A 56,098-nucleotide genomic window follows, 5' to 3' on the forward strand; every position below is an offset into this window, starting at 1 on the left:
CAACGTCCGTGACCCCATCACGACGGCGCTCGGCGGCGGCGGCACCCACGTCGAACCCGGCGTACTGAGCGACGTCGCCGACGCGGAGGAGGTGGAGCAATGACCGGGTTCGTCTTCAACGAGAAACCCCTCCAGATCGAGTCCGGCGAGGGGCCGTATCTCTACACCAACGACGGCACCGAGTTCCTCGACATGGGCGCGAACTACGCCGTCACGCCGCTCGGCCACTCCCACCCGAAGGTCACGGAAGCGATCCAAGCGCAGGCGGCGAAGTTGACCTACGTGCAGGCGTCGTACCCGGTCGAGGTCCGCACCGAACTGTACGAGAAACTCGCCGCGCTCGCCCCCGGTGACCTGGAGAACGTCTGGCTCTGTAACTCCGGCACCGAGGCCAACGAGGCGGCGATGAAGTTCGCCCGCGCGGCCACCGGGAACTCGAAGATCGTCGCCACCAAGCGCGGCTTCCACGGCCGGACGATGGGCGCGCTGGCGATGACCTGGAAGAAGAAGTACAAGGCCCCCTACGAACCGCTGGCGGGCGACGTCGAGTTCGTCACCTACGGCGACGACGAGGAGCTGGCCGAGGCCGTCGACGACGAGACGGCGGCGGTCTTCCTCGAACCCGTCCAGGGCGAGGGCGGCATCCACCCGGCGACGGCCGACTATCTGGCACACGCCCGCGACGTGACCGAAGACGCGGGTGCGGCGCTCGTCTTCGACGAGATCCAGACCGGGATGGGCCGGACGGGGACGCTCTGGGCCTGCGAGCAGGCCGGCGTCGTCCCGGATATGCTCACCACCGCAAAAGGGATCGCCAACGGTCTCCCGATGGGTGCGACGCTCTGTGCGGACTGGCTCACCGAGGAGTTCGGCGACCACGGGTCGACGTTCTCGGGGGGGCCGGTCCCCTGTGCGGCGGCGAACGCGACGCTGGACGTCCTCGTCGAGGAGGATCTGCCGACGCACGCCGGCGACGTCGGCTCCTATCTGATGGAGAACGTCGCGGCGGCCGCCGAGGAACACGACCTGCCCGTCCGCGACGTGCGCGGACAGGGGCTGATGGTCGGCATCGAAGTGAAACGCGGCGCAAACCGCCTGCTGAAGCAGCTCGCGCTCCAGGAGGGGATCCTCGCGCTGCCCGCCGGTCGGTCGGTACTCCGTCTCTTGCCGCCGCTGATCGTCGACGAGAGCCACGCCGACCGCATGACCCAGGCGCTGACAGAGGTGCTCGAATGAGCAGTACGACCGGCGACCTCACCGAGCGGACGGTGGCGGCGCTCGACACCGAGGCGCGGCAGCTGCTGTACGACCTCGTCTCCACTCCCTCGCCGTCGGGCGAGGAGGGGCCGGCCGCGGCGGTGCTCGTCGACTTCTTCGAGTCTCACGACCGCGAGGTGTGGATCGACGAGGTCGGCAACGTCCGCGCGCCCGCCGACGACCGCGTACTCCTGACGTCACACATCGACACCGTCCCCGGCGACATCCCCGTCGAGGTGAGAGACGGCGAGGACGGCGTCGGCGAGTCGCTGTGGGGGCGCGGGAGCGTCGACGCAACCGGTCCGCTGGCGGCGATGGCCGTGGCGGCCGTCGAGACCGGGATGAGCTTCATCGGCGTCGTCGGCGAGGAGGTCGACTCCCGCGGCGCGCTCCACGTCGTCGAGGAGGGCCGCGCCGAACCGGGCGCGGTCGTCAACGGCGAACCCAGCGGTTGGGAGGGGATCACCCTCGGCTACCGCGGCCTGCTCGCGGGTACCTACGTCGCCACGAGCGAGTCCGGTCACACCTCCCGCCCCGAGAACAACGCGATCCAGGACGCCCTCGACTGGTGGCGGAACGTCGAAGACGAGTTCGAGACCGACGAGTGGACGCCCGTCTTCGAGCGCGTCACCTGTAAGCCCGTCAGTATGGCCGGCGGGACGACCGACGACGGGCTCTCCGTCGAGTCGACGATGGACGTCCAGTTCCGCGTCCCGCCGGAGATGACCGTCGAAGAGGTACGCGAGGTCGCCGACTCGCAGCTCAACGGCGGGACCGTCCGCTGGTACGACGACGTGCCGCCGGTGATGATGAGCCCCCGGACCGACGTGGGCCGGGCGTTCCGGGTCGCCATCCGGCAGGAGGGCGGCGACCCCCGCCTCCTGCGGAAGACCGGCACGAGCGACATGAACGTCTTCGCGAAGGTGTGGGACTGTCCGATGGTCACCTACGGTCCGGGCGACTCGGATCTCGACCACGCGCCCAACGAACATCTGCCGCTCGAGGAGTACGACACCTCGATCGACGTGCTCGTCGCGGTCTGCAACCGCCTCGGAGGAGAGAGCTGATGCTCGACGTCGACCACCTCGTCGACATCGACGACCTCTCTCCGGAGGATCTGAACACGGTCCTCGATCGGGCGTCGGCGCTGAAGTCCGGCGAGGACGGGACGCGACTCGACCAGCAGACGCTCGGGATGCTGTTCGAGAAACCGTCGACGCGGACGCGCATCTCCTTCGAGACGGGGATGACGCAACTGGGCGGTCACGCCATCTTCCTCGGCCCCGACGACATCCAGCTGGGCCACGGCGAACCGCTGAAAGACACCTCGCGGGTGCTCTCGCGGTACGTCGACGTGGTGATGGTCCGCCTGTTCGATCACGCGGATCTCCTCGAGATCGCGAACTACGCGGACGTCCCCGTCGTCAACGGGTTGACAGACGAGGCTCACCCGTGTCAGACGCTCGCCGACCTGCTCACCATCAAGGAGACGTTCGGCGGCTTCGACGACGTGCAGGCGACGTGGATCGGCGACGGCAACAACGTCGGCCAGTCGTTCGTGCTCGGCTGTGCGCTGGCGGGCGTCGACCTCACCGTCTGCACGCCGCCGGGGTACGGGATGAGCGACGCCGTCCTGGAGCGGGCCGACGAACTGGGTGACGCACCGACCGTCGTCGACGATCCGGTCGACGCCGTCGCCGACGCGGACGTCCTCTACACTGACGTCTGGGTCAGCATGGGCCAGGAGGACGAGCGCGAGGAGAAACTCGACGCGTTCGAGGGCTACCAGGTGAACATGGAGCTCCTGAACGAGACGGACGCGCTGGTGATGCACTGTCTGCCAGCGCACCGCGGCGAGGAGATCACCGACGCCGTCCTGGAGTCCGAGCGCGTGCTGGTGTGGGATCAGGCCGAGAACCGCCTGCACGCCCAGAAGGGACTGTTGGTCGAACTGGTAGAGTAACGCGGACACCGGCGTCACAACGGACTACGGACACGGTGTCGCTATCGTGTCCCCGATCTCGAAAAGTCGGGTTCTTCGGCGTCAGATTCGTCTACAGATCCCGCACGAACGGGAACACCGCACCCAGGACGGCACCGTACGCGAGGTGGCCGACGAGGCTCATCGGGTTGAAGTTCGGCAGCGGCGGGGCACCCGGGAAGCCGACGGCCGAGAGCCACACCGGCATCACCAGCGCCGCGAGGACGACCCACAGCACCGCGCCGTAGACGGCGCCGAGGCCGACGCTCTTCGGGACGTTCTCACCGACGCCGAGCGCGTTGGCGATGCCGGCGAAGGCGACGCCCAGTACCGCCGAGTTGCTCATGTGGATGACCCAGCCTGCCGCCCCGCCGGAGAGTCCGTACATCGCGGGGATCGCTACCTCGATGACCGGCGTCATCATCACCGTCAGCATCACGCCCATGACGGCGCCGCCGGCGAGTCCCGCACCGAGTCCTCCCTTCCACGTGCTCGTTTCGGTCGTCCCAACGGTCGCTGTCGTGGTTTCGGTTGACATCGTATACCATGATTTCGCCGAGACGGGCAAAACGGTACGTCGACGGGGTGTTCGCGGCGCACCCCGGAGATAGCTTGATAATCGATGCGCACGCATCGTCTAGGTTCGGACGGCCGGGTCGGATCCACCCCGGTTCCCGAGCGTTTTAACCCGATGACGACCAACGCTCCGTAGTGGCAGACTCGAACGGACATCTCCGCTTCTTCCCCTACGACGAGCCATACCCGAACCAGGCGGAGGCGATGGACCGCATCGCCAACTCGCTGGCCCGCCAGCAGGACGTCCTGCTCGAGGGCGCACCGGGGACGGGGAAGACTCTCTCCGCGCTCGTGCCGGCGCTGGACTACGCCCGCGAACACGACAAGACCGTCGTCATCACGACGAACGTCCACCAGCAGATGCGCCAGTTCGTCGCGGACGCCCGCGCCATCACCCGCGAGAAACCGATCCGCGCGGTCGTCTTCAAAGGGAAGGCCTCGATGTGTCACATCGACGTGGGCTACCAGGAATGTCAGACGCTCCGCGATACGACCCGCAGCGTCGTCGAGAAGCGTGCCGACAAGGCCGAGTTGAAACAGCGCGAGCAGGCGTTGCTCGACCGGATGCAGGACGGCGACGACACCGCCGCCGACGCGCGCAGCGCCGTGATGGACGAGCTCGACACGATCGAACGGGACCTCGAGGAGATGGAGGACGGCAGCGTCTGTGAGTACTACTACAACAACCTCGTCGACGACACCGACGAGTTCTTCGGCTGGCTGTTCGAGGACGTCCGCACCCCCGACGACGTCTACGAGTACGCCGAGAAGCAGGGCTACTGCGGCTACGAGCTGCTGAAGGAGGGGATGGAGGGCGTCGACCTCGTCGTCTGCAACTACCACCACCTCTTGGATCCGATGATCCGCGAGCAGTTCTTCCGGTGGTTGGACCGGGACCCCGAGGACGTCATCACCGTCTTCGACGAGGCGCACAACATCGAGTCGGCCGCACGGGACCACGCCACCCGCACGCTGACGGAGAACACCCTCGAGAGCGCACTCGACGAACTCGACGACGTCGACGACTCCCGTGCCGAGCACGCCCGCAACGTGATCGGCGCGTTCTACCGCGCGCTCAAGTCGACCTACGAAGATGCGCTGGGGTCGTACGAGCGAGACGACGTCGGGGAGAACTGGTACGACGTCGCCATCGCCGACGAGAACCGCCGCGACGACCTGACGATGGCGTTCCTCGACAGCTACGAGGGCCGCGGCATCGACGCGGAGGTCGACCTCGCGCTCCAGTTGGGCGAGTCGCTCGACGAGGAGTACGAACAGGCGTACAAGGACGGCGAGACGACGACGCGACAGGAGTGTCAGACCCAGCAGGCCGCAGCGTTCATCGCCTCGTGGATGAGCGACGGCGACAAACTCGGCCAGCATCCGATGTGTTCGGTCCGCCGCGACGGCGGGACGGAAGAGATCTACGGTCGGGCGGAGCTGTACACTTGTATCCCGCGAGAGGTCACGCAGGAGCTGTTCGAGGAGGTGTACGCCAGCGTGCTGATGAGCGCGACCGTCCGCCCGTTCGACGTCACCGAGGACGTACTCGGACTCGAAGACGCGGCGACGCTCGCCTACGGACTGGAGTACCCCGAAGAGAACCGCCGCACCTACGCCGTCGAGGGACCGGCGTTGTTCGCGAGCGAACGCGGCGAGCAGGAGACGCAGGACGTCGTCGCCGCCACGCTCCGGGATGTCGTCCGCTTCACGCCCGGGAACACGCTGCTGTTCTTCCCTTCTTACTCGGAGGCCCAGCGATACTACGAACTGCTCGGCGGCGGACAGGGGCTCGCCGACGACAGGGGTCGGACGGAGTTCTTTCTCGACGAGGCCGGAACGCCGACCGAGGAGCTCCGACAGGGGTTCGTCTCCTCGAGCGACGGCGCGCTGTTCACCTCGCTGTGGGGGACGCTCGCCGAAGGGGTGAGTTTCGACGGCGACGACGCCCGGACGGTCGCCGTCGTCGGCGTCCCCTACCCCCATCTCTCCGAGCGGATGGAGGCGGTGCAGGACGCCTACGACCGTGCCTACGCCGAGCGCTCCCGCGAGGCCGGCTGGCGCTACGCCGTCGAGATTCCGACGATACGAAAGACGCGACAGGCGCTCGGGCGGGTGATCCGCTCGCCCGACGACTTCGGCGTTCGCGTCCTCCTCGACAAACGATACACGGACAACGACATGGGGAAGTACGGCGTCCGCAAGACGTTCCCGCCGGAGGAACGCGAAGAGCTCATCGACATCGGGCCGGACAAACTGAAGTTCGCGATGATGAACTTCTACACCGACCACGATGCGTACGACGGGCAGCCGCCGACGCCGTGAGAGAGCTCTCTCGTCGTGGTGCGTGGCTTCGCCCTGCGTTTCCGCGAGATCCTCGCCAGCAGTGCAGAACCGAAGGTTCCGCTAGCAGCCGGCGCTATGCGCCGGCGACGCAGTGAGTGAAGGGCAGCGAGAGCTCTGCCGTAGTGGTTCTCTCGGTCGATGACACGCATCGGAATCCGAGCCGGTCGAACCCCTCTCGATCTACCAGCAAGCGGATACATAGACGAGCGATTCATCCGTCTGCAGCCCAACGTAAGGTATGAGTCTCCAACCACCGGGACCGAAGGGCCTCCCCGTCTTCGGGAACAGCAACCAGTACGCGAAGGACCCGTTCACTTTCATGACGGCCTGTGCCGAGGCATACGGCGACGTCGTCAAGTTCGACCTCGGTCCGATGCCGGTCTACATGCTCACCAACCCCGAGCATATCGAGCAGGTGTTGGTGAGCGAGGCCGCAAAGTTCCGTAAACCACAGTTTCAGGACGATGCGATGGGTGACCTGCTCGGGAACGGCCTGCTGCTCAGCGAGGACGAGGAGTGGCGGAGACAGCGCGAGCTCGCCCAGCCCGCGTTCGATCCGACGCGCATCGCCACGCTGGGCGGGATGATGAGCGAGAGGACGGAAGCGATGCTCGCCGACTGGGAGGACGGCGACGTCGTCGACGTTCAGCTGGAGATGGCCCGCCTGACCGTCGAGATCATCGTCGACGCGATGCTCGGGGCGTCGCTCGACGAGGAGCGTATCGAACTGGTACAGGAGAACCTCGAACCGCTCGGCGCACGGTTCGAACCCGACCCGCTGCGCGTCATCGTCCCCGACTGGGCGCCCACGCGGGAGAACCGCGACTACAAGGAGGCGATTGCGACCATCGAGGACGTCATCGACGACATCGTCGCGGAGCGTCGGGGGACGGAGTTCGGTCGAGACTCCGAGGGCGGCGGCCGCGGCAGTTCCGACGCCGCGGCCGACGGACTACCGATGGACCTGCTCTCTATCATCCTCCGCGCCCAGCAGCGCGGCGAGCAGACCGACCAGCAACTGCGCGACGAGATGATGACGATGCTACTGGCGGGTCACGACACGACGGCGCTCACGCTCACCTACTTCTGGTATCTGCTGTCGCAACATCCCGAGGTCGAATCGCGGGTCCACCGAGAGGTCGACGAGGTGCTCGGCGGCGACGTTCCGACGACGGCCGACGCTCGGAAGCTGACGTACACCGACCGCGTCCTCCACGAGACGATGCGACTCTACCCGCCGGTGTACGTGATGTTCCGCGAGCCGAAGGTCGACGTCCGCCTCGGCGGCTACCGCGTCCCTGAGGGGGCCGGCGTGATGCTCCCCCAGTGGGCCGTTCACCGTTCGGAGCGGTGGTACACGGACCCGGAGACGTTCGACCCGGACCGGTGGCTCCCCGAGCGCCGGGCGCAGCGACCTCGCTTCTCGTACTTCCCGTTCGGCGGCGGCCCGCGTCACTGCATCGGCAAGCAGTTCTCGCTGTTGGAGGCGAAGCTCATCGTCGGCTGCGTCGCCCAGCAGTTCGAACTCGACTACGTCCGCGACGAGCCGTTCTCGCTGCGCGGGTCGCTAACGATGCACCCCCGAGAACCGATGGGGATGCGACTCGTCGAACGGTAGGCCACGTCACCGAAGCCGGAGCGTCGCCGCCGACTCGCGGAACTCCGCGCTCCAGAGGTCGAGCGCCGAGACGGTCCACGTCACCGAGTCGACGTCGACGGCGGCGAGCGCTTCGGCGTCCGCGAGCGACCCGCCGCGAGCGAGGGTGACGTGCGGCACGTAGTCGTCGCCCTCCAGTCCGTCGATGGGGTCGAACGCCTCGCAGAGTCGGTCGTGGAGCGCGACGAGTCCAGGGCTCTCGACGGCGAGATAGACGACCGGGCCGGTCCCCTTCGTCGGCCGCTCGAAGAAGTCGACGCCCGTGATGCGGGCCTCGAACGCCGGCGTGTCGCGGAGAAGTGGTCGAAGCCGTTCGCGGAGGCGAGGGAGCGAGTCGTCGCCGAGGCGTTTGGCGACGAGCGTGTGTCGTTCCCGAACTGTGTCGAACGCCGTGAGTCGCGGATGTAACTCGGCGGCGAGCCGCTGGACACCACCCGGGACGGGGACGTTCAGACTGTACACGGACGGACCTCGGTCAGCGGGAGGTTGTAGCTGTCGGTCGGCGACGAGACGACTCAGAGGGATTGTCGTAGCCAGCTGGAAGCACGGCGAGCCTCGGCTGGCTCCTGTCGTCGATCTTCACGGAGAAATCTATGGGTTTCTACGAGACTCCCACTCACAGGCGGTCGGTGAACCAGAGGACGATGAGCACGATTATCAGGATCCCGAGCAGCGGTCGGAGCGGCCCGAGGAGGCCGGCGAGCAGGCCGAGCACTTCGCCGACGATCTCGAGAACGAGCCACACCACGACCAACACGAGCACCAGTTTGAGTAGGTCTTCGACGTCGAGTTCCGCGCGCATGGCGTCCACGTCGACTGGTCGATACAAAAGCGCGTTGCTGTGACGAAACTGTCTCCGGAGAAAGAAGTAACTACCCCCGCGGAGAACGCGACGACATGACCAGCCTCTTTCGTCGACTCGGCCGCATGAGCGCGGGCGGGTTGCCGTCGGGTCCCCTCCTCGCCGCCGGCGTCGTCTCCGTCGGACTGCTCGCCCTCCTCGTGTTTCCGCCGCTCGTCGCGCTCGGACTCCTCGTCGCGCTCCTCCTCGTCGCGACGGTCGTCAGCGCCGTCGAGATCGTTCAAGCCTACGAGAAACGCGCGTTGACGGTGTTCGGCGAGTACCGCGGGTTGCTCGAACCGGGCCTCAGCGTCGTCCCGCCGTTCGTCTCGCAGACCTACTCGTTCGACATGCGGACGCAGACGCTCGACGTCCCCCGGCAGGAGGCCATCACCGAGGACAACTCGCCGGTCGTCGCCGACGCCGTCGTCTACATCCGGGTGGTCGACCCGAAGAAGGCCTTCCTCGAGGTCGACGACTACCGCAACGCGGTGTCGTATCTCGCTCAGACGACGCTCCGGGCCGTCCTCGGCAACATGGAACTCGACGAGACGCTGAGCCGTCGGACGGAGATCAACAGTCGCATCCACAAGCAGTTGGACGAACCCACCGACGAGTGGGGGATCCGCGTCGAGTCAGTCGAGGTCCGAGAGGTCAAACCCAGCGCCGAGGTCGAGAACGCGATGGAGGAGCAGTCCTCCGCCGAACGCCGTCGCCGCGCGATGATCCTCGAAGCGCAGGGTGAACGCCGCAGCGCCGTCGAGACGGCTCAGGGAGAGAAGCAGTCGAACATCATCCGCGCCCAGGGAGAGAAGCAGTCGCAGATCCTCGAAGCGCAGGGCGACGCCATCTCGACGGTGCTCCGCGCGAAGTCCGCGCAGTCGATGGGCGAACGCGCCATCGTCGAGCGGGGGATGGAGACGCTACAGAACATCGGACAGGGCGAGTCGACGACGTTCGTCCTCCCCCAGGAGCTGACCTCGCTGGTCGGTCGCTACGGCAAGCAGTTGACCGGCAGCGACGTCCAGGACACGGAGGGACTCGACTCACTGGAGTTCGACGAACAGGTCCGCGAGATGCTCGGACTCGACGACATCGACGACATCGCCGACGGACTCGACGTCTCGGACGGCGAGCGGCCGGACGTCGAGAACCTCGAGTCGTTCGACCGCGAGGTCGAGCCGTAGTCGACCCGAACCATTTGGTACGCCGACACGACGTACGACTATGGACGCGCAAGTCGGCTTCAGCCTGCCCGAATCGGTCGGTCTTCACGTCGAGGAGGGTGTCGACGTGGCCGCCCGAACCGACTGTGACTTCTTCGAACTCGTCCTCGACGGGAGCGGCCATCCGAACCGCCTTCCCGAGGACCTCGCGAACCGCCTCGCCGACGCCGGTCTCGACCTCGTCACCCACCTACCGTTCGCCGTCGACGTCGCCGCGCCGTTCGAGTCACAGCACGAGGGTCTCCTCGACACGCACCGGAACTGCCTCGACGCGGCCGCCGACCTCGGTGCGTCGAAGGCGGTGCTCCACCCCTCTTCGGCGGCCTGGAGGTTCGCGTGGTCCACCGAGGAGGTCGAGGACGCCGTCGTCGACTCGGTGGGAACGCTCCACGCCTACGCGGCCGACCGGGGCGTCGAGCTCACGGTCGAGAACCTGATCACGAGTCGGTTCACCGCCGAAAACTTCGAGCGTCTGCTCGACCGCGTGGACGCCGACATGACGTTCGATACGGGTCACGCCCGCGCCGTGGGGTTCGAGTCGGCCGAGGTCGCGGCGTTCGTCGCCGCCAACCGCGACCGCATCTCCCACGTCCACCTGAACGACACGCTCGGCGAGAGCGACGACCACCTCCCGGTCGGTGCCGGAATCGTGGACTTTCCGGCGGTCTTCGACGCCCTCGGCGACGACTGGACCGGCACGCTCTGCGTCGAGGCGGTCGTCGGCGACGTGGGCTACGTCGAGGAGAGTGTCGCCCGCGTTCGGGAGATGTTCGAAGGGAACTGATCGACTCCAGGCAACGAGAGGTCGGAGCTCCCGTCGGATTCGACGCCGAAGAAAACCCGAGTTGTACTACTACAAGGCGTCCGAACTTTCAGAACGCCTAACCCCTCTCGTGCGGTAACAGTTGACATGGAAATTCGACCAGCCACGGCGAGTGACATCGAGGGCATCCAGCGCGTCGCACGACGGTCGTGGAGCGAGACGTACGCCGACCTGCTCGACGCCGACGTCATCGAGGAGACCGTCGGCGAGTGGTACGACGACGAGTCTCTCCAGAACGCGTGTGACAAACCCGGCGTGACGCTGCTCGTCGCCGTCGACGACGAGGTCGTCGGCTTCTGTCACGGCGTCCTCAACGAGGACGAAGGCGACGTGCTCAGACTCTACGTCGACCCCGACCGCTGGCACGAGGGGATCGGTCGGCGACTGCTCGATCGGGTCAGAAGCGACCTGGAGGACTTCAACATGCGGCGGATGCGGGCGATGGCGCTCGCGGACAACGCCGTCGGCGACGAGTTCTACCGCGAGTACGGGTTCGAGAAGACCGGCGAGGGCGAGGTCGAACTCGGCGGCAAGCGGTACGCAGAGAACGTCTACACGCAGGAGTTCGCCACCGGATGACATCCTCCTCGCCGTAGACGGCGGGACTCCCTCCTCGAATCAGGTAGGTTCGAAAGGGTGCGACGAGCGAGCGGCCAGGCGACCGCGGTCAGTCGAGCGTCGGCGACGGCAGATCCCCGGGGAGGGCGTCGACGCCGAGTCCCGTCACCCGCGCGAGGTCCCAGAGCGTCGCGAGGTTGCTCGTCACCACCGCCGGCCCCGCGGCGGCGAGGTCGTCGACGGCGGCGAGCGTCGGATAGTTCGTACAGGAGACGAACAGCGCGTCGACGTCGGCGTCGGACGTCTCGTCGAGCACCGCACGCGCCTGCTGGCTGGCGTCCGCGGGCGTGAGTCGGCCGATGTCCGTGTTGCGTTCGATGCCGCGGCCGTCGAGCGCGACGACCTCGAACCCCGCCTCGACCAGATACGATCGTTCGCGTTCGTTCAACTCCGGGAGGTAGGGCGTCGCGACGGCGACGCGCGTCGCGTCGAGCGCGTCGAGCAGTCGTCGCACCGACAGCGCCGTCGCCACCGCGGGCACACCCGCGGCCTCGCCCAGTCGGTCTTCCAACTCGGCGTCGAAGCCGTGGCCGTGGACGAGACTCCCGGTCGTGCAGGCGTAGGCGACGGCGTCGACCTCGGCGTCGGCGAGTCGCTCGGCCGCGGCGACCGCGTCGTCGGCCATCGCGTCGAGTCCCTCGACCGTCACGTCGACCAGCGGCATCCGCGCCGCGTGGACCGACACGTCCGGCGGCGACCAGTGGGCGAACTCCGGTTCGACCGTCGTGTTCGACGACGGGACGACGACGCCGAGTCGGAGGCGGTCGCCCTCGGCCGTCGGATCTGCGACGGGAGGCGTCACTCGCCGCCCTCCTCGTCCACCTCACGACCGACCTTCCCGTCCAGTCGGTCCCGCTCGCGGCGGTCGGGGTCCCGCTCGGCCGGGTCGCCGTGGCCGCCGCCGCCCGGCGTCAGCACCGTCACCGTCGTCCCGGCGTCGACGTCGACCGACGTCTTGGCGGCCACCGGGTCGCCGTCGACGAGATTCCGCCCGACTGCGCCGTCCTCGCCGCCCGCGAGACCGGCGGGCGGGATGCGCCGCCGCTCGGTCAAAAGCGAGACGGTGGCGTCCTCCTGCACCGTCACCGACCGTTCGAGGCCGAGACCGCCGCGGAACCGCCCGTCGCCGCCGCTGTCGGGGCGGAAGCCGTACCGTTCGACGTGGAGCGGGTAGGCCGTCTCCAGCGCCTCGACGGGCGTGTTGAGCGTGTTGGTCATCCCGACCTGGACGCCGTCCATCCCGTCTTTCGTCGGCCGCGCGCCGAACCCGCCGCCGATCGTCTCGTAGTAGGTGAAAGAGCCCGTCCGACTGCCGACGATGAGGTTGTTCATCGTTCCCTGTCCGGCCGCCGGAACGCGGTCGGGGACCGCCTCGGCGAACGCCGCGAGCACGACGTCGGTCACTCGTTGGCTGGTCTCGACGTTGCCGCCGACGACAGCCGCCGGGAGGTCGGGGTTCAACAGCGACCCCTCGGGGACGCGGAGCGTCACCGGGTCGTAACAGCCCTGGTTCGGCGGGATCTCGGGGTCGGTCACGCAGCGGACGACGAAGTAGACGGCGCTCTTGGCGACCGCCAGCGGCGCGTTGAGGTTCCCCGGCACCTGGTCTGCGGTGCCCTCGAAGTCGACGAGGATCTCGTCGTCGTCGACGGTGACGGCCGTCTCGACGGGGATCTCGACCGTGTCGGGGTCGACGCCCGACTCGTGTTCGAGCACACCGTCGCCCTCCAGCACGTCGCGGGCGCGGTACGTGCCGTCGGGGAGGTCGCGGATCTCTGCGGCGATGCGTTCCCGCGAGTAGTCGATCACCGCGTCGAACGCGTCGAGGACGAGCTCGCCGTGTTCCGCCAGCAGGTCGCCGAGGCGTTCCTCGGCGCGGTCGTTGGCCGCGATCTGCGCGCGGAGGTCCGCTCGACGCTCGTCGGGCGTCCGGACGTTCGCCAGGAGCAGCGACATCACGTCGTCGACCACCTCGCCGCCAGCGACGAGTCGAACGGGTGGCAGTCGCAGTCCCTCCTGGTAGATCTCGCGCGCACCGGCGGGCATGCTGCCGGGCGTCATCCCGCCGACGTCGGCGTGGTGCGCCCGCGAGACAGCGTAGCCGACGACCTCACCCTCCGGCGCGAGCGGCGAGACGAGCGTCACGTCCGGCAGGTGCGTCCCGCCCTCGAAGGGGTCGTTGAGGACGAACACGTCGCCCGGTCGCGGCTCTCTGTCGCGGACGGCGTCGACCGCCTCGGGCATCGCGCCGAGGTGGACGGGGATATGTTCCGCCTGCGCGACCATCCGCCCCTCGTCGTCGAAGAGGGCGGTCGAACAGTCCTGTCGCTCCTTGATGTTCGGCGAGTAGGAGCCGGTGATGAGCACCTGTCCCATCTCCTCGGCGACGCTCTCCAACTGGTTGCGGAGGATCTCGAGGGTGACCGCGTCGATCTCGCCGTCGGTCATCGGCTCACCTCCGTGAGGACGAGCGAGCCGTCCGGTCGGACGGTCGTCTCCCACGCCGGCGGGACGACGACCGTACTCTCGTCCTGTTCGAGCACCGCCGGACCGGCGACGACCTCGCCGGGCGGCAACCGCTCGCGGTCGTACACCGTCGTCCGGTAGGACCCGTCGGTGAACTGTGCCTCGCGCTCGTCGACGACGGCGTCGCCGGGCGCGTCGTAGCCGATGGTGGGGTCGTCGCGCTCGACGACGGCCTCCGCGCGGACGTTGACGAGGTCGACCGACTCGGTCATCCGGTAGCCGTAGGTCGACTCGTGGGCCGCGTGGAACCGCTCGACCGCCGTCTCGGGATCGAACGGACGGTCGGCGGGGACGGTGAGCTCGAAGCTCTGACCGGCGTAGCGGAGGTCCGCCCGGCGGCTGACGACGGCCGCGTCGGGGTCGCTACACTCCTCGCGGACCGCGGCTTCGAGTTCCGCGTAGGTGTCTTCGACGTCGTCGACGTCGACCGCCGAGAGCGGTCGTCGGTGGGTGCGGACGGCGTCGTGTCGCTCGTCGGCCGCCAGCAGGCCGAACGCCGAGAGCACGCCGCAGGCGCGCGGCGCGACGACGGTGCCGACGTCGAGTCGGTCGGCGAGCGCGGCGGCGTGCATCGGTCCGGCGCCGCCGAAGGCGACGAGGCCGAAGTTCCGCGGGTCGTAGCCGCGTTCGAGCGTGACGGCGCGGATGGCCCGAGTCATCGTCGCGTTGGCGACGCGGTACATCCCGCGAGCGGCGTCGAGCGGCCCGTCCAGCCCGGCCTCGTCGGCGAGTTCGCCGAGGGCGTCGCGAGCGGCGGCGACGTCGATGGAGAGTTCGCCGCCGAGGCTGGTGCTCTCGCCGATGTAGCCGAGGACGACGTTCGCGTCGGTGACGGTCGGGACGGTGCCGCCGCGGCCGTAACAGACGGGGCCGGGCTCGGCACCCGCCGACTCGGGACCGATGCGGAGCGCGCCGCCGGCGTCGACCCACCCCTCGCTGCCGCCGCCCGCGCCGACGGTGGTGACGTCGACCATCGGCGTCCGGATGGGTCGGCCGCTGATTTCTGCATCTGTTGTCTGTTCGACCTCGCCGTCGCGGACGAGGCTGACGTCGCTGGAGGTGCCGCCCATGTCGAAGGTGACGAGACCGGCGAGGCCACGGTCGGCGGCGACGTCGCCGACGCTCGCGCGGGCCCCGACGACGCCCGCGGCGGGGCCGGACATACAGGTCCTGACGGCGTGCTCTCGCACCGTCGTCGCGTCGGTGATGCCGCCGTTGGCCTGCATCACGCTGGGTTCCGGGACGCCCGCGTCGGCCGCGCGGTCGACCAGTCGACCGATGTAGGCGTCGATGGCCGGGGTGACGTAGGCGTCGGCGACGGTGGTCGAGCTGCGTTCGTACTCGCGGAACTCCGCGAGCACCTCGTGGGAGATGGAGACCGGCACGTCGAGTTCCGCCTCGAGCACGTCGGCGACCGCCGTCTCGTTCTCCGGGTGTGCGTAGGCGTGGAGCAGACAGACGGCGACAGCCTCCGCGTCGCTCTCGCGGATCGACGCGACCACGTCGCCGAGGGCGTCGGCGTCGACGGAGTCGACGACCCCCTCGGGCGTGGCGCGTTCCTCGACCGTGAACCGCCGTCGTCGGGGAACCAGTGGTTCCGGTTTCTCGGCGTCGAAGTCGTACAGGGAGGGGCGTTCCTGTCGACCGATCTCGAGCACGTCGCGAAAGCCGTCGGTCGTGACGAGCGCCGTCTTCGCGCCGTCCTCCTCCAGGAGGGCGTTGACCGAGACAGTCATCGCGTGGGCGAAGTCGTCGACGGCCTCGGGGGCGACGCCCGCCTTCTCGCAGGCTTTCTCGATGCCGTCCATGACGCCGACGCTCTGGTCGGCCGTGCTCGGCACCTTGGCGGTGACGAGGTCGGTGCCTCGAAGGAGGACGACGTCGGTGAACGTGCCGCCGACGTCGACGCCGACGGTCGTCTCTGGTGTCTCACCGCCCATTCAGAACACCCCCACGAGCGAGAGCAGACTCCGGACGCCGAGCCAGACGACGACGAGCGTGACGAGTCCACCGAGGACGTTCTGTACGGTCGAGTTGACGTAGCTGTCGAGTTTCGTGCTGTCGTTCATCACGAGGATGAGGAAGAGGGCGATGATAGGCAGGAGGATGCCGTTTGCGACCTGTGCGAACAGGATGGCTTGGACGGGGCTGAAGCCGACCGCAGAGAAGACGACGCCGGTGCCGAGGATCGTCATCCAGACGGCGCGGAACTTCGTCGAGGAGAGATCGCGCTCCCAGCCGAGCGCGCCGGCCGTGGCGTAGGCACCCGCGAGCGGAGCCGTCGTCGCGCTGGTGAACCCGGCGGCGAACAGGCCGATGCTGAAGAACACCTTCGCGTAGGTGCCGGCCACGGGTTCGAGCTGTTCAGCCATCGTCCCGACGTCCGAGATCTCCGTCCCGACCGGGAAGACGGCCGCGGCGGAGACGAGAATCGAGAGGGTGATGAACCCCCCGAGGACGATGGAGGCGACGGTGTCGGTCCGACACTCCCGGAGGTCGTCGGGGCCACTCCACCGCTCCTGGACGCTGCTGGCGTGCAGAAAGAGGTTGTAGCCGACGACGGTGGTGCCGACGAGACCGGTGATGAGGAACGCAGACCCCTCGGGGACGCTCGGAACGAACCCGGCGGCGACTGCTCCCAGATCGGGGCCGATGAGGATGGCGTCGACGAGGAAGGAGACGCCCATGATGGCCACGAGACCGACGAGCGCCCGCTCGATGAGTTTGTACTGACCGGTCCACAGCAACGCGCCTGCGATGAGCCCCATCAGCGGTCCCCACAACGAGGCGCTGACGCCGGTGATCGTCTCTAACCCCGCTGCGCCGCCGAGGATGTTACCCGTCTCGTAGGCGGCTGTCCCGATACCGATGGCGCTGACGACGAGCGCGACGCTCGCGTAGCGGAGCGTCGGGTTGTCGAACCGGTTGCGGAGCGCTTCGCCGAGCCCCTCGCGGGTGACGAGGCCGAGGCGGGCACTCATCTCCTGGAGGACGATGGTCGCGACGACCGAGAAGGCGATCGTCCAGATGAGCGCGTAGCCGAACCGCGCGCCCGTGACGCTGGCCGTCGTCACCGTCCCCGGTCCGATGAACGCCGCGGCGACCATCGCACCCGGACCGATCGCTCTGAGTCGGTCTACGATTCCCATGACTGCACCACCATGTGAGGCATGTTCACACGAAGCTCGATCAGCCTCTAAAGGGTTGTTATGCGGAGTGTGCACACGATGCGCAGACGTATGAAGGAGTGTGAACGCTACGCCGACTCCGACGGTCGTCGCTCGGTGACGAGCACCTTCGAGACGCTCTCCTCGATCTCGAGGTCGAACGGGAGGTCGCGGACGCTCCGTTCGATGAACCGCGTCATGAACCACCGAAGCTCGGCGGAGGGGAAGACGATGTGATAGGTGTCGCCCTCCGCCGCCCGCACCGAGAGGAACCCGCAGAAAGAGAGCCACTCGAGCAGTTCGCCGGCGTCGTCGAAACGGTCGACGTACTCGCGGGCGTGGTAGTCGGAGACGGTGTCGGCGGCCTCGACGAACGCGGGGTCTGGGTTCCCGTCGTCGTCGGTGACGGAGTCGAGAAAGCAGTGGAGGAAGTCGATGTCGAGAAGCACGTGTTCGCCGCCCGAGAGCATCCGGTGGTAGGCAGCGAGATTCGATCCGACGCCGGTGCTCGCGGCCTCGAAGTTCGCGGCGTAGAACGCGAGCGCCCGGCGGATGACTTCGCTCCGTCCCTCGCCGGTGCGGTCGGTGAGGTTCGAGAGCGCCGCCGCAGTGTCGTCGTCGAGTGAGACAGTCACGCGTTCAGCAGGCATGTGTGAACGAGCGGCAGGGACGCGGGTATAGTTGACGTTCGGAACGTCGCGGCCGAGGGCGCTCACGAGTCGCAGCGTTCGGGAGCGCCCGAGAGAAGCGAACCGGGGGACCCGCGCGCCGGATCAGGTGATACCGGCGGCCATCAGGAACAGCGCGACCGAGATGATCGCGAAGAGGACGCCGACGAAGTTCTTGATGGTGTCCGTCTCCAGCGCGTTCGAGACGTACGGGGCAATCTGGCCGCCGATGACCGTCGCCGGGACGGTGAAGACGACCATGTTCCACGGCGTCGACGCGAGACTCAGCGAGTGGCCGCCGACCAGTCCGCCGCCGAACACGTGGACGAGCGAGGCGAGGATCGCCGTGAGCGCGACGACGATGTGGTTCGTCCCGATGGCGACGCGGACCGGCACCTTCGTGCTGAGCATCGAGATGATACCGAGTTCGCCGACGCCGAAGCCGGCGAGCCCCTGGAACGTCCCGCCGACGCTGTAGTTGGCGAACCGCTTGAGGTAGCCGCCGCGGGTGTATCGGTAGTCGCCCCCGTCACGGTCGACGCGGGTGACATTCCCGTCGTCGTCGGTGTCGACGCCGGCCGGCCCGAGTTTGCCGGGGTCGTCCGGCAGCCCCGGCGCGGAGCCGCCGTCGGCGGCGACCGTCTCGCCGTCGTCACTCGGGCTGTCGTGGCCGAGGTCGGCCTTGAACAGGAGATACGAGGCGGCCAGCAGCGCGAGACCGAGCAGCGAGTGGAAGACGACCTCCGGGATGATGAACGACAGGAGCGCCCCACCGACGACGAACGGCACCGCGCCGGCGACGAGCGTGAGCGCCAATCGACGGTCGACGAGGCCGTACTGGATGAACGCGACCGACGAACTGGAGAGGCCGAACGCCTCGCTGATGAGGCCGACCTTGACGATGGTCTCCGGTTCCAGCGGTTGGGCGAAGATCGGGAAGATGAAGATGAGGAACGGCACGAACAGCGCCGAGCCGCTGATCCCCACCGTGTTGACGATGGTCGCCCCGAGCAGGAACGCCGGGAAGAGCCACCAGTACTCGAGCCAGTAGTTCGTGCCCACGTCCGCCGGCGTCGGTGCCGCGAGGACTACGGCCGTGACGAACAGCACCGGTGCCAACAGGACGAAGACGTGTTGATACTTCAGAAACGACTTTTGGATGCGACTGTATCGTTGGGAACTCATCGTTCGTGGAAGGTTCAGTTGTCGTTGTCAGACGTCTACTGCGCACACGGTCGTCCGTGTCGGACACAGCGACGGGAACGGGCCGGACACCGGTGTATCGGCGGAATCAGCGCGTGTCTGTACTGTCGCCACTCTGTCGTGTGTGAACAATCGGGTACGATTCGCGACCGAACAGAGGTGGTGACAGTTGTGGCCGTCGCGCTCGTCCGTCGAGTCGCGGGTCACGGTCGGTAGCCCGAATTCCGGTTCCCGAATGAAAAGCGCTGGGAATCGAGGCCGGTGTGCGATTCGAAACCACACCCCGGTTGCACCCCTCCCGTCGAAGGCGAGGAGACGAGAGGAGGAGAGAGGAGACGACTCAGAGGATATCGTAACCGGCCGGAGGAGAGATTCTCGACTAGTCACAGGGTTCGACTCTCACGGAGAAAACCTGCCGAACGTCTACGATGACCCCTCTCAGAAGTCGGGTTCGGCCTCGGGTTCGACGCCGAGGTCGGCGGCGTCGAGGTCGAACTCCTCTTGGAGCTCTCGGATGCGGTCGCGGATGTCCGCGGCGAGTTCGAACTCCAAGTTGTTCGCGGCCTCCTGCATGCGGTCTTCGAGCAGTTCGACCTTGCGTTCGGCGTCCGCCTCCGTCTCGACGTCGTCGACGGACGTGTCGGAGGTGTCGGTCTTGCTGCCGGGGAGGTTCGTCTCGCCGACCTCCTTCTGGATGGTCTCGGGCGTGTAGCCGTGTTCCTCGTTGAACTCGGTCTGGATGCGGCGACGGCGCTGCGTCTCGTCGATGGCGGCGGCCATCGCGTCGGTCGTCTCGTCGGCGTAGAGGACGACCTCGCCGTTGACGTTTCGCGCCGCCCGCCCCATCGTCTGGACGAGCGTCGTCTCCGACCGGAGGAACCCCTGCTGGTCGGCGTCGAGGATGGCGACCAGCGACACCTCGGGGATGTCCAACCCCTCACGCAACAGGTTGATCCCGACGAGTACGTCGATGTCGCCGAGTCGGAGGCTCCGGATGAGTTCGTGTCGCTCCAGCGTGTCCGTCTCGTCGTGCATATAGGCGACGTCGACGCCCGCCTCCTCGAAGTACTCGGTGAGGTCCTCGGCCATCCGCTTCGTCAGCGTGGTGACGAGCACGCGCTCGTCGCGTTCGATCCGCTCGTCGATACGGGCCATCAGGTCGTCGACCTGGCCGGTCGCCTCAGACACCTTGACCTTCGGGTCGACGAGGTGGGTCGGCCGGACGATCTGTTCGACGATCTGCTCGGAGTGCTCCCGTTCGTAGTCGCCGGGCGTCGCCGAGACGTAGAGCGTTCGGTCCGTCTTCTCCTGGAACTCCTCGAACGTCAGCGGGCGGTTGTCGTAGGCGGTCGGCAGCCGGAACCCGTTCTCGACGAGCGAGTCCTTCCGCGATTTGTCGCCGGCGAACTGTCCCTTGATCTGCGGGAGCGTGACGTGCGACTCGTCGACGACGGTGAGGAAGTCCTCCGGGAAGTAGTCCAAGAGCGTGTACGGGGGTTCGCCGGACTCGCGGTCGGACATGTGCACCGAGTAGTTCTCGATACCCGAACAGTAGCCCGTCTCGCGGAGCATCTCCAGGTCGAACGTGGTGCGTTCTTCAATACGCTGGGCGGCGACGAGGTCGCCCTGTCGCTCGAAGTGGCGCACGCGGTTCTCCATCAGCTCCTCGATCTCGGTACAGGCGCGTTCGAGCAGTCCCTCCGGGATGGAGTAGTGCTCTGCGGGGTGGACGAGCACCGCGGGCTCCTCGGATTTGACCTCGCCCTGCAGCGTGTCGATCTTCGTCATCCGGTCGATCTCGTCGCCCCAGAACTCGACGCGAACGGCGTAGCGACCGTACATCGGGTACACCTCGACGGTGTCGCCACGGACTCTGAACGTCCCCTGCTGGAAGTCGACGTCGTTACGCTCGTAGTTGAGGTCGACGAGCCGTTTCAGCAACTCGTCGCGACCGATCTCCTCGCCGACCTCGAGTTCCATCGCCATATCGACGTAGTTCGTCGGGTCGCCGAGGCCGTAGATGGCCGAGACGGAGGCGACGACGATGACGTCGTCGCGAGTGAGCAGCGACCGGGTCGCCGAGTGGCGCAGTCGGTCGATCTCCTCGTTGATGGACATGTCCTTGTCGATGTAGGTGTCCGTCTGTTCGACGTACGCCTCCGGCTGGTAGTAGTCGTAGTAGGAGACGAAGTACTCGACTGCGTTGTCCGGAAAGAGGTTCTTGAACTCCTCGTACAGCTGGGCGGCGAGCGTCTTGTTGTGTGCGAGCACCAGCGTCGGCTGCTGAATCTCCTCGACCAGCCACGAGACGGTGTTGGTCTTGCCGGACCCGGTGACGCCGAGCAGCGTCTGTTTCTCCATCCCGTCGGCGTAGCCCGCAGCCAACTGTTCGATGGCCTCGGGCTGGTCGCCGGCGGGGTCGAACGGCGCGTCCACCCGAAACGGGCGGGCTGCCTCGGGACGGTCCGGGGAGAGCGGTCCGGAATCTGTGTCACTCACGGTTGTTCGGTGTTCGGCCCGGAACCACTTGACCCGCTCGCTTGGGGCACGCTGGTCGCCGTCGAGCGTCGAAAAGAGCGGTCGTAGGTCCACCGTTCAGCAGTCGGGAGCGGTGGGGTAGTTCACTGCTCGAACGGGAGCGTCTCCGGGTCCTCGGCGACCATCCACCAGCGGACCTCGTTCTCGCGCGGGTGGCGGCGATCCACGTGACTTCGGAGGCTGTCGCCGGTGTCGAAGTCGCGGCCACAGAGGTTACAGCGATGGTGTATCTTTCGGGGCATACCACCACTAGTACGCTCCCAGCGGTGATGGTTCGTGCGGTCGGACGTCTTTCGTTTATCGAACGTCGTTCGCTCTTCAAGACATTCTCGATCTATCGAACATGTTTCGTCTCGTCGAACACCGTTCGTTCCGTCAGACATTCTTGTTCGATTGAGCGGCATTCGGAACGGCACTCGATTCGTCGGTCATCTCGGCAGCGACGAGAGCGTGCGCGGCGTCGTAGCTTCCGGCCAGTGTCGCCACCGACGAACACTTTTCGGGCTGACCGTCGTATCTGCGAGCATGGTACGAGACGAACTCCAAGCGGCGAGCGACGAACTCCGAGAGGCGGCGGAACTCGTCGACGAAGAGACGCAGAAACGACTCCACGAACAGTCCGAACAGCTGGCGGCGCTGGCGACGCGCGATGAGGACCCCGACCACGGGCGGCTGGACCGACATATGAACGTGCTCCACGAACTCGCGGGGCAACTCGACGGCGACGCAGAGGAGCTCGTCCGGTCGGCCCGCGAGTCGGTCAAGGAGTACCGCAAGACGGTTCCGGGCGTCTAAGTCAAGAAGCAGCCGCGTCCGAACCCCTTCGTTTCCGGTGGAACTCTCTCCGTCGAGTCGACGACGGAAATGCGACCACGACCACGCGTGTCCCGTCAGGCGAACTTCCGGACGGTCATCTCCAGCGTGTCGAGATCGAGGATGGGGGCGTACCCCGCGTCGGGGTCGATGTTGACGCTCTTCTGGAAGTCGGTCTGCGCCTGCCAACAGCCGGAGTTGACGGCCAGCACGTTGTGGTACTTCCCCCATCCGAGTTTGTGGACGTGGCCGGTGTGGAAGACGTCGGGCACGTCGTCGATGACGAGGTAGTCCTTCTCTTCGGGTGCGAGACGCATGTGACCGCCGTACTGCGGGGCGACGTGACGCTTCTTCAGCAGTTGGTACATCGCCTTGTGCGGTTCGTCGTAGCTCGCCTTCTCCGAGGGGAGTTCGGCGATCACCTCGTCGAGCGAGACGCCGTGGTACATCAGCACGGAGACGTTCTCGACGGTGACGGTCGAAGGGTTGCTCGTGATGCGCGCGTCGTGGGCGGACATGATGTCGCGGAGTTCGTCGTCGAATCCGGGTTGGGGTTCCGCGAGGCGAACCGCGTCGTGGTTGCCCGGGATCATCACGATCTCCACGTCGCCGGGCACCTGTTTGAGGTACTCCGAGAACTGTTCGTACTGCTCGTAGATGTCGATGATGTCGAGTTCCTCGTCCTGGTTCGGGTAGATACCGACGCCTTCGACCATGTCGCCGGCGATGAGCAGGTACTCGACCGCCTCGGCTTCGGGCGTGTGGAGCCAGTCGGTGAAGCGGTTCCACGCGTCGGCCATGAACTCCTGGCTGCCGACGTGGACGTCCGAGATGAGCGCCGCCTGGACGTGACGGTCGGCCGTCTTCGGGCGGTGGGTTCGGGGGACGTCCGGGAAGTGGATGGTGTCGGCGAAGAGGATCCCCGCGTCGTCCGACAGCGTCCCCTGGACGGCGACACACTCGTCCATCAGCATCTGGTCGACGAGTTCGGCGATGTTCTTGTCCTTCATCACCAGACAGGGGAACGTCCCCGTCGTGTCCTCCAGTTCGACCAGCCAGTGACCCGAGGCGGTCGACCGGACGTCGTTGACGAGTCCGATGAGTTCGGCGTCGCTCCCGCCGGGCATCTTCTGGATGGCCTCCGCCGGTCGGTGGTTTACCCGTCCGCGCAGCAGTTTCGACAGCCGTTCGTAGCGGTCCTTGAACGTCGTCACGAACTGCTTGTACTCGCCGGTGCCGGTGCTCTGGCCGGTCATGTCGTTGGCGATGTCCGCGGGTTCGGGGTTTCGAGTGTGCGTCGACGTCGGTTCGGACCGGTCCGACGCGTTCGACGTTGCCGACGTCGGTTCGGATCGGTTCGACGCGCTCGGCGTTGCCGACGTACCCGGCGTCGTCGACTGCGACGGGGTCGCAGGGGACGTCGACGCTGACTCCGCGCCCTCTGCCGTCGCGGACGTCGACTCCTCCTCCTCGGTCGCCGGAGAGACCGCCGCCGTCGACCCCCCCGTTTCGACTGGAGCGGGCGGTTCCTCCCGTACTTCGTCCGAGGAGTCGGTTCCAGTCGAACCGGAGGGGTCTACCTGGTCGTCTGGGTCGGTCGGCCGCGGCGGCGAGGGCGTCACCTCGTCGTCGGGGGTCGACGGCGACGTCGTCTGCGCGTCCGCCGACAGTTTGTCCGTGTCGAGGACGGTGCGGACGTGGTCGGCGGTGATACGGAGCGCGTCGTCGGGGACGTGCTCGACCGTCCGTTCGAGCGCGACGGCGGGGTCTGCGGCGTTCGCGAGGAGCGTGATGGCTTCCCGTTCGGCGTTGTACCCGCGACGTGCGAGTTCCGCGACGAGGGCGGACGGCGTCGAAAGCGGCACAGACGTTCGAGCGGACGCTGGAGAGAAAAGAGTGCCGGAACCCAGAAGCTTGAAACCTGGTCCTGCCCAACCACGTTTCGATGAGTTCTGGCGACAGCCGCCCGCCCTCCGACGATTCCTCCGGGTCTTCCGGTGCTTCCGGGTCCGCCGATTCCGCCGAATCTATCGGCTCGTCGGACGCTCCGGGCCCCTCTCACACGCTCGGGTCCGAGACGGAAGAGAGTCTCTTGACACGGTTCCGGACCGCACAGACCGGACCCCTGATGTACCTCCGCGAGATGCTCACGAGCGTCCTCGCGGTCGTCGCCATCGGGCTACTCCTCTTCACCGTCAGCGGCGTGTGGCCGCCGATGGTCGCCGTCGAGAGCGGAAGCATGGAACCGCACATGGAGAAGGGAGACCTCATCTTCATCACCGAACCGGGGCGGTTCGCTCCCGACGCCGCACAGGGGGACACCGGCGTCGTCACCTACGAGGCGGGACAGGAGTCCGACTATCGCAGCTTCGGCTCCTACGGCTCCGTCCTCATCTACGACAACCCCGACTCGTTCGGTCCCCCGATCATCCATCGCGCCCGGTTCTGGGTCGACGACGGAGAGAACTGGTACGACGAGGCGAACCCGGAGTACATGCGGGCGGACAGCTGCGAGGAGCTCCGCTACTGTCCTGCGCCGCACGCCGGGTTCATCACGAAGGGTGACAACAACGCCGAGTACGACCAGGCCAACGGCATCGCACCGCCAGTCAGAGAGGAGTGGGTACAGGGCGTCGCACGCGTCCGCATCCCGTATCTCGGCTGGGTCCGACTCGGCTTCTCCGGTGCAGCGTTCGCGACGCCCGCCGAGACGGGCGTCGCGCAGGTCGAGATCGTCTCGACGGCTGTCTCCCCCGCGGAGTTCGTCGCCTCCGATCCGGTGACGACGGATGCGGCGGTCGAGGGACCGCCCCCGGCGAACACGGCCCCGACAGTCGGCGAACGGGCGGCGAAGCCCTTCGGTTCGACTGGAGTCGCAACTCCGCCGGCCGCGTAGTCACAGCGGAGACGCCGCTTCGACCGTTCTCGAGTGGAAGTGAGGGGGTTCGTCCGGGAGCGCGTCAGTTGTCGAACCGCGCCTGGACGAACGGTTGAGCATCCTCGATGTTTCCGAGTCGGGAGTCCGAGAGGAGGACGGCCTCCGTCTCGTCGATGGGGACCGAGAGGCTGATCTCCTTCGTCCGTCCATAGCGACCCTTGCTCACGACGACGGCGTTGACGATGCCGAGCATGTCGAGTTCGCTGATGAGGTCGGTGACCCGCCGCTGGGTGAGGATGTCGGCGTCGATCTCCTCGCAGAGACGCTTGTAGATGTTGAACACCTCGCCGGTGTTGATGTTGTGGACGCCGTTCTTCTCCAGGAGGATGATCGAGAAGAGGACGATCTTGCTTTGAGTGGGGAGCGTGCGGACCACCTCCACGACGCGGTCCAACTCGATTTTGTCCTGTGCCTGCCGAACGTGCGCCTCCTCGACGGTGTCGGCCTGACTGCGCTCGGCCAGTTCCCCTGCCGTCCGCAGGAGATCGAGCGCGCGCCGAGCGTCGCCGTGTTCCTGGGCGGCGAACGCCGCACACAGCGGAATGACGTCGTCGGTGAGCGCCTCGCCCTTGAACGCGATGTCGGCACGGTGCTGGAGGATGTCCCGGAGTTGGTTCGCGTCGTAGGGCGGGAAGACGATCTCCTCCTCGCCGAGACTCGACTTCACGCGGGGGTCGAGGAAGTCGGTGAACTTCAGGTCGTTCGAGATTCCCATGATGGAGATACGGGAGTTGTCGAGTTCGGAGTTCATCCGCGAGAGGTTGTAGAGCGTGTCGTCGCCCGACTTCTCGACGAGCTTGTCGATCTCGTCGAGCATGATGACGACCACCCGTTCGTTGTAATCGACAGCCTCGAAGAACGTCGAGTAGACGCGGTCGGTCGGCCACCCCGTCATCGGGACGGTCTCCATCTCCTCGCGGTCCTGCTCGAGGTCGGCGATACGGTCGTCGACGTCGGCGACACGCTCGAACCGCGTGTCGGCGAGTTGCGTCGGGTCGTCGGCCGCGGCCGACCGGAGGTCGCGAAGCCGTCGGAGCCGGTCGTCGATCAGCGCGTGGTTCTTCTCGATGAACTTGTTCGCCAGTTGGGCGAGCACGCGATACTGAGTGTCCGTCACCTCGCAGTTGATGTACTCGACCTCGCAGGGGACGTCGTACTTCTGGGAGGTCGACTCGAGTTCCTGGCTGACGAACTTCGCGCTCGCGGTCTTCCCGGTCCCCGTCTTCCCGTAGATGAGGATGTTCGACGGCGTCTCACCCCGGAGCGCTGACACCAGAATCGTCGCCATCTGGTTGATCTGGTCGGTTCGGTGGGGGAGTTCGTGCGGCGTGTACGACGGTCGGAGCACCTCCTTGTTCTCGAAGATCGGTTCTCCCGACAGGAGATCGTCGAAGAGACCGCGACTGTCGCTGTCGGCCTCGTCTAACACGACCTCGTCGAGGTCGACACCGGCCGAGGAGGGCGTGGTGTCGTCGTCGCTCTCGAGGTCGACGTCCAGATCGTCGAGACCGTCGTTCCCGATGCTCTCTTGGATATCGATGTCGGCAGGGTCGATCCCCGTCTCCTCGTCACCACCCGTCGATCGCTCCTGTTCGTCCGAACCGTTCGTCCTCTCGTTTGTGTGCCCGTCTGTCTCGTTCCCCGTCATAGTAACCCCCTCGTTTCGAGTGGAGACACACCCACGTTTGCCGGTGTTAGGCCGTTACGGCCCAATATATCGGGTCGTGAAGTCCAACCGACGGTGGAGTGCGTCCAGATGATGCAAACGAACCAGACGAACAGAGGGTACAAAAATATTCTCCCTTCTGCCAACGGTGCTTTGAGTCGAAGCGACGTCGAACGCTGTCGCTCCCTCGTCTACCGTCACCCGGTCGTTCGCTCCACCCTCATCGTTTCCCGTCGAGTGTGACTCCGGTCGGACGCCGACTCGGACCTCCGAGACGGAGAGCACGAAGAACACGGTCGGTGGAGAGAGAGTACGGCCGTCTGTTCTATGTTTACTATTAGTGATACGCACGCGAGCGTGTCGTCGGTGTGAACTATCGACAATGCAGGTGTGAACAGCCCACATGAGCAGTCAGCGACGAGGATCGAGTCGGACGTTTCGGACTGCCCTGTCGAAACTCGGGTCGCCGGCGAGTCCGATCCGGACCGACTCGGCGGGAGTGATTGCGTCGGAACGTTCGAAGGAGAGGGTCGAGACGAACCGAACCCGTTTCATCTAGAAGGTCGGGTAGAACCTTCCACCCCCCACCCCTTCGTTTCGGGTGGAACCGCTCACGAGAAGGGGGGTGGGGGGAGGGGCGGCCACGACCGTCTCTAGAACACGCCAGTTTTATTTCCAGTGGTACCAAATAGTACCCGTAGTACTAGAAAAGCAGATTTTTGAGGGGACCAACTAGGTTAATTGTGTCGGAGTAAGTGTGGAACTGCATCGTCGGGGGTACCCGTTCGGCCGTCTCCACCCGAAACGAAGGGGTGGGGGGTGAAGGGAGAGGTGAGTCACCGAGGTCGTCTCCTACCTCGTCGTCGGTTCGGGTCGAACGTGTTTCGGGAGTTAGGAGGGGACCGTCCGACTATCGGCAGCTGGACGGAACTCGAACCGTCAACTACGAGACAGTACATCACGGAGATTCGTCGAGTCGAAACGGAGGGGTTCGACGTCTACCGGTTCCTCTGTTTTGTTGTGTTCGTTACAACTATCTGATGGCTGAACGTTGTCTGACGCAGTACTTAAGTAAGCGCGGTGACGCTATACCGGCATACGCCCTTCCCCGGACGGTCGTTCGGGAGGAGCGGGAGGCAATGGATGGGACTGCTAACAGAACTCAGAGACAGTATCTCACGGGTTACAGAACGGCTGTTCTCGGCCAGCGAACCGAAGCGGATCGGTATCTACGGGCCGCCGAACGCCGGAAAGACGACCCTCGCTAATCGTATCGCTCGCGACTGGACCGGTGACGCCGTCGGCCCGGAGAGTCATATTCCACACGAAACACGCCGTGCTCGACGGAAGGAGAACGTCACCATCGAACGCAACGGCCGGACGGTCACCATCGACGTGGTCGACACGCCGGGTGTGACGACCAAGGTCGACTACAACGAGTTTCTCGAGCACGACATGGAGAAAGACGACGCCATCCGGCGCTCTCGCGAGGCCACGGAAGGCGTCGCGGAGGCGATGCACTGGTTGCGCGAGGACGTCGACGGGGTCATCTACGTCCTCGACTCGTCGACGGACCCGTTCACCCAGGTCAACACCATGCTCATCGGCATCATCGAGAGTCAGGAGCTCCCAGTGTTGATCCTCGCGAACAAGGTCGACCTCGAAGACTCGAACATCCAGCGCATCTCCAACGCCTTCCCGCAGCACGAGACGATCCCGCTCTCGGCGCTCGAAGGTGACAACATGGACGAGGTCTACGACAAGATCGCGGAGTACTTCGGGTGACCGAGATGCCTGAAGCGACCAACACCGACGGTGTCCAGATCGACCTCATCAGCGGCGAGCGGATGGACGGACTCCGCAGCATGGAGAAGATCCGACTCATCCTCGACACCGTCCGCGACGGAAACATCGTCATCCTCGAGGAAGGTCTCTCTCCCGACGAGGAGTCGAAACTCATCGAGGTGACGATGAACGAGATCAGCCCCGACGAGTTCAACGGCATCGAGATCGAGACCTACCCCAAGTCCCAGACGGGAGACAAGAGCTTCCTCGGTCGGCTGATGGGCAAAGAGGAGACGAAGAAGCTGACCGTCATCGGCCCAGCCAACCAGATCGAGACGCTCCACAAGGACGAGAACCTCATCAGCGCGCTCGTCTCCCGGAGATAGCGAATGCCGCACCAGTGTACGAACTGCGGGAAGACGTTCGCCGACGGGTCGAAGGAGATGCTCTCCGGCTGTCCCGACTGCGGCGGCAACAAGTTCCAGTTCCGACCGTCGGGAGCGACGGACGCCGAGAGCGACGGCACCGGATCGGACTCGACGCCCGATCGGGACCAGTCGACCAGCAGCGGCCGACCGAACACCGACAGATCGGATCGAAGCGGCGTCACCGGGACGGCGGCGAAGGCCGGTGCGTCGGTCCGCGAGTGGGTCGGAAACCGAACCACCGACGAGACCAACGAACCCGACGAGACCGGCAAAGCCGACGGAACTGACGACGCTCCCGAAGCGACGACCGCGAGTACCGACGTCACCATCGAACCGACCGACGACGGTGAGTCGGATGGAACCACAGCCACCGACGAACCCGGCGACGCCTCGGCTTCGGAGTCGACGACCCCGGAGTCTCCGTCTCCCGACCGAGAGGTCGACAGCGCGGAGGACCGAGCGCAGGCGAGCGCTCGGAGCGACGTCGTCACGCCGGAGGAGCTGTCGGCTGCGGAGAACCGGCCAGTAGGCGAACAGCCTGCCGACGCCGACGGCACCGTCATCGAACCGGAGTCGGAGGACCGCCCGGATCTCTCGGACCTCCGTGACGAACTGAACGACCAGTTCGAGAGCATCAAAATTCTCCAGCCCGGACAGTACGAACTCAACCTGATGGAGCTGTACGACCGCGAGGAGTACATCATCTCGCTCCGCGAAGACGGTCGGTACGTCATCGAAGTTCCCGACACGTGGCGCGGTTCCGAGGACGAAGACTGACCGGTGACTCTTTGGCCGACGCTCTCTCTTTCGACACCGTCACCGTCGCCTCTGCTCGCCCGACGCAGCGGCGTCTCCCGTCCGAACCCCTCCCTTTCGGCTGGAGAATCAGTACAGTCCCTATTCTCGGACTATCTACGATGCCGGCCGTCGCCTACTCCCACGGTCATCGTCGACCCGCGTCGCCGTCGGTAATCCGCCTCGCTGTCTCCGACGAGACCGCGGTTCCGGCAGTCGGTCGTTCCACGGGAAGCGACGCGCTCGCCGTCGCCGGCACGGACTGAAGCCTTTAAGCGGGATGGGATACACCGTGGCACCATGAGTCAAGCGACGAAGATCGTCCTCGGAACCGTCGGTGTGTCGGGTGTGCTCGCTCTCGTGATCCTGTTCGGTATCGCGTTCGCCTGAGCGGATGTTCACCGAGCGGTCACTCCCCGACGACGTGGCTGCGGTTCGAGCGGCGCACGCACCGGACTGTCTGGTCTTGGACGCCAGCGCGGACTTCGAGACCATCCCGCCGGCGGCGGCGGAGGATCTCGGACTGCTCGTCGAGTCGTTGGACCCGGCGACGTACCCCAGCGAGTGGCTTCCGGACGACGCTCCGGCACTCCTCGTCCGCTATGCGGGCAGTGACTTCACCATCGGGATGCCGGGCGACGGCACCGTCGTCTGGACGCGTCAGACCGTTCCGCCGACGGTCGTCGCCAAGAAGCGCGCCGAGGGGACTCCGGAGGAGTTCCTCGATTTCCTCTTCGCGGAGGCGTTCGTCCAGATCGGTCTCGACGTCCCCGAACAGTTCCTCCCGTTCTTCGGCGAGCACTACCGCGAACTCGACCGGGCGGTTCCGCTCGGCCCGAGCGACGTCTACCAGGTCGCCGCCGCACTCTACGAGGCGTGGGTCGGCCTCCAGACGCGCGAGGTGTTCCGCGAGTGGGCCGACGACTCGCCGCGACTCCACGAGGCGTGGGTCGACGCGGGCGAGCGACTCGAGGGTCGACTCGCCGACCTGCCGACCGCCGTCGCGCACGGGGAGACGTCGTTCCCGGAGGCGACGGAGTTCGCCTGCTCGGCGATCAAACACGACCTCGAACTCCCCGCGCCGTTCGCGGCGCTGGACACGGCTGCGTACGTCGAGTACGGCCCGGACTACGCGGTTCAGTGGGCGGAGAAGACGTTCGCACAGCTGGTCGACGACTGACGTGAGCGTGTGGCGGCGCGGTGAAACGGAGTCGTCCGCTCGGTGACCGACTACTCCTCGTAGCTGACGCCGCCGTCCTGATCGAGTGTGATCACGCCGTCGAACAGTTCGCGGAAGCGGTCGACCGTCTCCTCGTCGTGGACCTCGTTCGAGAGGTGGAACAGTCCGACCGCGCCGTTCTCCTTCAGCAGATCGATGAGTTGTCTCGTCGCGTCGTACGCTCGATCGACGTCGGCGTAGTAAGCCATCTCGGTGACCGAGTCGACGCTGACGCGGCGTTTACCCTCGTAGCTCTGCAGGAAATCGCGCGTCTGTGAGACGATACCGTCGAAGTCGTCGGGCGAAGAGACGTAGTGGACGTTCGGCGACCCCCGTCGCGAGTAGCCGCGCTCGACCGAGAGCGTGTCGAGGATGACAGCCCGTGACTCGTCGACGTCGTAGTACTCCAGTTTCTGTTCGACCTCGCGCGCCGTCGTCCGCGTCGAGATGACGAAGAAGGCGTCGGTGTCGGTCTTGAAGAAGTCGGTGTCGATGCGGTCGGTCTCGCCGATGCTCGGATGCAAGAGGAGGAGACTCGTCCCGCCGGGGATGGTCTCCGGAGCGTTCTCGATGGCGAGGCTGTATTCCATATCCGAACCATCACCCGAACCGACTTAACGATGCGGGCTGACACCTCGGGGCGGACTGACATCTCGGGAGCGGACTGACACCTTGGGAACTAACTCTCGCCACCGGCGACGACGAAGTCGCAACACGAACGGACGTGATACCGAGCTGGCGACTCAGAACACGGTGTCCGCCGTGGCGGCCCCGATGACGCTGAACACTGACCCGATGCTTATCGCCTTCAGCGTAACGAACACCTGCATCTGCAGTGTGATCTCCGCCGGGTCCATGTGGTTCGGGATCAGCGTCGCCGGCGCGTCGAACGACAGCGCGAGGATGAGCACCGAGAGGTACGAGACGAGGATGAGCGAGATGAACCGTACCGGCACTCCCCCGACCTCGGCCTCGCGATCCGGGTCGCGGTCGTCGTCGGCCTTGTAGAGCGCGCCGTACCCGACGGCGAACACGATCGCGACCGTCAGGACGGCCTGATACCACTCCATCCCGACGGCGAGGCCCCAGACCTCGTCGGTGACGACGAACGGACCCGCGAGTAAGAACCCCCCGACGATCTGTTGGGCGGTGTCTGCGAGTTGGAACCGGCGCTGTCTCCCGACGCGAACCATAGATGCAGTGTGGGGGCAGTCGTCAAAAACCGTTCGGCAGCGACGTGGTCGTCGCGTCCGTCCGCTCCGAACCCGTTTTATCGGACGCGACCGACGCTCCGGTATGAGCGTCCGCGACGAGTTCGACTCCTGGGCGGCCGACGGCCGCGACAGGGGGATGGAGGATCGCCACTGGCACACCGCGAAGCATGCACTGGCCCGGATGCCGGTCGAGGAGGGCGACGTCGTCCTCGATCTCGGTACGGGGAGCGGCTACGCGCTGCGCGCGCTCCACGACACGAAGGGTGCGAGTCGCGGCTACGGGCTCGACGGGTCGCCCGAGATGGTACGTAACGCGCGAAACTACACCGACACCGACGACGTCGGCTTCCTCGTCGGCGACTTCGACGACCTCCCTTTCGCCGACGACAGCGTCGATCACGTCTGGTCGATGGAGGCGTTCTACTACGCCGCAGACCCCGAACACACCCTCGAGGAGATCGCGCGCGTCCTCCGTCCCGGCGGGACGTTCTTCTGTGCGGTCAACTACTACGAGGAGAACGTCCACTCCCACGAGTGGCAGGAGAACATCGAAGTCGAGATGACCCGCTGGTCGGCCGAAGAGTACCGAACGGCGTTCCGGGAGGCCGGGTTTCACGTCGCCGAACAGGACAACGTCCCCGACCTCGACGTCGACATCCCGCCCGCCTCGGAGTTCCCGACCGACGACTGGGAGAGCCGTGAAGACATGGTCGAACGCTACCGGACCTACGGTACGCTGTTGACGGTCGGCGTCGTCCCGTAGGACGCCATACGTGGTAGCGTCCTGCTCCGTCGCCTCACCGGGCGCGAAGTGCGGTCGCCACGACGACGGCGGCGACGCCGACGCCGGTCGCGAGCGACTGTCGTCTGGAAGGCACTGACGTCGTCACACTGCCCTCTCTCACGACCGTCGCTCCGGTCCGGTCTCGGGCGACGGAGGCCGGTCCTCCGGTCACCCGAGGAACAGCCGGAGCGCCGGCGTCTGCCGGACGAACTCGGTCTCCTCGATGACGGCGTCGAGACCGAGTAGCCGTCCCGCTCCGAACGCCCCGAGTCCGAACAGCAGCAGCGCGTACACGAGGTGGTCGTCGATGACGAGACCGTTCTCCAGCGGCAGGCTGGCCGCCCAGTAGAACAGCATCATCACCGCGCCCCAGAACGCCGCCCAGCGGACGAACGCCCCGAGCAGCAGCGCGAGGCCGACCAGCGTCAGCCCCCACGCGTTCAGCGGGTCGATGACGCCGACGTACTCGTTGGCGAGCATCGGCCAGAAGCCGGCGAAGGGGTTCCCCGCCGGGATCGCATTCAACAGGAACCCGCTCGCGCTCCACTCGGGGTCCAGCACCTTGGTGATGCCGGCGTAGAAGAACGTCCACCCCATCACGACCCGAAGGCCGAGCAGCGCGTACCCGAACCACCGCTCCGAGTACTCGAACTCGACGTCCCGCCCGAACAGCTCGGTGTCCAACTGGCGTGTCGTCATCTGTGTTTCCTCCAGTCGAACGTTCGGCCTCCCGCCACTTCTAAACGCAAAGCGGTTGTCCACCGTCGGGAACCGGCCGAAGATTTATCCGATGCGACGGGCGTCGCCGTCGTCGAATCCGAGCTCGACGCTGCCCGACAGCGCCTCCGGCGTTCGGAGCGTCACCGCTCGTCCCTCCCAGTCGAGATGGACGCGGGTCGTCTCCCCGAGGAACTCCGTACTCTCGACGACCGCGGTGAACCGGTTGTCGCCGTCACCGACGGTCAGTCGTTCCGGTCGGACACAGAACGTCACCGCGTCGCCGACGTCGATCGCCTCCTCCTTCTCGTCCGCCAGCCGGAACTCGGTCCCGCCGACGTCGACGGTCAACCCCTCTGTTTCGTCTGGAGAAACTGATAACTCGGTCACTGTTCCTTCGAACAGGTTGTTGTCGCCCACGAACTCGGCGACGAAACGCGTCTCCGGTCGGTGGTAGACGTCGCGCGGCGTGCCGACCTGCTCGATTCGTCCGCCGCGCATGACGGCGACGCGGTCGGAGACGGCGAGTGCCTCCTCCTGGTCGTGGGTGACGTAGAGCGTCGTGACCCCCAGTTCCGACTGGATCTCTTTGATCTGCATCCGGAGGCGTTCGCGCAACTGCGCGTCGAGCGCGCTCATCGGTTCGTCGAGCAAGAGGAGTCGCGGACCAGGTGCGAGCGCGCGGGCTAGCGCCACCCGTTGCTGCTGGCCGCCCGACAGTTGGGTCGGCGCTCTGTCGCCCATCCCGCCGAGGTCGACGAGGTCGAGCAGGCGTTCGACGCGTTCGCGCCTCGACTCGCCGTCCGGCGGGTCGACGAACCGGAGTCCGTAGCCGACGTTCTCGGCGACGCTCATGTGCGGGAACAGCGCGTAGTTCTGAAACACGACGCCGACCCCCCTCGCTTCGGGTGGAACCCCCGACACGTCTTCGTCGTCGAAGCGGACTCGTCCCTCCGTCGGCGACTCGAACCCCGCCACCAGTCGGAGCGTGGTCGTCTTCCCACAGCCGGAGGGGCCGACGAGCGTGAAGAACTCGCCGTCTTCGACGTCGACGTCGACGTCGGCCAGCGCGGTCGTCTCGCCGTACCGTTTCGAGACGTCGTCCAGGTGGATCTCAGACACCGCCACCACCCCATCTGCCAGTTCCGCGGCAGTTCCTGTCCGCTCGACATAGCGTCTCGCAGCGAGTCACGGGCCGCTCCACCTCCCACCATATCGCTCTATCACGACGAAACTCAGACTCGTCACGACGAGCAGCACGCACCCCATCGCCGTCGCTGGGCCGAGACGGCGACCGAGGAAGCGTTCGACGGCGACGGGCATCGTGTAACTGCCCGACCCGGAGGCCAAGATAACTGTCGCATCGAACTCGCCGATGCTGATGGCGAAGGCGAACGCCGCGCCGGCGACGACGCCCGCCCACACCAGCGGCAGTTCGACGTCCAGCAGTGCTCGAAACCGACTCGCGCCGAGGCTTCTGGCCGACTCGACCAGCCGCGAGTCCAACCCGCCAAGCAGCGGCGCGACGTTCCGGGTGACGAACGGGTAGGCGGCGACGGCGTGGGCGGCGACGACGGCGACGCCGCCGATCACCTGGATCCGCGTGTCACCGATTCGGACGCCGAAGACCAGCCCTCGCAACATCCCGAGACCGACGACGATGCCGCTCACCGCCAGCGGAGCCATCGCCAGCGCGTCGACGATCTTCCGTCCGCGGAACTGCCGCGTCGTCAACGCGGCCACCACGACCCCCATCGGCAGGGCGACGACGAGCGTCCCGAGCGCGTAAATAAGGGAGTTCTCGATGGCCGGCAGCGGCTTCACCTGGTAGCTCGCCCCCGTCGCCTGCCGCTGCAGGAGGAACTCGTAGTGTCGGAGCGTGAGCTCTCCGGTCGGGCCGGTCACGCTCGACAGCACCATGCTCGCGATCGGGCCGACGAAGACGACGGCGACGACGACGGCGTAACCGAGGATGCCGAGACGGGTCAGCACGGCTCCGAGCGACGAACGGTCCGCGCCGAGCGACGAGAACGCCAGAAACAGTGACCGTCGCGGCTGTGGATGCGCCCCCTGTCCGGCCGTCTGTCGACTTCCCTCGTATCGCAGGTAGGCGTACGTCAGCCCCAGCGAGACCGCCGTCTCGACGACGGCGAGCGCGGCGGCCTCGGCGTACTCCAACTCGCCGACGAGTTTGTACACCCAGACCTCGACCGTCGCCAACTGGAACCCGCCGAGTGCGAGGACGATGGGGAAGGAGGCGAACGTGAAGACGAAGGTGAGCGTCGCGCCGACGAGCACTGCGGGTAACAGCTGCGGTAGCACCACGTCGACGAACGCTCGGTACGGCCCCGCCCCGAGGCTTCGAGCGGTCTCGACGGTGCGAGCGTCGACGCTCTCCCACGCGGCGGTCGTGATGCGCGTCACGAGCGGCGCGTTGTAGAACGCGTGGGCGACGACGATCGCCTCCAGCGTGTAGAGCAGATTCACGGGTCCGAGACCGACGAGCGAGAGCGTCCGGTTGAGCGTCCCGTTCTGGCCGAACATGGCGACGAAGCCGATGGCGACCATGATGGAGGGGAGGACGAACGGGAGGATGGTCAACGAGCGCAGCGTCCGGCGACCGCGGAACTCGAAGCGCGCGAGGATCCACGCGCCGGGGAGGCCGAGCGCGACGCTGGCGACCGTCGACAGGGCGGCCTGCATCGCCGTGAACCAGAAGATGTCGACGAGGTAGAACCGATCGGTGAGCACGCCGGACAGCGGCTCCGTCGACAGCGACCCGTCGACGGTGACCGCCTCGACGAACACCGTCGCGACCGGGTAGTAGAAGAGTACCGCGAGGACGAGTGCCGTCGCTCCTGCGACGAGAGCGAGCGTCCGCCGTTCGAGTGCGTCCCGGAGCCGAGTCCTCAGGCTCGACGGCCGGTCGCTGGATCCGCCCACACGTCTACTTGCTCGCGAACTGTTTGGCCCACGCGTCGGTCCACTCACTGAGGTTCCCCTTCAGTTCCTCGTAGGTGAAGGTGACGGGTTCCGGCGGTTCGTGGGCGTACTTGGCGAACTCCTCGGGTAACTCGGCAGTCGTCGTCGCCGGGAACTGCACGTTACGGACGGCGATCTCCGCCTGTACCTCGGGGCGGAGGACGAAGTCCATGAACCGGTTGGCGAGGTCGACGTTCTCCGACGTCTCGAAGCGGGCCATCCCCTCGGGGTTGGCGTACCCCTGGTCGTTCAGGAACCGGATCTGGTGTTCGCTCATGTCTTCACCCTCCGCGTTGGCGAACACCTGGTCGGTCGAGTAGGAGACGACCATCGGTGCCTCGCCGTTCGAGTAGGCGGCGTAGGAGTCCTCCCACGTTCCGAGGACGCGTACGCCGTTGTCCTGGAGTCGCCGCCAGTAGTCGAGGTAGCCGTCCTCGCCCTTCGCCGCGACGGTGTGGAGGAGGAACGCCCGCCCCGTCGCGCTCGACGTCGGGTTCTGGGTGAGGAGGTCGCCCTCGAACTCCGGTTTCAAGAGGCCGTCGAACGTCTCGGGTGCGGTCACTGCGTTCTCGTCGTACACGAGCGAGATGTATCCGGTGTCGTACGGCACCGCCCGCCCCTGCGGGTCGAACTCCAGCGACTCCTTGACCTCGCCGCGCCGGGAGAGCGCGCCCGACCCGACGGACGCGAACAGCGGGTCGGTCAACTTCTCGTCGAGACGGATGAGCATGTTCGTGTCGAGACCGACGTAGACGTCCGCACCCGGTTCGATGCCCTGTAGCTGTCGCTCGATGAAGTAGTTGAGTCCGTTCTCGGGTGTCTGCCACTCCAGCGTCGCGTCGAACTCGGCGTCGAACTGCTCTTTCAGCCACGGGCCGGGGCTCGAACTCGGTGCGTCGACGAACGAACTGTAGGTCGCCACCGTCAGCGTCTCCCCGTCGGCGTCGGTCGACCCGGTCGTCGTCCCCGTCCCGTCGGCCGTCGTTCCGGAGTCGTTCCCCCCACCGTCCCCTCCGTCGACCTGCTCTGTCGTACACCCTGCTACGAGTGCGGTCGCGCCGACGCCGGCCGACCGGAGGAACGTTCGTCGATTCATTACCGAGTGATTGTACCAGGTGATACTTAGGCGGCGTGGTCGCTCACGGGACGTCGTCTTCCCCGGTCGGCGGTCGACGGCGTCGCCGTCGGTGGCGGGACAACCGTTTTGCCCCCGTCACGCCCAGGTGGCCGTGTGAATCTCTCTCGTCAGGAAGTGCTCGGCGGACTGTTCGTCTTCGTGACGGTCGTCGCGGCGGCACTGCTCGCCGACGTGCTCGCGACGGTGTTCTTCTCGATCACGGTGGCGTACCTGCTGTTTCCCGTCCGTCGATGGCTCACCGCTCGCGGACTGTCCGCCCAGGTGGCGAGTCTCGTCACGACGCTCGCGGCGTTCTTCGGGACGCTCGCGTTCGCCGCGCCGTTCGTCGCCGTCCTCCTGCTCCGACTGGACGACCTGCTCGTCGTGCTGGAGTCGATCCCCGACGAGATACTCGTCGAGGTCGCGGGGTTGACGTACACTCTCACGCTGGAGGAACTGTCGACGGTGCTCGTCCGCTTCGCGCGGACGTTGGCGACGGCGTCTGCGACCGCCGCCCCCGTCTTACTGATCAAGTTCACGCTGTTCGGACTGCTCGTCTTCTCGCTGCTCTTCCACCAGCAGGACGCTCGTCGGGCGACGTTCGCGCTCGTCCCGTCGGAGTACCGCGACGTCGCCGAGGCGCTCAACCGCCGGACGCGCGAGACGCTGTTCGCCATCTACGTGCTGCAGGCGGCGGTGGCGGTGGGGACGTTCCTCATCGCGCTACCGGTGTTCTCCCTCTTCGGCTACGACTATCCGTTGACGCTCGCCGCCGTCTCCGCGCTCCTGCAGTTCGTCCCCATCGTCGGTCCGAGCCTCGTACTCGCCGCCCTCGCGGGGTGGCACGTCGTCTCCGGGCAGCTCGTTCAGGCGGCGCTCGTCTTCTTCGTCGGCGGCTTTCTCGTCGCGTGGCTGCCGGATATTCTCATCCGTCCGCGACTCGCGAGGGAGACGGCCGACCTCCCCGGGAGTCTCTACTTCGTCGGCTTCGTCGGCGGCGTACTGAGCCTCGGTCCCATCGGATTCATCGCGGGACCGCTCGCCGTCGGACTCGTCGTCGAACTTGCAAACCTGCTCGCCGCCGAACTGAACGGCGAGTCGACCGAGTCGCTCGAGACGACCGAGTAGAGTCCCGTGTTCTCTCTGGTCTCCGTCTCACTCACGTCTCGCTCTCGCCGGTGAGTTCGCCCTCGACGGGACCACCACGCTCGTCCCACTCGGTGAGACTCCCCTCGTAGAAGGCGACGTGTTCGTAGCCCAACTGCCGGAGGACGACGTAGGTGTGGCTGATTCGTCGGGCGGTGTTACAGTAGAGGACGACCTCCTTGTCGGGCGTGATGCCGCGCTCGGCGAGCAGCGACTCCAACTCCGCTCTGGGCTTCAGCCCGCGGCTCTCGTCGTCGACGAGTTCCAGCCAGTCCAGTTGGACGGCCCCGGGGAGGTGTCCCTCCTCGTACTCCCACGCCTCGCGGGTGTCGACGACGACCGTCTCCGGGCCGTCGCGCTCGTTCCTTCCGTCTCTCCCGTCGTCTCCTTCACCTTCGCCGCTCGCGGCAGACACACGCTCGACGGCGTCGAGGACGTACTCGTAGTCGACGAGCGGCGACGACTCGGGGTCGCGGACCTCGTAGTCGCCCTCGGGGTGGTCGACCGCTTCGCGTTCGACCTCGTGTTCGCGACTCCAGGCGCTGAAGTCGCCGTCGAGGAGGTGGAGATCGCGGTGGCCGTACAGTTCGGCCGTGACGAGGAAGCGCGCGGCGAAGACGCCGTGGGTGTCGTCGTAGGCGACGAGCGTGTCGTCGGCGTCGATGCCGGCTTCGTTCATCAGGTCGGTCCAGACGTCGGCGCCGGGGAGCATCCCCTCGTCGCCGACGTCGCTGCGGAACGAGTCGAACGGGACGTTCACCGCACCCGGAACGTGGCCGATACCGTCGAACTCCCAGCTGTCGCGGACGTCGACGACGCGGACGTCGTCGAGGTGGTCCGCCAACCAGTCGGCCGACACGACGAGGTTCTCGTACATACCTGGCGTTTCCCGCGAACGCTCTTATCCTTCCGGGCTTCGACACCACCGGTCGGCGAACCGAGGTAGCGGCAGAATGTTCTGGTAGTTCGGGCGGTCTCCGACCCTTCGTGCACTGTCAGGGTTCGTGAACGGAGTGAGCAAGCCCTGGACCGTCGGTTCGGGCGGAATGTGGCAAATATCTCCGCGACTCGGCAGGAGAGGCGAACTATGCCCTGGCTAGTGGTATTATACGAGTTTGTGGCGTACACTGGGGTGCAATGTCTGATTACGCAAAAGACGTTCTCGTCTCCGCGGACTGGGTGGAGGACCATCTCGAGGAGTTCCAGAGCGACGATTCTAGCTATCGGCTGGTGGAGGTCGACGTCGACACCGAGGCCTACGACGAGGGTCACGCCCCCGGCGCGGTCGGCTTCAACTGGGAGACCCAACTGCAGGACCAGACGACCCGTGACATCCTGACGCAGGAGGACTTCGAGGAGCTGCTCGGCTCCCACGGCATCAGCGAGGACGACACGGTCGTCCTCTACGGCGACAACTCCAACTGGTTCGCCGCCTACACCTACTGGCAGTTCAAGTACTACGGCCACGAGGACGTCCGTCTGATGAACGGCGGTCGCGACTACTGGCTCGACAACGACTATCCGCTCACCGAGGAGGTACCGGAGTTCTCCGAGACGGACTACGACGCCCGCGGGCCGTTCGAGTCCATCCGCGCCTACCGCGACGACGTCGAGAAGGCCATCGGCAAGGGTCTGCCGCTCGTCGACGTCCGCTCGCCCGAGGAGTTCTCCGGCGAGATCCTCGCACCTCCGGGTCTGCAGGAGACGGCCCAGCGCGGCGGTCACGTCCCCGGCGCACGCAACATCTCGTGGGCGGCGACGGTCAACGACGACGGCACGTTCAAGTCCGCCGACGAACTCCGCGAACTGTACGCGTCCGAGGGCGTCGACGACGACCAGGACGTCATCGCCTACTGCCGCATCGGCGAGCGCTCCTCGATCGCGTGGTTCGCGCTTCACGAACTGCTCGGCTACGACAACGTCACCAACTACGACGGCTCGTGGACCGAGTGGGGCAACCTCGTTGGCGCGCCCATCGAGAAGGGGAACTGAGCACGCCGAACCGCCGAGAGTTCCGTTTTCGACCGTCGTTCACCCACCGAGCACCAGCGCCGCGATCTGCGGCGTCAGGAACGCCTCGACGAACGCGGCGACGACGAACACCAGCGCCAACCCGACCAACACCTCGAACGCACCGCCGAGCTCCTCGCCCACTTCCTGGGCGCTCAGTCGGCCGCGCAGCCCGTCGAGTCCGACGCGTCCGAGGTGGAGGCCGAGCCCGCCCGAGACGGCGAGCGCCGGCAGCTCGACGACGCCGTGGGGGGCGACCAGCGCGAGAAAGCCGACGCGGTCGAAGACGCCGGCCAGCGCGCCGATCAGTGCGCCGTTGAACAACAGTTCCGAGGCCGTCGGCACGCCGAGTGCGAGGCCGCCGTAGCTGCCGCCCGTCGCGACGAGCCAGTTGTTGGCCGCGATGTTGACGAACGGGCCGACGGCGAACGTGCCGAACACGCCGGCGACGTCCTCGGGCGGCTGGAGCGTCACCCCGAACGGGGCGGTGAACGCCCACCCTGCGACGATTCCGACGGTGAGCAACGCGGCCGCACCGACGACCGCGAGCGGGTGACCGCCGACGAACCGCCGGAGCGCTCGCCACCCGCGAGCGAGGCCGCCGCCGAACCGACGTCGGTACGGCGACCCGATCTCTCGCGACGGGAGTTCGACGTCGGCGTAGAGAGCGGTCTGGAACCCGCCGAGGACGGGGGCGACGACGAGCGGCGTCACGACGCCGACGAGACGCGGGACCCCGAGGAGGTTCGCCACGCCGGCCGCCGCTCCCACGGCGAGCGAGACGCCTACTGTGACCACCACGAACAACAGGAACTCGACGGGGTTCCGGCGGATGAAGCCGAGACTTCCGCGGACGCTCCCGGCGACGCCGACCTCGTCGACGACGACCGCCGGGCCGACGAAGGAGAGCGCGAGCGAGACGCCGACGGCGGTGACGAGGCCGGCGAGTCCGACGAGGACGCCGGCGACGACGCCGAGCGGTCCGCCCAGCGTGACGCCGACGGCGACGCCGGCGGCGACGAGACCGATCGCGACCGCGAGCAGGCCGACTCGCAGCAGCGAGAGGCCGACGAACGTCTGCCAGTGACCGACGAGTCCGCGGATCCCATCGGTCAGCGGGTCGCGCCCGTCGAGCGCCGCGTAGACGGCCGAGAACGTCCCGGCCGACGCGACCGCCTGCACGACGAGGCCGACCACGAGCGTCGCGAAGAGGGCGACGCCGAGGACGGCCACGACCGTCGGCGTCACCAGTCCGTCGAGCGCCTCCGTCAGGCCCGACGGGAGCGTCGTCGGGTCGCTCGGGTCGACCTGGTTCGGGTCGAACCCGTCGAACGCGCGGACGACTGGTTCGATGCGCCCCTGCGTGCGCAGCAGCGTGAGTACGAGCGCCAGCCCCGCCAGGAGCGGGACCCGGGCGACGACGAGCGTTCCGGTCGCGAGCAGGTAGAACGGGAGGACCGTCCACGGGCATCGAAGCGGAATCCGGACTCCCGAGCGGAGGGCGGATGCGAGAGACACAGTGGCTCCTCTCGGGGGACGAAGGTAGCTCTTCCCCCGACGCGTCCCCGTCGTCGCTCGTTTTCCTTCGCTCTTCACGTCGCCGACGGCGGCCGGCCGTGCCCCTGTCGATGCTTACAAACGGCCGGCGGGAGTACGCCGAGATATGGACGGACACACATTGGTCGGGCAGCTCCGTGACGACCACGAGACGGCACTCTCGCGGCTCGGTTCCTCGAAGTCGCTGTACGCGCTCACCGGTGGCGAGATGAACGCGCCGAGCGTCCGCGCCGCCGCCCACGACGAGGCGGTGACGGCCGCCCGTCTGTTCGAGGAGTGGACCGACAGCGAGGACGACCCGGACGCCGCACCCGTCTTCCGTCAGGTCGCCGAGGACGAACGGGCGCACGTCGACGCCGTCGGCTCCGAGGACGGCAACCCCGACACGACCCGCGCGATGTACGAGACGCTGGAGGGGTTCACCGACTTCCCGGCGCGACTCGGCGCGCTCGCGGCCCGGACGCTCGTCACCAAGAAGACTGCAGAGCAGTACGTCGGCTTCTTCATCGGCGACGCCGACCCGAGTTCGGCCGACACGTTCCGCGGCATCCGCGACGACTACGACGACCACCTCGACGCCGTCGCCGCCGCCCTCGACGACGCCTGTAAGACCGACGAACACTGGAACGAGGCGAAGACGGCCGCCGACGCCGTCGTCGAAGCCGCCTACGACGACTACGTCGAGACGCTCGAGTCGATGGGCGTCGAGCCGAAGAACGTCTGCTAACCGCGACCTTTTCTTGCGGGGGTTGAGGCCGCCGGAAGCGGCCGATGCCCCCGCAAAAAAGCTCGAGCAAAAAAGCCGCGAGGCTCGCTCCGCTCGCCTCGCAGTACAACTAGCTCACTGCTGAACGACCGAACCGCTGAGCTGCTTGCTGACACAACAACGACGCTCGTTGCCGCCTGTCTCGCTCACTGACTGTCGGACGCTACCACACATCCTGTGTACGGACCGTGCATCTCCGGGTTCGGTATTTACCTGCGCTGCCCCAACCGACGACGATGTCAGAGGCATCCGACGACGTGCTCTTCGAGTCGTTCGAGTTCGACGACGTGTCGCTCGACAACCGGGTCGGGCTCGCACCGATGACGCGGACGAGCGCCACCGACGACGGCCGCGCCACGGAGCAGATGGCCCGCTACTACGCCAAGTTCGCCCGCGGCGGGTTCTCCTTTCTCGTCTCCGAGGGCGTCTACACCGACTTCGAGTACAGTCAGGGCTATCTGAACCAGCCGGGGCTCGTCAGCGACGAGCAGGTCGAGGCGTGGGGCCAGGTCACCGACGCCGTCCACGAGGCGGACGCACCCATCTTCGCGCAGCTGATGCACGCCGGTGCTATCTCGCAGGGCAACCCCCACGCCGACGACACGGTCGGCCCCTCCGCTGTCAAGCCGGAGGGCGAACAGTCCGAACTGTACGGTGGCGAGGGGGCGTTCCCGGTTCCGAGGGAGTTGACGGCCGCCGACCTGGCGGACGTCAGGGACTCGTTCGTCGCCGCGGCCGAGAACGCCCGTACCGCCGGCTTCGACGGCGTCGAACTCCACGCCGCCAACGGCTATCTCCTCAACGAGTTCCTCGCCGCCGACGCCAACCGGCGCGAGGACGAGTACGGCGGCGACGTCGAGAGCCGCGTACGCTTCCCCTCGGAGGTGCTCGAAGCCGTCCGCGAGCAACTCCCCGAGAAGTTCGTTGTCGGCGTCCGCGTCTCCCAGGAGAAGGTCAACGACGAGACGTACCGGTGGCCCGGCGCGGAGGACGACGCCGAAGTTATCTTCTCGGCGCTCTCGGCGGCTGGCGCGGACTACGTCCACGTGACGGGGTCGGACGCCACTGCCCCCGCCTTCGGCGACGACGGACCGACGCTGGCCGACCTCGCCGTCGAGTACAGCGACGCCGACACGGCGGTCGTCGCCAACGGCGGCCTCGGCGACCCGGCGGCAGCCCGCCGGATGCTTGACGCCGGGGCCGACCTCCTCACGCTCGGCACGAGCGCGCTCTCGAACCCCGACTGGCCCCAGCGGGTCGCGGCGGGCGACGACCCCGACCCGTTTGACTTCGAGGAGATCCTGCTGCCGACGGCGACCATCGGCGACCACGAGGTTCCCGACGCCGACGTCCCGTCGCTGGACGACTGACAGGGGTTAGCGAAAATATTCAGACGGTCGGTTCATCTACTCTCCGAGAGTTGTCGGAAGCGGCGTGCTGAATAGAGAGTGTGAGTTCAGGATAACGAGTAGGCGATGGTCAGAGAGTTGACTATCCGTGAACCGATGATTGCGAACTCTATTCGAGAAGAGGAATCTGCCAGAAGCGGTGACGCACAGAGAGCGGATATCGAGCAACAGTGTGGTAACAGAACCGACACTATCGAACCACGCGAATAAGCCCGAGAGTGGGCGACAGTAGAACTACAACCCCGACGGAATGTAGGAATACCATCATTAGTCTACACCACCTCTTCTCGTACTATGGAGGAACAGTCTAACCCAATTACTCGGCGTGAAGTGATTGCGCTCGCTGGCGCAACGGCACTTGCTGGATGTTCGGGTGTGAACCAACTCACTCAACAATCTCCAGATGATTCTACACAACAACTGAACGCTCAATCAGAGGTCAGTGTCCAGCAAACAGAACCGGTTCGGGCCTTCGTCGGGTCGTATCACTGGGGGTACTTCGCTTTGGACGAGAGTGGCTCGGAACTTGACCAACTAACGCTTTCGCCAGGTGACGAATTGCGGCTCACTCTTTTCAACGTCGAAGCCGATGCCGCAATCGACAAACTCCCGGCTGCAGTACGCAGAAATATCCCTTCCTCTGAGGAACGTGCGCAGCGGAACAGACAGGCCATCCCTCTTCCCCAGGGAGCCACTCTCGAAAGCCTGCACGACGCAGCCGAGGCCACATATCCGGACCACAGTCTCGTCCTTGTCAACGACGAGTTCATGTGGAGTCGACCCGGTGGTCCGGGACACGGCCCTGGAAGTGGTGCCCCGGTCGGTCCATGGGGCGGTCACCACGGGCCCCACGGCGGAACGTACGGTCCGTGGGGTAGCCAAGGCCCCAGCCAGGGTTCCGGCGGTCAGTATGGCCCGGGGATGATGCCAGGACGCACCCCGGGGATGATGCCAGGACGCACCCCGGGGACGATGCCGGGATACGGCCCGGAGATGATGCCGGGATACGGCCCGGAGATGATGCCAGGGTCTGGATGGGGGAGCGAGTATGGCGGATCGCTCGCTCCACCGGTGTACCTCTGGCATCACTCAACGGTACCCAGCGAACTCGGATTCGTGGTGAACACACCCGGCTCGTTCGGGTTCGTGTGTACGGTCTACTGCGGGTACGGGCATCCGTACATGGCCGAACGCAGTCGAGTCGTCGTGACCGAGGACTGAGTTGGCAGGGGAACCGGATCATTCCGGAACCACGAGTCTAGTTCCCCGTCGTTCGAGACAAGGCTGTGGGAGGTAGCTGACCCGCGTGTTGCATCCGTTGGTATCTCTCCCGATTCATTCTACTAGTTGAGAGAGGGTAGCGATCGATACGCGCCCGCTCTTCCACACGCAGATTTCGGCAGGTGAGGCAGCTGTGACGTCGAAGCGTACGAAGACTTCCGCTAATCGCTGTGAGGAGGACGACGGCCGAATACGCGGGCCGACGCACTGTCGCTCAGGGCGTCAGTCGGTAGCGGACCGTCCGCTGTCCCTCGAACATCGGTCCGCTCCCCTTCTTCTCGAACCCCACCGCTTCCACTGCAGCGCGCATCGACTCGTCGTTCGCGGTGACGACGACCTCGACGTCCATCCCCTCGTTCTCGGCGAACCGGACCGGCTCTTCGAGCAGTCGCTCGCAGGCGTCGCGGGGGCCGCCGAACTGCGTGACGTGGACGACGTTGTCTCGAACGTCGAAGCTCACGAACCCGCGCGGCTCGGGGGCCTCGCTCTCGGCTCCGCCTTCGTCGCCGTCTTCCGCCGACGGCAGTTCGCCGACGCGGACGGTCCGGTCGTGGATCACCGTGCGCATCGCGTCGGGCGGGAGATCGGCCAACGCGGCGAGCGCGTCGGCGTCGTCTTCGACTGCGTCCCGAACGTTCATACCTCGTATGGTCGCCGAGCGGGCGTAAAACCCCGGGAGAGTGGCGACGTCTCGCTCCGTCCGTGTCACGACATGTACAATCGGCAACCGTTGGGTAAGTGGACACAGTTATGCGGTTGCCCACGCTACGCTGTCGCATGTTTGAGCACCAGTTCGCAGTGTCGACCGTCTCGGAGGGTGTCGTATGCGCGTAGTCGCCAAGTTCGGGGGGACCTCCCTCGGAAGCGGCGACCGTATCAATCGGGCGGCTGACTCCATCGCCGCCGCCGTCGAACACGGCCACGAGATCGCCGTCGTCGCCTCCGCGATGGGGAGTACGACCGACGACCTGCTCGACGAGATCAAGTTCGAGACGTCGGACGCCGACCGTGCCGAGATCGTCAGCATGGGCGAACGGACGAGCGTCCGGATGCTCAAGGCCGCACTGGCCGCCCGCGGCGTCGACGCGCTCTTTCTCGAACCCGGCAGCGAACAGTGGCCCGTCATCACGAACGACCTCGGCGAGGTCGACGTCGAGGAGACCTCCAAGCGCGCGGCGAAGTTGGGGGAGAAACTCGACGGCGTCGTCCCAGTGATCACAGGGTTCCTCGCACAGAACCTCGACGGCGAGGTGACGACGCTCGGCCGCGGCGGGTCGGACACGACCGCCGTGATGCTCGGGAAGTATATGGACGCCGACGAGGTCGTCATCGTCACCGACGTCGAGGGCGTCATGACCGGCGACCCCCACGTCGTCGAGGGTGCCCGTAACGTCGGGCGCATCACCGTCGACGAACTCCGGAACCTCTCGTTCCGCGGCGCGGAGGTGGTCGCCCCCTCGGCGCTCTCCTACAAGGACGACACGCTCGATGTCCGGGTCGTCCACTACCAGCACGGCGATCTCCTGACCGGTGGCACCCGAATCGAGGGGAAGTTCACCAACCTCATCGACATGCAGGAGAACAAACTCGCCTGTCTCACCGTGGCCGGTCGAGCGATCCGTAACCGACCGGGCATCCTCGCGGATCTCTCGAAGGCGCTCCGCGAGGCCGACATCAACGTCGAGGCGGTCGCCAGCGGTATGGACTCGATCACCTTCTACGTCGACATCGATTGCGCCGAGAAGGCCGAGAACGTCCTCCACGGCGAGGTCGTCAAGGATGACCTGCTCTCCTCTGTCACCGTCGACGACGAGATCGCCGTCGTCCGCGTCACCGGCGGCGAACTGCCGAACCGACCCGGCGTGCTCCAGGACATCGTCACGCCGCTGGCCGAGGCGGGCATCAACCTCCACGACGTCATCACGAGCGCCACCTCCGTCGCCATCTTCGTCGCCTGGGACGACCGCGAGGAGACGCTCAAGATCGTCCAGGACAAGTTCTGAGCCACTCGGAACCGACCACGGTTTTCACCTCCCGTCCAACAACCGCGTCCCGATCCGCTCGGGGAGTCCGGCCTCCCGAACCGCGTCGATGACCGCCCGAACGGAGTAGTTGACGCGGCGTTCTTCGACCGTCATCTCTTCGAGGTCGAGCAGCGCGTAGGCTGCGCGCTTGTCGCCGTCGCGCGGCTGACCCACGCTCCCGGGGTTCATCACGACCCCTTCGTCGTAGCGTTCGTGGTGCTGGACGTGGGTGTGACCCATGACGAGCACGTCCTCGTCACCGAGGAGTTCCGGGTCGAACTCGCTGGGGCGGGTGTAGTGGTCTGGGTCGTCGGGGTGGCCGTGGACCACTTTCACCCGGCCGTCGGCGAGCGTCCGCTCCGTCGGCAGCGACCCGAGCCACTCGACCGCCTCCTCGTCCAGCTGCTCGCGAGCGTAGTCGACGCCGGCACGGGCCATCCCGTTGAAGCCGAACGCCGACCCCGTCGAAGCGGCCCGGTCGTGGTTGCCCTGTACGGTCGGTATCTCGCGGTCACGCACCGCGGCGACGCACTCGGCTGGCCAGGGGTTGTAGCCGACGACGTCGCCGGCGCAGACGAGGCCGTCGACGGCCGGCATATCCGCGAAGACCGCTTCGAGAGCGACGCGGTTCGCGTGGATGTCGGAGAGTACGCCCAGTCGCATAGCTGGTCGTACTCGGTCGAGCGTGTTAGGGACTGGGGGCGAGGGGGCGCCCGAACGACTACTCGCCGTTCTCGATCGCCGTCTCGACGCCCGCGTCGGTCACCCGAACGCCGGCGGCGCAGACTGCGTGTTCGAACGCCTGGTCGTAGGCCTCCCGTGCCGCCTCACTCGCCGTCTCGGCGTCGAACCCGAACGCACGCGGTGCGTCCTCCTCGTAGGTGGCGACGAGCGTGGGTTCCTCGACCGCCTTCACCAGTACGGCGTCCTTACGGACGATGCCGACGTACGCCTCGTTGGTCCCGACGACGCCCGCGATGCGGGGCGTGTCGTAGTCGTCTTTCTCGTAGTCGAGCGCTAGCAGACTCTCGGCGAGGGCGTCGCGAGCGGGGTATCCGAGGCCGAGTTTCTCCGTGACGGGGTCGACCTGCGACCCGTTGCCGACGACGGCCGTGCCGTCGACCTCCCGAATGCAGTTGTAGGAGATGTAGGGGTTGTCCGTCTCCGGTGCGTCCGCCGTCGGGGCGACGGTGAGCGTCCCGTCGCGGTCGACGATCTGGCGGTTGGGGAACGAACGCGAGGAGACGCGGTACGCGCCGACCTCGGGACCGATGACGATGAACCGTCCGACGTACATACACGACACTGCACAACTCCGAGCGAAAAGAGTGGCGGTTTGTGCACGTTCGGACTGTTTGCCAGCGGGGCGCACAGTCCGGCTATCACGCAATACTTAAGAAGTCTCCCGCGATAGATACTGGTGCGAACGAAGTTCCATGGGGTAGTGGCCAATCCTGTTGCCTTCTGGGGGCAACGACCCAGGTTCGAATCCTGGTGGAACTATTCTCTCACTCTCACGCATCGAGCGACTGGTTCGTCACCGAACCGTCCCTCGACGGGTCGACTTTTACGCCAACTCAGTCCCGAACACCCGCAATCCTCGCCCGCCACCCCCGACGCAGTCTTCCGGTCTCCAGTCGAAACGAAGGGGTCGAACCGAATCGAAACTTACTTTTCTACGTCGAGGAGGGCGACCCGTTCGAGGACGACGTCTTCCAGGCTTCCGGCCGTCGCTGCGAGTTCCGTCTCCGTGATCTCGAAGTACTCTCGAACCAGCGTCTCGTCGTAGTCGCCCAGCGTCTCGGCCGACTCGAGGCAGTCGATCAGCGCCGACGCGGCCGCCGCTTCGTCGGCGTCCTCATCGGCGGCGTCGACGAGTACGACCACCGGCGTCCGTCCCACGTCGACGCCGAGCGTCAGCGCCTGGTCGATCTGCCGGCGGCCGGCGGCGTAACAGAGGATCTCGACCGCACGGTCGCGGGCGACGTTCTCTCCACGGTCGATAGCGCGGTCGGCCAACTCGACGGCCCGTTCCAGATGGCGTCGCGAGACGACGTAGCGGGCGTCGAACACCTGTACCGTCACCGCGAACTCGTCGGCGATCGCTCCGACTTGCTCGACGAACGCGCCGACGTCGTCGACCTCGGCGACAGCTTCGACGAGTCTCACTGGAAATCACCGAACGTGGCCTGCCCGTCCTCGTCTTCACTCGTCCCCACGGCGACGCGGGTCGAACTGTCCGCCTCGACGTCGTCCATCGACGGATCGCGTCGACCGACGTTCTCCAGAACGTTCTCGGCGGTCTTCCGCCGACCGCGGAGCGCAGCGAGCACGACCGCTTTGTCCGCTTCCCGCAGATCGGCACGCGACTCGATCCCCGCCTCGTACAACCGTCGGGCGCGTTTGCGGCCGACGCCGCGGACGCCGGCGAGGTCGAGTAGCTCCTCGCGGACGCCGTACTCGACGCGCTTCTTGGCCTCGCGGACGGCGACGTTGTTACCGAGTTCGAGGTCGCCCGCGAGCTGTTCAGCAGCCCCCAGGAGCCACTGGGCGGTGTCGACCTTCCCGCGGATGTCGCCGGGACCGACGCCGTAGCGGTCGGTGATTCGGTCCTCGTCGGTCTCGCTCGCCCAGTCCTCGAGGAGCTTCGCCGTCTTCAGTGCGGCCAGCCAGTCCTCGAAGGCGACGTCTTCGTACTCGGAGGGCGTCCGTCCGAGGAACTCCGCCTCCCGTTCGTAGCAGAGCTCGGTGTAGGTCTCGCGGTCGCCGGACTTGAGGTAGAGCTCGTACATGTCCGGCGTCCGCGAGACGAGGTGATAGAGGCCGAGCGGCGTCGGGTAGGTGGTGTCGAACTCGTCGGGATCGCCCGTCTCGTCGCCGTCGTTCGCCTCGTCCGCGTCGTCCCCGGCTTCGGCCTGCAGGTCGCTCGCGGTGGTGAACCCCGTCGTCTCGTCGGGTTGCCGACCCTCGTTCGACGACTGCGACGCCGTCGCCGAGCCGTCGCCCTCGATGGCTCGCAGCTTCTCGACGCGGTTGTCCGCGGCGTAGCGCAGCCCGTCGATGATCTCGGCGGCGCTCATCGGGTCGAGATAGAGTCGCGAGACGGTGTGGCCGATACCCGTCGCGCTGATGGTGTCGTCCTCCCGTTCTATAAAGCCGTTCGCCTCCAGATACGCGAGGACGGTGTCGGTCACCGTCTCCAGCCGACCCGACTCCGTCGTCTGCGTCGCGTAGAGCGTCTGGTCGAGGAAGTCGAGCAGTCCCTGTCGACTGTTCGCGAACCCCGAGGCGACGGTGGCGAGCAGGTGGGTCCGGAGGGCGGGTTCGGCGGCGAGTTTCGACTGGACGTCTTCGGGGTCGGCCCAGATATATCTGTCAAAGAGTTCGTCCATCGTCTCCGAATCCTTGGCCAGGAGGACGGCCTCGCCGTAGGGGTCGAGTCCGGGTCGACCGGCGCGGCCGCACATCTGGTGGATCTCGAGCACGTCGAGCGGTTTCATCCCGCCGAACTCGCCGTCGTAGCGTCGCCAGTCGCGGACGATGACGCGGCGACTCGGGGTGTTGACGCCGGCGGCGAGCGTCGGCGTCGCGCAGACGACCTTGATGAGTCGGTCGCGGAACGCCTCCTCGACGAGCGCGCGGTGTTCGCTGGCGAGGCCGGCGTGGTGGAACGCCGCGCCCTTCGCGACGGCGTCCGCGAGGTCGTCGCTCGTCTCGGTGTCGGAGACGTCCCGGAGTTCCGCGGCGAGGTCGCGGAGGTCGTCCCGTTCGTCGCCGGTGAGGTGGCCCTTCGTCACGTCGGCGAGTCGTCGCGCCTCGGATTCGGCGTTGCGCCGGGAGTTGACGAACACGAGCGACGACCCGCCCTGTCCGTCGACCTTCTCGTCGAGCGTGTCGTCGACGAGCGCGGCCGTCTTCTTCTGGCCGCGCTCGACGGGCACCTCGCGTTGGCTCCCGTCGTCGAAGTTGATGGCGCTGCCGTAGTGGACGCCCATCTTCAGGTCGATCGGTCGCCACTCCGACTGGACGAGTTCGGCGTCGAGCCAGTCGGCCACCTCGTCGGCGTTGCCGACGGTCGCAGAGAGTGCGACGGTCTGGAGACCGGGGTTGATCTTCCGCAACTTCGCGAGCGTCACCTCCAGCGTCGGACCGCGGTGGCGGTCGTCGACGAGGTGGACCTCGTCGGCGACGACACAGGAGAGGTCTTCGACCCACGGGGCGCCGTTGCGGACGAGCGAGTCGACTTTCTCCGAGGTAGCGACGATGATGTCACGAGAGGCCAACCACTCGCCGGACGACTCGTAGTTGCCGGTGGAGACGCCGACTGTGACGCCGTACTCCTCCCAGCGCTCGAACTCGGCTTTCTTCTCGCTGGCGAGCGCGCGGAGCGGGACGATGTAGAGCGCCTTCCCGCCGCGTTGCACCGCTGAGAGCATGGCGAGTTCGGCGATGAGCGTCTTGCCCGACGCGGTGGGGACGCTGGCGACGACGCTCTCGCCGTCGAGAATACCGGCGTCGACGGCCTCGCCCTGCGGGGGGTAGAGTTCCTCGATCCCCTCCGACCGGAGGTGCTCGGGGACCCCCGGCGGGAGGCCGTGCAGGTCCGCTGTGTTCATTGCGGCGAGGTAGGACCGTGCTTCGGTTTAAACTGTCGGACGGGCGCTCACCCGTCCGTCTCGTCCCCCTCGTACGGGTACCGGAGCGTCACCTCCCACTGCGGGTCGTCCTCGCCGGCGAGCGACTGCTCTTGGACTCGGAGTTCACCGGTCGGGCGGGGGCGACGCCGACCCCGGTCTCCGTCGGCGCGCATCCCCTCGTATCGCCCGGTGAGCTCCGTCCGGAGTTCCGAGAGGTACGACGCGGCCTCGTCGGTCGACAGTTCGCGCTCGGTCTCGGTCGTCGCCGACGCACGCAGCCGATGCTCGACGAGGTCGCCCGCGTTCCCCGTCAACACGGCGTTGACGACCGCACCGAGCAGGAGGACGATACCGCTGAAGTAGAGCCACGTGACGACGAGGATGAGCGTCCCGAGCAGGGCGGCGTCCGACGACCCCTTGGCGATCGCGTACACCTGGAACGCCGCCTGCAGGAGCGCCCACCCGACCGCCGAGACGACGACGCCCGGGACGACCTCGCGCGGTTCGAGGTCGACGTCGGGGAAGACGTAGAACAGGGGGAAGAAGGCGACACAGAGGCCGACAAGGAGCAACACGGGGCTGAGTAGCCCCACGAACGGAACCCACTCCAGATAAGCGAAGGCGGCGGTCGCGAGTACCATTCCGACGACGCCCACGAGCAGTGCGACGAGGACGACAAGGCCGTCACGCAGCTGGTCGACGAACCCGTTTCCGGCCTCGGACTCGAAGATCTCCGAGAAGGCGGTGTCGAGATTCCGGAAGATCTTGAGCGACCCCCACAGCGCTACGACGACTCCGACGACCGACGCCCCCGTCCCGCCCGCGTCGCTCTCGACGAACCGTTCGACGACGCCGCTGACACCGGGCGTCAGATACCGGTCCGCGAGGCTGATGACCTGACTCTCCAGGCCGCTCTCGAAGAACCGGACCGCGAGGAGAAGCACAACCAGAAGCGGCGCGAGCGAGACGAACGCGTTGTACGCGATGCTTCCGGCCATGAACGTGACGTTCTTCTCCGCGAACTCCGACCCCACGGCTTTCACGGTCGCGACGACCCCGGCTCCGTCTGGCATACCGTCGGCTTCTCGTCGACCGCAAATCAACGCGGTGGCCGTCCCGTCCGTCGACTCCGTCTCGCGCGACCCCGCGGGTCGCCACTGCTTTGTAATCGACGGTCCAACGCTCGCGGTATGAGGATCGAGTACGACCGCGAGACCTGTATCGGGATGTTCCAGTGTGTCGACGAGTGGGACGCCTTCGTGAAGAACCTCGACGACGGGAAGGCCGACCTCGAGGGAGCCGAGGAAGTCGACGAGCAGCTGTTCGTCCGCGAGGTTCCCGAAGACGCCGAGTTCGACGCGAAGTTCGCCGCTCGCGTCTGCCCCGTCGACGCCATCACCGTCTACGACGACGACGGCGAACAGCTCGTCCCCTGACGCACCCCCACTCTCGCCGCTCCGCGTCGGCCACGCGTCGGCTGTCTGTCGGACGAAACGGCGCTGTATCGACCGTCTGTCTCTCCACCGACACAACCGTTATATATCTCGATTGAGATACACCTTCCGAGGGCGAGAGCATGAGTCAACAGACACGCGATCGGATCGCAGAGTGGGCAGATCTCATCGACGCGGAGGTTCCGGACAGCGTCGACGACCCCGACGCGATCCCGCACGACCGACCGCTAGACCGAGCCAACTGACCCCGTCGTCGACAGACGACGCTCCGGCCCCTTCGGTTCGTTTCACTTTCACCGCGCTTCGCCAACGCTTATCCACGACGACGACGAACCACGCCCAATGGCCGCCACGGACGACGTCGCGTACGTCGAGCACCCCCTCCTCGCCCCGGCGTTCATCGAGCGACGACTGTATCAACTACGACTGGCGGGTACCGCCCGCGACGACCACACGCTCGTCTGCTTGCCGACCGGCCTCGGCAAGACGACGGTGAGTCTCCTCCTGACCGCCGAGCGCCTCCAGGAGGTCGGCGGCAAGTCGCTCTTTCTCGCGCCGACGAAACCGCTGGTCCAACAGCACGCCGAGTTCTACCGCGAGGCGCTCGAGATCCCCGACGACGACATCGTCGTCTTCACCGGCGAAGTCCGACCCGACGACCGCGCGGAGCTCTGGGAGAGCGCGAAGGTCGTCATCGCCACCCCGCAGGTCGTCGAGAACGACCTCGTCGGTAACCGCGTCAGCCTCCGCGACGTCACCCACCTCACGTTCGACGAGTGTCACCGCGGCACCGGCGACTACGCCTACGTCTACATCGCCGAACGCTACCACGCCGACGCCGCCGACCCGCTCGTCACCGGGATGAGCGCCTCGCCCGGCGGCGACGAGGAGTCGATCCTCGAGGTCTGTGAGAACCTCGGACTCAGGGAGGTGGCGGTGATGACCGAAGACGACGCCGACGTCGCGGAGCACACCTACGACACCGACGTCACCTGGGAGCAGATCCAGCTCCCCGAGGAGATCCTCGAGATCCGCGACGCGCTCAACGAGGTCATCGTCGACCGACTGGAGCAGCTCAAGGAGCTGGGTGTCAGCGGCACCACCCAACCGGATCTCTCGCAGAAGAAGCTGAACGCGATGCGCGGGAAACTCCGGAAGATGATGGACAACGATCAGTCGGAGGGGTACAAGGGGATGTCCGTCCACGCCGAGGTGATGAAACTGCGGCGCGCGGTCGAACTGGTCGAGACGCAGAGCGTCGAGTCCGTCCGTCGCTACTTCGAACGGCAACGCAACGCCGCCCGCTCGTCGGGTGCGTCGAAAGCCAGCCAGCGACTCGTCTCCGAACCCAAGGTTCGCGAGGCGATGCGGAAAGCCGAGTCGTTCGACGCGCTTCACCCGAAGTTCTCGAAGACGCGTATCCTGCTCGCCGAAACGTTAGGAATCAACGACGGCGAGCGCGTCATCGTCTTCACCGAATCCCGAGACACTGCCGAGGCGCTCACCGACTTTCTCTCGCAGTCGTTCTCCACACAGCGGTTCGTCGGACAGGGGAACAAAGACGGCTCCGATGGGATGAGCCAGAAAGAGCAGCAGGAGACGCTCGACGCCTTCCGAAACGGCGAGTTCGAGGTGCTCGTCTCGACGTCTGTCGCCGAGGAGGGGCTCGACGTCCCCGAGGTCGACCTCGTGTTGTTCTACGAACCCGTGCCGACGGCGATCCGGTCCATCCAGCGGAAGGGCCGGACCGGCCGGCAAACTGAGGGGCGAGTGATCGTCCTGATGGCCGAGGATACCCGCGACGAGGTGTACTTCTGGATCTCACGCCGCCGAGAGTCGAAGATGGAGAACGAACTCCAGAAGCTGAAGACCGCCGCCGACGAGTTGGAGCAACAGCTCGACGACAGCCAGAAGTCCCTCGGCGAGTTC

The 56,098-nt window shown here is 66.5% G+C and carries 56 protein-coding genes and 1 tRNA gene (2 of these 57 only partly in view); 28 read left to right on the forward strand and 29 right to left on the reverse strand.

Features of this window, described 5'->3' with window-relative positions:
• The 4 genes in view from BSG17_RS07995 to argF are tightly spaced (each overlapping or abutting the next) and all read left to right on the forward strand, a layout consistent with a single transcriptional unit that may run on beyond the window.
• On the forward strand, positions 1-103 hold the 3' portion of the coding sequence (locus tag BSG17_RS07995; RefSeq protein ID WP_089822772.1) for an acetylglutamate/acetylaminoadipate kinase. The gene continues 854 nt to the left of window position 1, outside the view; the window shows 103 of its 957 coding nt (coding positions 855-957); its start codon lies off the left edge, out of view; it ends in the stop codon at positions 101-103.
• A complete protein-coding gene (locus tag BSG17_RS08000; protein WP_089822774.1) occupies positions 100-1,236 on the forward strand; it encodes an aspartate aminotransferase family protein in 1,137 nt (378 codons plus the stop codon). The genes BSG17_RS07995 and BSG17_RS08000 overlap by 4 nt, the downstream gene beginning before the upstream one ends.
• Entirely contained in the window at positions 1,233-2,324 is a 1,092-nt protein-coding gene (locus tag BSG17_RS08005; RefSeq protein ID WP_089822775.1) for a [LysW]-lysine hydrolase, read from the forward strand. The genes BSG17_RS08000 and BSG17_RS08005 overlap by 4 nt, the downstream gene beginning before the upstream one ends.
• Positions 2,324-3,220, forward strand: a complete 897-nt coding sequence (gene argF / locus BSG17_RS08010) for an ornithine carbamoyltransferase (protein ID WP_089822777.1) — start codon at positions 2,324-2,326, stop codon at positions 3,218-3,220. Before BSG17_RS08005 ends, argF begins: the two co-directional genes overlap by 1 nt.
• Before the next feature lie 91 nt (positions 3,221-3,311).
• Here the strand turns inward: argF and BSG17_RS08015 are convergent, their stop codons facing one another.
• Entirely contained in the window at positions 3,312-3,776 is a 465-nt protein-coding gene (locus BSG17_RS08015; RefSeq protein ID WP_089822779.1) for a DUF6789 family protein, read from the reverse strand.
• Between the two features lie 242 nt (positions 3,777-4,018).
• Between BSG17_RS08015 and BSG17_RS08020 the strand changes: the two genes are divergently transcribed.
• Together BSG17_RS08020 and BSG17_RS08025 are read left to right on the forward strand one after the other, a co-directional pair.
• On the forward strand, positions 4,019-6,139 hold the full coding sequence (locus tag BSG17_RS08020; protein WP_244531503.1) for an ATP-dependent DNA helicase: 2,121 nt from the start codon (positions 4,019-4,021) through the stop codon (positions 6,137-6,139).
• A gap of 259 nt (positions 6,140-6,398) precedes the next feature.
• The gene (locus BSG17_RS08025; protein ID WP_089822783.1) at positions 6,399-7,778 is read left to right on the forward strand and encodes a cytochrome P450; all 1,380 of its coding nucleotides are present in this window, start codon (positions 6,399-6,401) and stop codon (positions 7,776-7,778) included.
• 6 nt (positions 7,779-7,784) lie between these two features.
• Here BSG17_RS08025 and BSG17_RS08030 read toward each other — a convergent pair whose 3' ends face one another.
• Positions 7,785-8,279, reverse strand: a complete 495-nt coding sequence (locus BSG17_RS08030; protein WP_089822785.1) for a 2'-5' RNA ligase family protein — start codon at positions 8,277-8,279, stop codon at positions 7,785-7,787.
• Positions 8,280-8,433: 154 nt separating this feature from the next.
• Entirely contained in the window at positions 8,434-8,619 is a 186-nt protein-coding gene (locus BSG17_RS08035; protein WP_089822787.1) for a DUF7554 family protein, read from the reverse strand.
• A 95-nt stretch (positions 8,620-8,714) separates the two neighbouring features.
• On the opposite strand from BSG17_RS08035, the gene BSG17_RS08040 reads away from it, so the two are divergent.
• From BSG17_RS08040 to BSG17_RS08050, 3 genes are all read left to right on the forward strand, one after another.
• On the forward strand, positions 8,715-9,845 hold the full coding sequence (locus tag BSG17_RS08040) for an SPFH domain-containing protein (protein ID WP_089822789.1): 1,131 nt from the start codon (positions 8,715-8,717) through the stop codon (positions 9,843-9,845).
• Positions 9,846-9,885: 40 nt separating this feature from the next.
• Positions 9,886-10,668, forward strand: a complete 783-nt coding sequence (locus BSG17_RS08045; RefSeq protein WP_089822792.1) for a sugar phosphate isomerase/epimerase family protein — start codon at positions 9,886-9,888, stop codon at positions 10,666-10,668.
• A 126-nt stretch (positions 10,669-10,794) separates the two neighbouring features.
• Positions 10,795-11,286, forward strand: a complete 492-nt coding sequence (locus BSG17_RS08050) for a GNAT family N-acetyltransferase (protein WP_089822794.1) — start codon at positions 10,795-10,797, stop codon at positions 11,284-11,286.
• 88 nt (positions 11,287-11,374) lie between these two features.
• Here BSG17_RS08050 and BSG17_RS08055 read toward each other — a convergent pair whose 3' ends face one another.
• The 8 genes from BSG17_RS08055 to BSG17_RS26895 all read right to left on the reverse strand — a co-directional run bounded on the left by BSG17_RS08055 (position 11,375) and on the right by BSG17_RS26895 (position 21,669).
• Entirely contained in the window at positions 11,375-12,127 is a 753-nt protein-coding gene (locus BSG17_RS08055) for a maleate cis-trans isomerase family protein (RefSeq protein WP_089822796.1), read from the reverse strand.
• A complete protein-coding gene (locus tag BSG17_RS08060; protein ID WP_089822798.1) occupies positions 12,124-13,773 on the reverse strand; it encodes a hydantoinase B/oxoprolinase family protein in 1,650 nt (549 codons plus the stop codon). Before BSG17_RS08060 ends, BSG17_RS08055 begins: the two co-directional genes overlap by 4 nt.
• The gene (locus BSG17_RS08065) at positions 13,770-15,791 is read right to left on the reverse strand and encodes a hydantoinase/oxoprolinase family protein (protein ID WP_089822800.1); all 2,022 of its coding nucleotides are present in this window, start codon (positions 15,789-15,791) and stop codon (positions 13,770-13,772) included. The genes BSG17_RS08060 and BSG17_RS08065 overlap by 4 nt, the downstream gene beginning before the upstream one ends.
• The gene (locus BSG17_RS08070; protein ID WP_089822802.1) at positions 15,792-17,000 is read right to left on the reverse strand and encodes an Nramp family divalent metal transporter; all 1,209 of its coding nucleotides are present in this window, start codon (positions 16,998-17,000) and stop codon (positions 15,792-15,794) included. It abuts the gene before it with no gap.
• A gap of 107 nt (positions 17,001-17,107) precedes the next feature.
• Positions 17,108-17,668: a ribbon-helix-helix protein, CopG family gene (locus BSG17_RS08075; protein WP_089822804.1), complete on the reverse strand. Its 561-nt coding sequence runs from the start codon at positions 17,666-17,668 to the stop codon at positions 17,108-17,110.
• A 123-nt stretch (positions 17,669-17,791) separates the two neighbouring features.
• Positions 17,792-18,871 (reverse strand): sulfite exporter TauE/SafE family protein, encoded by a 1,080-nt coding sequence (locus tag BSG17_RS08080; protein WP_089822805.1) that lies wholly within the window; start codon positions 18,869-18,871, stop codon positions 17,792-17,794.
• A 456-nt stretch (positions 18,872-19,327) separates the two neighbouring features.
• Positions 19,328-21,388 carry an excinuclease ABC subunit UvrB gene (gene uvrB / locus BSG17_RS08085; RefSeq protein WP_089823054.1) on the reverse strand — a complete coding sequence of 687 codons (2,061 nt, stop codon included), beginning with the start codon at positions 21,386-21,388 and terminating at the stop codon, positions 19,328-19,330.
• A gap of 122 nt (positions 21,389-21,510) precedes the next feature.
• Positions 21,511-21,669, reverse strand: coding sequence for a C2H2-type zinc finger protein (locus BSG17_RS26895; RefSeq protein ID WP_170864749.1), 159 nt, complete (start codon positions 21,667-21,669; stop codon positions 21,511-21,513).
• Positions 21,670-21,952: 283 nt separating this feature from the next.
• Between BSG17_RS26895 and BSG17_RS08090 the strand changes: the two genes are divergently transcribed.
• Positions 21,953-22,222 carry a DUF7553 family protein gene (locus tag BSG17_RS08090; RefSeq protein WP_089822808.1) on the forward strand — a complete coding sequence of 90 codons (270 nt, stop codon included), beginning with the start codon at positions 21,953-21,955 and terminating at the stop codon, positions 22,220-22,222.
• 95 nt (positions 22,223-22,317) lie between these two features.
• Here BSG17_RS08090 and BSG17_RS08095 read toward each other — a convergent pair whose 3' ends face one another.
• Positions 22,318-24,105, reverse strand: a complete 1,788-nt coding sequence (locus BSG17_RS08095; RefSeq protein WP_089822810.1) for a DNA-directed DNA polymerase II small subunit — start codon at positions 24,103-24,105, stop codon at positions 22,318-22,320.
• A gap of 263 nt (positions 24,106-24,368) precedes the next feature.
• Between BSG17_RS08095 and BSG17_RS27765 the strand changes: the two genes are divergently transcribed.
• Entirely contained in the window at positions 24,369-25,136 is a 768-nt protein-coding gene (locus BSG17_RS27765; RefSeq protein WP_342028336.1) for a S26 family signal peptidase, read from the forward strand.
• A 64-nt stretch (positions 25,137-25,200) separates the two neighbouring features.
• Here BSG17_RS27765 and BSG17_RS08105 read toward each other — a convergent pair whose 3' ends face one another.
• Together BSG17_RS08105 and BSG17_RS26900 are read right to left on the reverse strand one after the other, a co-directional pair.
• Complete coding sequence (locus tag BSG17_RS08105; RefSeq protein WP_089822812.1) at positions 25,201-26,826, reverse strand: Cdc6/Cdc18 family protein; 1,626 nt, start codon at positions 26,824-26,826, stop codon at positions 25,201-25,203.
• Positions 26,827-27,255: 429 nt separating this feature from the next.
• Positions 27,256-27,399, reverse strand: a complete 144-nt coding sequence (locus BSG17_RS26900; protein ID WP_170864750.1) for a hypothetical protein — start codon at positions 27,397-27,399, stop codon at positions 27,256-27,258.
• Positions 27,400-27,987: 588 nt separating this feature from the next.
• Between BSG17_RS26900 and BSG17_RS08110 the strand changes: the two genes are divergently transcribed.
• The 6 genes from BSG17_RS08110 (at position 27,988) to BSG17_RS08125 (ending at position 31,032) form a co-directional block, all read left to right on the forward strand.
• Positions 27,988-28,629, forward strand: a complete 642-nt coding sequence (locus tag BSG17_RS08110; RefSeq protein WP_089822814.1) for an Era-like GTP-binding protein — start codon at positions 27,988-27,990, stop codon at positions 28,627-28,629.
• 5 nt (positions 28,630-28,634) lie between these two features.
• A complete protein-coding gene (locus tag BSG17_RS08115; RefSeq protein WP_089823056.1) occupies positions 28,635-29,015 on the forward strand; it encodes a DUF2073 domain-containing protein in 381 nt (126 codons plus the stop codon).
• A gap of 3 nt (positions 29,016-29,018) precedes the next feature.
• The gene (locus BSG17_RS08120) at positions 29,019-29,834 is read left to right on the forward strand and encodes an OapC/ArvC family zinc-ribbon domain-containing protein (RefSeq protein ID WP_089822816.1); all 816 of its coding nucleotides are present in this window, start codon (positions 29,019-29,021) and stop codon (positions 29,832-29,834) included.
• 140 nt (positions 29,835-29,974) lie between these two features.
• Positions 29,975-30,118: a hypothetical protein gene (locus tag BSG17_RS26905; RefSeq protein ID WP_170864751.1), complete on the forward strand. Its 144-nt coding sequence runs from the start codon at positions 29,975-29,977 to the stop codon at positions 30,116-30,118.
• A gap of 34 nt (positions 30,119-30,152) precedes the next feature.
• On the forward strand, positions 30,153-30,242 hold the full coding sequence (locus BSG17_RS28925; RefSeq protein WP_449271715.1) for a hypothetical protein: 90 nt from the start codon (positions 30,153-30,155) through the stop codon (positions 30,240-30,242).
• 4 nt (positions 30,243-30,246) lie between these two features.
• A complete protein-coding gene (locus tag BSG17_RS08125; RefSeq protein ID WP_089822818.1) occupies positions 30,247-31,032 on the forward strand; it encodes a DUF7089 family protein in 786 nt (261 codons plus the stop codon).
• A gap of 50 nt (positions 31,033-31,082) precedes the next feature.
• On the opposite strand, the gene BSG17_RS08130 is transcribed toward BSG17_RS08125, so the two are convergent.
• Positions 31,083-31,661, reverse strand: a complete 579-nt coding sequence (locus BSG17_RS08130) for a DUF7090 family protein (RefSeq protein WP_089822820.1) — start codon at positions 31,659-31,661, stop codon at positions 31,083-31,085.
• Positions 31,662-31,814: 153 nt separating this feature from the next.
• On the reverse strand, positions 31,815-32,264 hold the full coding sequence (locus BSG17_RS08135; RefSeq protein ID WP_089822822.1) for a DUF2391 family protein: 450 nt from the start codon (positions 32,262-32,264) through the stop codon (positions 31,815-31,817).
• Positions 32,265-32,367: 103 nt separating this feature from the next.
• Between BSG17_RS08135 and BSG17_RS08140 the strand changes: the two genes are divergently transcribed.
• Positions 32,368-33,048 carry a class I SAM-dependent methyltransferase gene (locus BSG17_RS08140; RefSeq protein WP_089822824.1) on the forward strand — a complete coding sequence of 227 codons (681 nt, stop codon included), beginning with the start codon at positions 32,368-32,370 and terminating at the stop codon, positions 33,046-33,048.
• Positions 33,049-33,082: 34 nt separating this feature from the next.
• Here the strand turns inward: BSG17_RS08140 and BSG17_RS26910 are convergent, their stop codons facing one another.
• From BSG17_RS26910 to BSG17_RS08160, 5 genes are all read right to left on the reverse strand, one after another.
• On the reverse strand, positions 33,083-33,241 hold the full coding sequence (locus BSG17_RS26910) for a hypothetical protein (RefSeq protein ID WP_170864752.1): 159 nt from the start codon (positions 33,239-33,241) through the stop codon (positions 33,083-33,085).
• Complete coding sequence (locus BSG17_RS08145) at positions 33,238-33,768, reverse strand: DoxX family membrane protein (RefSeq protein ID WP_170864753.1); 531 nt, start codon at positions 33,766-33,768, stop codon at positions 33,238-33,240. Before BSG17_RS08145 ends, BSG17_RS26910 begins: the two co-directional genes overlap by 4 nt.
• Positions 33,769-33,852: 84 nt before the next feature.
• Positions 33,853-34,908, reverse strand: coding sequence for an ABC transporter ATP-binding protein (locus BSG17_RS08150; RefSeq protein ID WP_244531499.1), 1,056 nt, complete (start codon positions 34,906-34,908; stop codon positions 33,853-33,855).
• Between the two features lie 66 nt (positions 34,909-34,974).
• Positions 34,975-36,729 carry an ABC transporter permease gene (locus tag BSG17_RS08155; RefSeq protein ID WP_170864754.1) on the reverse strand — a complete coding sequence of 585 codons (1,755 nt, stop codon included), beginning with the start codon at positions 36,727-36,729 and terminating at the stop codon, positions 34,975-34,977.
• 4 nt (positions 36,730-36,733) lie between these two features.
• Positions 36,734-37,864: a thiamine ABC transporter substrate-binding protein gene (locus BSG17_RS08160; RefSeq protein WP_089822828.1), complete on the reverse strand. Its 1,131-nt coding sequence runs from the start codon at positions 37,862-37,864 to the stop codon at positions 36,734-36,736.
• Positions 37,865-37,999: 135 nt separating this feature from the next.
• Here BSG17_RS08160 and BSG17_RS08165 point away from each other — a divergent pair, with 135 nt between their 5' ends.
• The gene (locus tag BSG17_RS08165; protein WP_089822829.1) at positions 38,000-39,013 is read left to right on the forward strand and encodes an AI-2E family transporter; all 1,014 of its coding nucleotides are present in this window, start codon (positions 38,000-38,002) and stop codon (positions 39,011-39,013) included.
• Between the two features lie 31 nt (positions 39,014-39,044).
• Here BSG17_RS08165 and BSG17_RS08170 read toward each other — a convergent pair whose 3' ends face one another.
• Positions 39,045-39,908: a sulfurtransferase gene (locus tag BSG17_RS08170; protein WP_089822831.1), complete on the reverse strand. Its 864-nt coding sequence runs from the start codon at positions 39,906-39,908 to the stop codon at positions 39,045-39,047.
• A gap of 260 nt (positions 39,909-40,168) precedes the next feature.
• Between BSG17_RS08170 and BSG17_RS08175 the strand changes: the two genes are divergently transcribed.
• Positions 40,169-41,023, forward strand: a complete 855-nt coding sequence (locus BSG17_RS08175) for a sulfurtransferase (RefSeq protein WP_089822833.1) — start codon at positions 40,169-40,171, stop codon at positions 41,021-41,023.
• 39 nt (positions 41,024-41,062) lie between these two features.
• Here the strand turns inward: BSG17_RS08175 and BSG17_RS08180 are convergent, their stop codons facing one another.
• Entirely contained in the window at positions 41,063-42,559 is a 1,497-nt protein-coding gene (locus BSG17_RS08180; RefSeq protein WP_089822835.1) for a stage II sporulation protein M, read from the reverse strand.
• 145 nt (positions 42,560-42,704) lie between these two features.
• Here BSG17_RS08180 and BSG17_RS08185 point away from each other — a divergent pair, with 145 nt between their 5' ends.
• From BSG17_RS08185 to BSG17_RS25935, 3 genes are all read left to right on the forward strand, one after another.
• Positions 42,705-43,325 carry a transcription antitermination protein gene (locus BSG17_RS08185; RefSeq protein WP_089822837.1) on the forward strand — a complete coding sequence of 207 codons (621 nt, stop codon included), beginning with the start codon at positions 42,705-42,707 and terminating at the stop codon, positions 43,323-43,325.
• 275 nt (positions 43,326-43,600) lie between these two features.
• Complete coding sequence (locus tag BSG17_RS08190) at positions 43,601-44,734, forward strand: oxidoreductase (RefSeq protein WP_089822838.1); 1,134 nt, start codon at positions 43,601-43,603, stop codon at positions 44,732-44,734.
• A gap of 987 nt (positions 44,735-45,721) precedes the next feature.
• A complete protein-coding gene (locus tag BSG17_RS25935; RefSeq protein ID WP_139246571.1) occupies positions 45,722-45,994 on the forward strand; it encodes a cupredoxin domain-containing protein in 273 nt (90 codons plus the stop codon).
• Between the two features lie 274 nt (positions 45,995-46,268).
• On the opposite strand, the gene BSG17_RS08200 is transcribed toward BSG17_RS25935, so the two are convergent.
• The gene (locus BSG17_RS08200) at positions 46,269-46,694 is read right to left on the reverse strand and encodes a hypothetical protein (protein ID WP_089822842.1); all 426 of its coding nucleotides are present in this window, start codon (positions 46,692-46,694) and stop codon (positions 46,269-46,271) included.
• A 184-nt stretch (positions 46,695-46,878) separates the two neighbouring features.
• On the opposite strand from BSG17_RS08200, the gene BSG17_RS08205 reads away from it, so the two are divergent.
• Positions 46,879-48,057: an aspartate kinase gene (locus tag BSG17_RS08205; protein WP_089822844.1), complete on the forward strand. Its 1,179-nt coding sequence runs from the start codon at positions 46,879-46,881 to the stop codon at positions 48,055-48,057.
• 24 nt (positions 48,058-48,081) lie between these two features.
• Here the strand turns inward: BSG17_RS08205 and BSG17_RS08210 are convergent, their stop codons facing one another.
• Together BSG17_RS08210 and BSG17_RS08215 are read right to left on the reverse strand one after the other, a co-directional pair.
• Positions 48,082-48,741, reverse strand: a complete 660-nt coding sequence (locus BSG17_RS08210) for a metallophosphoesterase family protein (protein ID WP_089822846.1) — start codon at positions 48,739-48,741, stop codon at positions 48,082-48,084.
• A 58-nt stretch (positions 48,742-48,799) separates the two neighbouring features.
• Positions 48,800-49,375, reverse strand: a complete 576-nt coding sequence (locus tag BSG17_RS08215) for an IMP cyclohydrolase (RefSeq protein ID WP_089822849.1) — start codon at positions 49,373-49,375, stop codon at positions 48,800-48,802.
• 133 nt (positions 49,376-49,508) lie between these two features.
• Between BSG17_RS08215 and BSG17_RS08220 the strand changes: the two genes are divergently transcribed.
• A tRNA-Gln gene (locus BSG17_RS08220) sits at positions 49,509-49,581 on the forward strand.
• A 165-nt stretch (positions 49,582-49,746) separates the two neighbouring features.
• On the opposite strand, the gene cgi121 is transcribed toward BSG17_RS08220, so the two are convergent.
• The 3 genes from cgi121 to BSG17_RS08235 are packed head-to-tail and all read right to left on the reverse strand — an operon-like array spanning position 49,747 to position 53,788.
• A complete protein-coding gene (gene cgi121 / locus BSG17_RS08225) occupies positions 49,747-50,247 on the reverse strand; it encodes a KEOPS complex subunit Cgi121 (protein ID WP_089822851.1) in 501 nt (166 codons plus the stop codon).
• Positions 50,244-52,694, reverse strand: a complete 2,451-nt coding sequence (locus BSG17_RS08230) for an ATP-dependent DNA helicase (RefSeq protein ID WP_089822852.1) — start codon at positions 52,692-52,694, stop codon at positions 50,244-50,246. Before BSG17_RS08230 ends, cgi121 begins: the two co-directional genes overlap by 4 nt.
• A gap of 47 nt (positions 52,695-52,741) precedes the next feature.
• Positions 52,742-53,788 (reverse strand): YihY/virulence factor BrkB family protein, encoded by a 1,047-nt coding sequence (locus tag BSG17_RS08235; protein WP_089822854.1) that lies wholly within the window; start codon positions 53,786-53,788, stop codon positions 52,742-52,744.
• A gap of 117 nt (positions 53,789-53,905) precedes the next feature.
• Between BSG17_RS08235 and BSG17_RS08240 the strand changes: the two genes are divergently transcribed.
• The 3 genes from BSG17_RS08240 to BSG17_RS08245 form a co-directional block, all read left to right on the forward strand.
• Positions 53,906-54,151 (forward strand): ferredoxin, encoded by a 246-nt coding sequence (locus BSG17_RS08240; protein ID WP_089822856.1) that lies wholly within the window; start codon positions 53,906-53,908, stop codon positions 54,149-54,151.
• Between the two features lie 140 nt (positions 54,152-54,291).
• Complete coding sequence (locus tag BSG17_RS28225) at positions 54,292-54,414, forward strand: hypothetical protein (protein WP_280141162.1); 123 nt, start codon at positions 54,292-54,294, stop codon at positions 54,412-54,414.
• 97 nt (positions 54,415-54,511) lie between these two features.
• A protein-coding gene (locus BSG17_RS08245; RefSeq protein ID WP_089822858.1) for a DEAD/DEAH box helicase crosses the window boundary here: on the forward strand, positions 54,512-56,098 show its 5' portion. 891 nt of this gene lie beyond the right edge of the window; 1,587 of the gene's 2,478 nt are visible here — the first part of the coding sequence; its start codon is at positions 54,512-54,514; its stop codon lies off the right edge, out of view.

The organism is Halogranum amylolyticum (assembly GCF_900110465.1).
Taxonomy (GTDB): domain Archaea; phylum Halobacteriota; class Halobacteria; order Halobacteriales; family Haloferacaceae; genus Halogranum; species Halogranum amylolyticum.

Bases quoted from the DNA above. Each gene is read 5' to 3' on its own strand.
- argF (WP_089822777.1), top strand. From the start codon at position 2,324: ATGCTCGACGTCGACCACCTCGTCGACATCGACGACCTCTCTCCGGAG.
- BSG17_RS08230 (WP_089822852.1), bottom strand. From the start codon at position 52,694: ATGAACACAGCGGACCTGCACGGCCTCCCGCCGGGGGTCCCCGAGCAC.
- BSG17_RS08045 (WP_089822792.1), top strand. From the start codon at position 9,886: ATGGACGCGCAAGTCGGCTTCAGCCTGCCCGAATCGGTCGGTCTTCAC.
- BSG17_RS08120 (WP_089822816.1), top strand. From the start codon at position 29,019: ATGCCGCACCAGTGTACGAACTGCGGGAAGACGTTCGCCGACGGGTCG.
- BSG17_RS08025 (WP_089822783.1), top strand. From the start codon at position 6,399: ATGAGTCTCCAACCACCGGGACCGAAGGGCCTCCCCGTCTTCGGGAAC.
- BSG17_RS08145 (WP_170864753.1), bottom strand. From the start codon at position 33,768: ATGACGACACGCCAGTTGGACACCGAGCTGTTCGGGCGGGACGTCGAG.
- BSG17_RS08130 (WP_089822820.1), bottom strand. From the start codon at position 31,661: ATGGAATACAGCCTCGCCATCGAGAACGCTCCGGAGACCATCCCCGGC.
- BSG17_RS26900 (WP_170864750.1), bottom strand. From the start codon at position 27,399: ATGAAACGGGTTCGGTTCGTCTCGACCCTCTCCTTCGAACGTTCCGAC.
- BSG17_RS08185 (WP_089822837.1), top strand. From the start codon at position 42,705: ATGGACGGACACACATTGGTCGGGCAGCTCCGTGACGACCACGAGACG.
- BSG17_RS28925 (WP_449271715.1), top strand. From the start codon at position 30,153: ATGAGTCAAGCGACGAAGATCGTCCTCGGAACCGTCGGTGTGTCGGGT.
- BSG17_RS08065 (WP_089822800.1), bottom strand. From the start codon at position 15,791: ATGGGCGGTGAGACACCAGAGACGACCGTCGGCGTCGACGTCGGCGGC.
- BSG17_RS26905 (WP_170864751.1), top strand. From the start codon at position 29,975: ATGCCGGCCGTCGCCTACTCCCACGGTCATCGTCGACCCGCGTCGCCG.
- BSG17_RS27765 (WP_342028336.1), top strand. From the start codon at position 24,369: ATGTACCTCCGCGAGATGCTCACGAGCGTCCTCGCGGTCGTCGCCATC.
- BSG17_RS08105 (WP_089822812.1), bottom strand. From the start codon at position 26,826: ATGACGGGGAACGAGACAGACGGGCACACAAACGAGAGGACGAACGGT.
- BSG17_RS08205 (WP_089822844.1), top strand. From the start codon at position 46,879: ATGCGCGTAGTCGCCAAGTTCGGGGGGACCTCCCTCGGAAGCGGCGAC.
- BSG17_RS08070 (WP_089822802.1), bottom strand. From the start codon at position 17,000: ATGGGAATCGTAGACCGACTCAGAGCGATCGGTCCGGGTGCGATGGTC.
- BSG17_RS08015 (WP_089822779.1), bottom strand. From the start codon at position 3,776: ATGTCAACCGAAACCACGACAGCGACCGTTGGGACGACCGAAACGAGC.
- BSG17_RS08075 (WP_089822804.1), bottom strand. From the start codon at position 17,668: ATGCCTGCTGAACGCGTGACTGTCTCACTCGACGACGACACTGCGGCG.
- BSG17_RS08215 (WP_089822849.1), bottom strand. From the start codon at position 49,375: ATGTACGTCGGACGGTTCATCGTCATCGGTCCCGAGGTCGGCGCGTAC.
- BSG17_RS08040 (WP_089822789.1), top strand. From the start codon at position 8,715: ATGACCAGCCTCTTTCGTCGACTCGGCCGCATGAGCGCGGGCGGGTTG.
- BSG17_RS08160 (WP_089822828.1), bottom strand. From the start codon at position 37,864: ATGAATCGACGAACGTTCCTCCGGTCGGCCGGCGTCGGCGCGACCGCA.
- BSG17_RS08125 (WP_089822818.1), top strand. From the start codon at position 30,247: ATGTTCACCGAGCGGTCACTCCCCGACGACGTGGCTGCGGTTCGAGCG.
- BSG17_RS08000 (WP_089822774.1), top strand. From the start codon at position 100: ATGACCGGGTTCGTCTTCAACGAGAAACCCCTCCAGATCGAGTCCGGC.
- BSG17_RS08050 (WP_089822794.1), top strand. From the start codon at position 10,795: ATGGAAATTCGACCAGCCACGGCGAGTGACATCGAGGGCATCCAGCGC.
- BSG17_RS08035 (WP_089822787.1), bottom strand. From the start codon at position 8,619: ATGCGCGCGGAACTCGACGTCGAAGACCTACTCAAACTGGTGCTCGTG.
- BSG17_RS08115 (WP_089823056.1), top strand. From the start codon at position 28,635: ATGCCTGAAGCGACCAACACCGACGGTGTCCAGATCGACCTCATCAGC.
- BSG17_RS08170 (WP_089822831.1), bottom strand. From the start codon at position 39,908: ATGTACGAGAACCTCGTCGTGTCGGCCGACTGGTTGGCGGACCACCTC.
- BSG17_RS08190 (WP_089822838.1), top strand. From the start codon at position 43,601: ATGTCAGAGGCATCCGACGACGTGCTCTTCGAGTCGTTCGAGTTCGAC.
- BSG17_RS08135 (WP_089822822.1), bottom strand. From the start codon at position 32,264: ATGGTTCGCGTCGGGAGACAGCGCCGGTTCCAACTCGCAGACACCGCC.
- BSG17_RS08080 (WP_089822805.1), bottom strand. From the start codon at position 18,871: ATGAGTTCCCAACGATACAGTCGCATCCAAAAGTCGTTTCTGAAGTAT.
- BSG17_RS08240 (WP_089822856.1), top strand. From the start codon at position 53,906: ATGAGGATCGAGTACGACCGCGAGACCTGTATCGGGATGTTCCAGTGT.
- BSG17_RS08235 (WP_089822854.1), bottom strand. From the start codon at position 53,788: ATGCCAGACGGAGCCGGGGTCGTCGCGACCGTGAAAGCCGTGGGGTCG.
- BSG17_RS08140 (WP_089822824.1), top strand. From the start codon at position 32,368: ATGAGCGTCCGCGACGAGTTCGACTCCTGGGCGGCCGACGGCCGCGAC.
- BSG17_RS08090 (WP_089822808.1), top strand. From the start codon at position 21,953: ATGGTACGAGACGAACTCCAAGCGGCGAGCGACGAACTCCGAGAGGCG.
- BSG17_RS08175 (WP_089822833.1), top strand. From the start codon at position 40,169: ATGTCTGATTACGCAAAAGACGTTCTCGTCTCCGCGGACTGGGTGGAG.
- BSG17_RS26895 (WP_170864749.1), bottom strand. From the start codon at position 21,669: ATGCCCCGAAAGATACACCATCGCTGTAACCTCTGTGGCCGCGACTTC.
- BSG17_RS25935 (WP_139246571.1), top strand. From the start codon at position 45,722: ATGCCAGGACGCACCCCGGGGACGATGCCGGGATACGGCCCGGAGATG.
- BSG17_RS08110 (WP_089822814.1), top strand. From the start codon at position 27,988: ATGGGACTGCTAACAGAACTCAGAGACAGTATCTCACGGGTTACAGAA.
- BSG17_RS08210 (WP_089822846.1), bottom strand. From the start codon at position 48,741: ATGCGACTGGGCGTACTCTCCGACATCCACGCGAACCGCGTCGCTCTC.
- BSG17_RS08060 (WP_089822798.1), bottom strand. From the start codon at position 13,773: ATGACCGACGGCGAGATCGACGCGGTCACCCTCGAGATCCTCCGCAAC.
- BSG17_RS08005 (WP_089822775.1), top strand. From the start codon at position 1,233: ATGAGCAGTACGACCGGCGACCTCACCGAGCGGACGGTGGCGGCGCTC.
- BSG17_RS08020 (WP_244531503.1), top strand. From the start codon at position 4,019: ATGGACCGCATCGCCAACTCGCTGGCCCGCCAGCAGGACGTCCTGCTC.
- BSG17_RS28225 (WP_280141162.1), top strand. From the start codon at position 54,292: ATGAGTCAACAGACACGCGATCGGATCGCAGAGTGGGCAGATCTCATC.
- BSG17_RS08200 (WP_089822842.1), bottom strand. From the start codon at position 46,694: ATGAACGTTCGGGACGCAGTCGAAGACGACGCCGACGCGCTCGCCGCG.